Raw genomic sequence first — 56,050 nt, 5'->3', positions numbered from 1 at the left:
GCCTTTAGGGAGGAGCATGGGCATGCGCCGAAGCTGGCGAGACGGCATTAGCGCGAGTTGACGCGGGAGGCGTTGGCGGGACAGCGCCCCCCTCTGTCCTGCCGGACATCTCCCCCTCTTGGGGGGAGATTGGCTGTCATCCCTGCTTTCGCCAATCACGAACGTCGCTAGAAGGGCGCCGCCCGAACAAGCTGCCGATCTCCCCACTTGAGGGGGAGATGTCCGGCAGGACAGAGGGGGGCGCTTGGCGCCGGCCTCTCTGTTCCTGCAGCGGCATTCCGCACAGCCCACGCGGTTTTCGGCACAATTCCCCTGCTTCTTCTGCGCCATGGTCAAATCTTGCAACCACCCAAGGCCAGACACCATGAGCATCGTCGTTTTCGACCCCGACAGCACCGAGGATGTCGACTTCAAGGACCGCATGCGCCATCCGGCGGCGGCCGATCCGGCCGGCGGCATGTGGCTGTCCGACACCGAGCCGTCCTTCATCGATGCCGACGCCTTGCGCAAAGGCCGGCTCAACAAACTGCGCGGCTGGATGCGCGAGGCCGGTTATGGCGGCGTCGTTTTGTTCGACCCCTACAACCAGCGCTACGCCACCGGCTCGCGCAACATGTTCGGCTATTTCCTGCGCAACTCGACCCGCTATTTCTTCATTCCGGCCGCCGGGCCGATCGTGCTGTTCGAATATCCGCAGAGCTACCATGTCTCCATGGTGCTCGACACGATCGACGAGGCGCGTCCTTCGAAGCTCGTCTGGTCTTCCGTGTCGGGCCGCGACGACGAAACCGCCGGCCCCTTCGCCGACGAGATCGCCGAACTCTTGAGAAAGCACGGCGGCGGCTCGATGAAGCTCGGGCTCGACCGCTGCAGTCATCTGCAGGCGCTGGCGCTTGAAAAGCGCGGCTGCGAGGTTCGCGATTGCCAGGGCGAAATCCTCGCCGTGCGCGCGGTGAAGACGCCGGAAGAGGTGAAATGCCTGCAGGTGTCGATGGCGGGCGCCGAAGCCGCCGTCTATGCGGTGCGCGAGGCGATCAAGCCCGGCGTTTCCGAAAACGATCTGTTCGCCATCATGTATGGCGAGGTCATCCGCCAGGGTGGCGAATTCATCGAGACGCGGCTCTTGACCTCAGGCCAGCGCACCAATCCGTGGTTCAATGAAGCCAGCGGCCGCAAGATCAGGCCCGGCGAATTGCTGGCGCTCGATACCGACACGATCGGCTGTTACGGCTATTATTCGGATTTTTCACGCACCTTCCGCTGCGGGCCGGGCAGACCGACGCCTTATCAGAAATCGCTCTACCGCATGGCGCACGATCAGGTTCAGCACAATATTTCGATCGTGAAGCCCGGCATGGCGTTCCGCGAGATCGCCGAGAAGGCGTGGAAAATTCCGGACCGCTTCGTCGACCAGCGCTACACCTCGGTCATGCACGGCGTCGGCATGCATGGCGAGACACCATTCATCGCGCATGCCATGGATTACGAGACCTATGGCCGCGACGGCCATATCGTGCCAGGCATGGTGGTGAGCGTGGAAAGCTATATTGGCGAGAAGGGCGGCCGCGAGGGCGTCAAGCTGGAGGACGAAATCCTGATCACCGAGACCGGCACCGAGCTTCTTTCGCGCTTTCCGTATGAGGATGAGTTTCTGGAGAAAGAGATTTGATGGTGGTCTCCGCCGCTGGCCTACACGCGGTACTGAAAGCACTAGAGATTAGCCGCCACGCCTCTCGCTTCGTCATCCTAGGGCGGAGCAAGGAGCGAAGCGACGCGGCGCAGACCCTAGGATCCGCTCCGCTGCATCCTTCGACAAACATCACGGCATGGATTCCAGGGTCTTCGCGACGCCGCTTCGCGGCTGCTGCGCCCTGGAATGACGAAGTCGCGGGGCCTTTTCGGACAATCGTCCAAGCCTGCGCCAGCAGAGAAACAGCGTCAGCCGGAAAACCCTCCGCATGAAAGCCCCCATTTCCATCCGCCCCGACACGGTGGCCGCTGTGTTCATCGACCTGCAGGAAGAGCACCGGCGGGACAAGCGCTACCTTGTCGGGGGCTATGATAAAATCCTCGGCAACGTCCAGCGCCTGCAGGCGGCGGCGCGTCAAAACCATGTGCCGCTTTATCACTGGGCCTATATCGTCGATCTCGACAGCCAGGACCGGCCCTTCCATCCGGTCGGCGAAGACGGCAAGTCGGCCTTTTCCGACAAGAGCGACCCGCTGACAGAAATCTGCCACGAAGTGGCGCCGGCGAATGGCGAGGCGCTGCTAATCAAGGCCGAGGCCAGCGCCTTCCGCTCCGGTCCGGCTGGCGACCGACTCAAGGCTTCCGGCATCGAATGGCTCGTCATAGCTGGTGTGTGGACCGAGGCCTGTATCGACGCGTCGGTCAGGGATGCCGTGGCAAGGGGCTTTCGCGTGCTTTTGGTCAAGGATGCCTGCGGCAGCGGCAGCGCGGCCATGCACCAGACCGGCATCCTCAACCTTGCCAACCGGCTCTATGGCGGCGCGGTTACCGACACCGACGGCGCCTGCCGGCTGCTGGCCGGCGAGACGGTCACCGTCTGGCAGGTCGAAGGCTCGGTACCCCTGCGCTTCACTTTTGAAAACGCCGCCCGTCTCTATGCCGAGCTTTGACGTACCCCTCGGATTGAAATGACCAGCCGCGGCAAATATGGACCATGGCTCGACCCGGCGCTCTGGGCCTATATCGACAGCGTCAACGCCTGGTACCCGCCGGAGATTGCCGGCCTGCCGATCGACAAGCAGCGCGCGGTCTATGCGAGGATGTGCCGGGCCTTCCACCAGGGCCGTCCGCCCGGGGTCAAGGCCACCGACAGCCTGGTCGCCGCTTCGGACTATGATATCCCAGTCCGCCGTTACCGGCTCGCCGGCGCCACACCGCGCGCAACAGTGCTCTATTTCCACGGCGGCGGTTTCATCCTCGGCGGGCTCGAAAGCCATGACGACATCTGCGCCGAAATCTGTGCCGGCACCGGCTTCGACGTTGTGTCGGTCGATTACCGGCTGGCGCCCGAGCATCTTCATCCCGCCGCCTTCGACGATGCGCTGGCGGCTTTCGAATGGGCGGCGGCGACCAGCGAGCCGCCGCTCGTGCTCTGTGGTGAAAGTGCGGGTGGCAATCTGGCGGCGGCAGTGGCACAGGCCACGCGTCGCCATCCGCGCGCCGCGATCGGCCAGGTGCTGATCTATCCCGACCTCGGCGGCAACGAGGCGATCGGCTCCTACGTGGAACACGCCGATGCGCCGCTGCTGTCGACGAGCGACGCCGCCTTCTACCGCGACGTCCGCTCACCCAGGAAGCAATCGCCCGACGATCCGACCTTCGCGCCGCTGCGCGACCGCGACTTTTCCGGCCTGCCGCCAACGGTGATCATCACGGCCGAATGCGATCCGCTGTCGTCGGACGGCGAAGTCTATCGCGACCATATCCTGGAGGCCGGCGGCAAGGCCTGGTGGCACGAGGAGCCCCGCCTCGTGCACAGTTTCCTGCGCGCCCGCACGACCGTGCCGGCCGCTGCGGAGGCTTTTGCGCGCATCATTGCGGCCGCTGCCGCGCTGGGCCGGGGGGAATGGCCGTACTGAGGCCGCTCCTCGGATGGCTTTATGAGGACAGCGCCTGGGCTGCTTCCTGGGGGGAGGCTTTCAGCCACAGCGCCTTTTCGCCCAGCGTCGCGACCATGGCGGCGTGCGCGGCGCGCTCCGCTTCGGTCAGGCGGGGCAGCAGCGGCGCCGGACGCTCGGCAACGATGATCTCAATATGCCTGACATTGTTGCCGCCCTGGGCCGGCGCGGTGGCGCTGTCGAGGATCAATGCGGCCTGCTTGCCGCCGATCAGCTCGATATAGACTTCTGCCAACAATTCGGAATCGAGCAGGGCGCCGTGCTTGGTGCGCTTGGTGTTGTCGATGCCGTAGCGCCGGCACAGCGCGTCGAGCGAATTGGGTCCCATCGGGTGCTTGCGGCGCGCCAGGGCCAGCGTGTCGACGACAAGCCCGTTATCGACAGGCGGGTGGCCAAGCCGCCCGAATTCGACATTGAGGAAGCCGATATCGAAGGTGGCGTTGTGGGCGACCAGCTTGGCGCCTTCCGTGAATTTCAGCCATTCCTCGGCAATTTCGGCGAAGCTCGGCTTGCCCGCGAGATCGGCCGCGCTGATGCCGTGCACGGACTGCGCCTCGGCATGGATCGCGCGGCCTTGCGGGTTGATATAATGATGGAAGGTCCTGCCGGTCGGAAAGCGATTGACCAGCTCGACGCCGCCAAGCTCGATCACGCGGTCGTCGCGCGAATCGAGGCCGGTGGTTTCCGTATCGAAAATGATCTCACGCATCGAATCAGGTCGCTCCTGGGAGGAGAATCGCCAGACCGGAACAAAATGGCAATGGGCAATGCTGACGGCCTGCCGTCAGGAGCCCGACTTATCCCTTGATTTCGGCAACAATCGAAGCAACCGCCGCACGCGCGGCGGCCAGCCCCTCGCCGGTGTCGATGACGAAATCGGCCAGCCGGCGCTTTTCGGCATCCGGCACCTGCCTGGCCAGAATCGACGCCAGTTTTTCCTCGCTCATGCCGGGCCGCGCCAGCACGCGTTGGCGCTGGACTTCGGCCGGCGCCGTCACCACGACGACCTTGTCGACGCGGCCACGGCCGCCGGTTTCGAACAGCAGCGGGATGTCGAGGACCACGAGCGATTCGCCCGCTTCACGATGCCTGGCCAGGAAGGCATCGGCATCGGCACGGACCAGCGGGTGGATGATGGCTTCGAGTTTTTTCAGCGCCGCGGCATCGCCGAGCACGCGAGCGCCGAGTTTTGCGCGGTCAACGCTTCCGCCAACCGTGGTGCCGGGAAAGGCGGCCTCGACCAGCGGGGCCGCCTTGCCGGCATAGAGGCGGTGCACCGTCTCGTCGGAATCATGCACCGGCACGCCTGCTTCGGCGAACATCCTGGCCGTGGTCGACTTGCCCATGCCGATCGAGCCGGTGAGGCCGAGCACGATCATGATTTCGGCACCCGGGATTTGGACACTAGATCGGCAACGATGAGCGCGCGCAGTTCAGCCGTCACCTTCGGCCTGACGCCGAACCAGCGTTCGAAGCCGGGCACCGCCTGGTTGAGCAGCATGCCGAGCCCGTCGACCGTCTTCAGCCCCCGTGCCCGCGCGGCGGCGAGCAGGGGGGTCTCGAGCGGCACATAGACGATGTCGTTGACCACGGCGTGGGCGGGCAGATCCCTGGGGTCGGCGGCCAGATCCCCGTTGCCCTGCATGCCCAGCGCCGTGGTGTTGACCAGCAGGCCGGCGTCGCGCAGCAATTCGCCGGTCGCCGCCAGGGGATGCGCGGACACCCCGGCGCCAAAGCGGTCGCGCAATTCGATTGCCCGGGCGAGCGTGCGATTGACGACGCGGATATCACGGAGGCCGCGCGCCTTCAGCGCATGGATCACGGCACGGGCGGCCCCCCCGGCACCCAGCACCACGGCAGGGCCATTGGCCGCCCAGCCCGGAGCGTGGTCGTCGAGATTGGCGGCAAAGCCATGGCCGTCGGTGTTGCCGCCCCACAAATTGCCCTCCTCGAACCACAACGTGTTGACGGCGCCGATCTCGTCGGCCGCATGGTCGCGGCGCGCGACCCCGGCGAAAGCCGCCTCCTTGTGCGGGATGGTTACGTTGCCGCCGCGATAACCGTTCGCCTGCAGCGTCGCCAGGAATTCGGCGAAGTTTTCGGGCGCCACATCGATCGCCTGATAACTGCCATCAATGCCATGCTTGGCCAACCAGTGACCGTGGATCATCGGCGAGCGCGAATGTTTTATGGGGTGGCCGGTGACGAAGGCCTTTTTCGAGGTTTCAGCCATCGATGGCTCCCAGTGCGCGCAGTTCCGCCAGCAACGGCAGCAGCGGCAGGCCGACAATGGTAAAATGGTCGCCTTCGATTTTTTCGAACAGCTGGATGCCTTCGCCCTCGACTTGGTAGGCGCCGACACTCGACAATGCCTTGACGCCGACCCGAGCCAGATGCCGGCCGATGAAGGCGGGGTCGAGCTTGCGCATGGTCATCGAGGCGATGCCGACATGGCGCCACAGCACCTTGCCGTCGCGCACCAGAACGGCGGCGCTGTTGAGCTGATGGGTCTTGCCCGACAACGCCAGGAGATGGCGGCGCGCGCCCTCCACGTCGGCCGGCTTGTGGAACACCTCGTCACCCAAGGACAGCGTCTGGTCGCAGCCAAGCACCAGTGCCCCGGGCCGGCGCTCGCTGACTTCGGTGGCCTTGGCTTCGGCGAGCACCAGCGCGACGTCCTCGGGCGAGGCGCCGCTGTCCTGCAACGGCGCTTCCAGCGCCCGCTCGTCCAGCGTCGCGGGAACCGCCTCGATGTCGACGCCGGCATCGACCAGCATCGCCTTGCGGAACGGGCTGCCTGAAGCGAGGATGATTTTTTCTGTCATGATCTTTCGCCTGTTACCCGTCATTGAGTTGCTGGCTGGGTGGGACGCTAGCGGCCGCCGCACCCCTTGGCCACTGTAACGGCATGGATCCTAGGGTCTGCGCGACGGAGCTTCGCTCCTGCTTCGCCCTAGGATGACGAATGCATTGCGATCCACGGCTAATCTCAACGGCCGGAGATTTGCAGTTGTGTCGCCGCATAAGAAGTGACGATGCTGGCAAGTCACAAACCTTCGAGATTAGCCGGGACAATCATCCCTTCGTCATCCTAGGGCGAAGCAAGGAGCGAAGCGACGCGGCGCAGACCCTAGGATCCATGCCGTGACCTTTCGAAACACGCAGCGGTTCTGTTGGCAGGTTGGCGCACGGTTCCAATTATCTGTTCTTCCCCCGCAGGGCAACGATCGCCGCCGCCGTTTCCTCGATCGAGCGGCGGCTTACGTCGATCATCGGCCAGCCGTGGCGGGTGCAGATCTGGCGGGCATAGGCGAGTTCCTCGTTGATGGCGGCGCGGTCGACATACTCGGTTGGCACATAGGTGCTCGAATTGCCGAGGATGCGGTTCTGGCGCACATGCGAGATGCGCTCGGCGGTGGCGATCAGCCCGACGACCAGCGGCGCCCTGGCGTTGATCAGGCTTTCTGGCACCGGCACGCCGAGCACGATCGGGATGTTGGCGGTCTTGATGCCGCGGTTGGCGAGATAGATGCTGGTCGGCGTCTTCGAGGTGCGCGATATGCCGATCAGCACGACATCGGCGTCATCCATGTTTGCCGGCAGCTGTCCGTCATCATGGTCCATGGTGAAGTTGAGCGCATCGATGCGCCGGAAATATTCGGCATCGAGAACATGCTGGGCGCCGACGCGGCGGCCGGCCGGCGTCCCCAAATAGGACTGGAAGACCGTCAGCACCGGCTCCAGCACGGACACGCAGGGCAGGCCCATGGCCGCGCAGCGTTCGTCGATGCCGCGTGCCAGCTTCTGGTCGACCACCGTGTAAAGGATGATGCCCGGCTCCTCCTCTATGTCCTCGAACACCTTGGCTATCTGCTTTTCGGTGCGGATGAGCGGGTAGATGTGCTCGATGGCGCGTGCATCCTTGTATTGCGCTGAAGCTGCGCGGCCGGCGGCGAGCAGGGTTTCGCCCGTGGCATCGGAAATCAGATGCAGGTGAAAGAAGCTCTGGGGTTTGTTCACAGGGATCACCTGGGGCTGTGGGCGGATGTGGATAAGATCGGACGGGCCGACGGGCCGGCCGAAGGCGACTGTATCAGATGCCGGTTTGTCCACAATTCGATGCGCTGTCAGCTTCTCCTGGCGGCTGGGGACAAGTCCGTGGACGAAGCATTTTGCCTTTTGCTCGTCCACAGGGCAGGTCTCCAGGGCATCAGACCTAGCGCATTGACTCCAGTGGCGGATTCCTGATTGTCCCCAGAACCCTGCCAGCCGCGATCGGGAGTGCGCGACAATATGCTTGCTGGCGTTTTGGCGGCCAAAGCGGGACAGGTGACAACCACCACAACCAACAGACTCTTAGAATCAGAAGACTCTTTTAAAATAAGATATTTGATTAAGAGGAAGCCGGGAGAAGCGAGCGCTCGATGCCTGCAAGACGGATCATGCTGGATGTGCTGAAAGGCGAGGCGGTGTTTCCTCCTCCGCTATGGATGATGCGACAGGCCGGGCGCTATCTGCCGGAATACCGTGAGACGCGAAGACGGGCCGGCTCGTTCCTTGATCTCTGCTACGACCCCGACCTTGCCGTGGAAGTGACGCTGCAGCCGATCGAGCGCTTTGGCTTCGACGCTTCGATCGTGTTTTCGGACATCCTTCTCGTTCCCCATGCGCTTGGCCGCGACGTGCGCTTCGAGGAAGGGCGTGGGCCGCGCCTGACGCCGATTTCGGCGGCCGAGATTCCGGCGCTGGGAAGCGATGTGTTTCACGTGAATCTCGAACCGGTCTACGAGACGCTTCGCCGGCTGCGGGCGAAATTGCCCGACGAAACGACGCTGATCGGCTTTTGCGGCGCGCCGTGGACGGTGGCGACCTATATGATCGCCGGCCACGGCACCCCGGACCAGGCGCCGGCGAGGCTGTTCGCCTACCGCGAGCCGGCGGCGTTTCGGCAGCTGCTGAAAGTGCTCGCCGACCATTCGGCGTTCTATCTGATCCGGCAGATCGAGGCCGGTGCGGATGTCGTGCAGATTTTCGATTCCTGGTCGGGGGTGCTCGACGATGCCTCGTTCGAACGCTTCTGCGTCGAGCCGGTGGCCGAGATCGTCAGGCAGGTTCGGGCGGTTCATCCCGGTGTGCCGATCATCGGTTTTCCCAAGGGCGCCGGCGCCCGCTACCAGAGCTACCGCGAGAAGACCGGCGTGACGGGGCTGGGCATCGACTGGACGGTGCCGCTGGAGGCCGCGAAGGCGTTGCAGCGGCAAGGCGCCGTCCAGGGCAATCTCGATCCGTTGCGGCTGGTCGCCGGCGGGCAAGCGTTGGCCGATGGCGTCGAGGCGATCCTCCAGGTGCTGGGGAATGGGCCGCTGATCTTCAATCTCGGCCACGGCATCACGCCGGAGACGCCGGTGGCGCATGTCGAGGCGATGGTGAAACAGGTTCGGAGCGCCGCACGCTGATGGCTGACAGAGATAACACCAACAGCACCGGCCAGGCAATGAAGCGCATGGTCGTTGGCATCGCTGTCCTGATCGTTCTCACCGCGCTTTTGTTTTTCTTCGCGCCCGAAAGCTTCTATCCCTGGGCAAAGGCGATCCATATCCTCGCCGTCATCTCCTGGATGGCCGGGATGCTTTATCTGCCGCGGCTGTTCGTCTATCACGTCGATGCGCAGAAAGGCTCCGTGCAGTCGGAGACTTTCAAGGTGATGGAGCGGCGTCTGCTGCGCGGCATCATCAATCCGGCGATGATCCTCACCTGGGTGTTCGGGCTGTGGCTGGCCTGGAAGATCTTTGCGTTCCAGGGCGGCTGGCTGCATGCCAAGATCGGCCTGGTGCTGATTTTGTCGGGCATTCACGGCTATCTGGCCGGCGCGGTGCGCAAATTCGCCGAGGACCGCAACGAAAAACCGGCAAGGCACTGGCGGATCGTCAATGAGATCCCCACATTGCTGATGATCGCAATCGTGATCCTGGTCGTCGTGAAGCCCTTCTGAGACTTCATCGGACCCGCTCAAAAGGCGGCTTGCTCTTTCAGCCGACCGACGATACAAGACGGGTCTTCCTTCCCGTCATGCGCCGCCCGTCATTGCTTTCGGCCGCGCCCGGCATTTGTCGCATCCCGCCGATCTTTCCCCCAAAGCCTACCCAGAGTCCGTCTAATGCAAGAAATGAAACTCACCGAGTTCAAGAACAAGAAGCCGCCAGAGCTGATCGCTTATGCCGAATCGCTCGAGGTCGAGAACGCCAGCGTCATGCGCAAGCAGGAACTGATGTTCGCGATTCTGAAGAAGCTCGCCGCCCAGGACATCGAGATCATCGGTGACGGCGTGGTCGAGGTGCTGCAGGACGGTTTCGGATTCCTGCGCTCCGCCAATGCCAACTATCTGCCAGGTCCCGACGACATCTACATCTCGCCGTCGCAGATCCGGCGCTTTTCGCTGAAGACCGGCGATACGGTCGAAGGGCCGATCCGCAGCCCGAAGGAGGGCGAGCGCTATTTCGCGCTGCTCAAGGTCAACACGATCAATTTCGACGATCCCGAGAAGATCCGCCACAAGATCCACTTCGACAATCTGACGCCGCTCTATCCGACCTCGCGGCTGAAGATGGAGGTCGACAATCCGCCCGGCAAGGACATCTCGCCTCGCGTCATCGACCTGGTGGCGCCGATCGGCAAGGGCCAGCGCGCGCTGATCAACGCACAGCCGCGCACCGGCAAGACGGTGCTGTTGCAGAACATCGCGCACTCCATCACCGCCAATCATCCGGAATGCTACCTGATCGTGCTGCTGATCGACGAGCGTCCCGAGGAAGTCACCGACATGCAGCGTTCGGTCAAAGGCGAAGTCATCTCCTCGACCTTCGACGAGCCGGCGGTGCGCCACGTCCAGGTCGCCGAAATGGTCATCGAGAAGGCCAAGCGGCTGGTCGAGCACGGCCGCGATGTGGTGATCCTTCTGGATTCGATCACTCGCCTGGGCCGCGCCTACAACACCGTCGTGCCGTCCTCCGGCAAGGTGCTGACCGGTGGTGTCGACGCCAATGCGCTGCAGCGCCCGAAGCGTTTCTTCGGCGCCGCGCGCAACATCGAGGAAGGCGGCTCGCTCACCATCATCGCCACCGCGCTGATCGACACCGGCAGCCGCATGGACGAAGTCATCTTCGAAGAGTTCAAGGGCACCGGCAACTGCGAAATCCAGCTCGACCGCAAGGTGGCGGACAAGCGCATCTATCCGGCCATCGACATCCTCAAGTCCGGCACCCGCAAGGAAGACCTGCTGGTGTCGCGCCAGGACCTGCAGAAGATCTTCGTGCTGCGCCGCATACTGGCGCCGATGGGAACCACCGACGCGATCGAGTTCCTGATCGACAAGCTGAAGCAGACCAAGACCAACGGCGATTTCTTCGATTCGATGAACACGTAATCGAGGCGCGGCATAGCCTTATCTTCGTCATCCTCGGATCAAGCCCGAGGATGACGAATCACTTTCGCCGCAACAATCCTTCCAATTCATCAGCATCCGTAACCACCGGCAGGCAGACCTGGCCGGTGCACAACCAGGCGCCGCGCCGGTTGGTCGGAGGCAGGATTCCGCCGGGGAGTAAGGGTCGATTCGCCGCCGTAACGATTGGCACCACGATATCGACGCGACGCGGATCCAGGTTTCGATTCGCCACCGGAATGAGCTTCGGGTCCTCCAGCCCGTCCACGATGACCAGTTTCAGCGGCTCGAGGGCAAGCGCGCAGGCATTGACGATACCCGCTTGGCCATAGGCCTGGTGCGCCGCTCGGCCGGCGGCATGCTCGGCCGTTTTCCACGCCTTCTCCTGCAAGTCGAGGTTGCCGGTAATAGAAGCCAGCCGGACCTGCGCCTCGATGATCTGGCTGGTGGCCGAGGGGATGGCCTCGTCGACATCGCCCCTGATGCGGATCGGCACGTCGGTGCTGTCCGAGGCGGTCAGATAGTAGCCTGTGCCTTCCGCGTCGGCGTGCCAATGGTCGAGCTGTTCGAGGAACCGACTGGCCTGCTCGACATAGCTCCAGTCGTCAGTGGCCTCGAACAGCGAGATCGCCGCGTTGGTCATGGCGGCATAATCGCTCGACAGTGCGGGAAACAGTTTCCGGACGCCAAGCATGGAATGCGGCAGGCGACCGTCGCGGCCGGCTTTGCCGATATGGGCAAAGGCCTTGGCCGCGGCCTCGATCCAATCCGGTCGCGCCAGCGAACGACCCGCCTCGGCGAGGGCGGCGATCATCAGGCCGTTCCAGTCGGTAAGGGTCTTTGCGTCCAGGCCCGGCCTGACGCGTTGTTCCCGGACAGTGAGAAGCCTTGTCTTGAGCGGGAGGAGCCGCTCCCGGTCGGCAACACCAAACGCCTGCTGGGAGAGGGTCTGATGGAGCACCGGCTTGCCTTCCCATCCGGGCGGGCTGGAAAGGCTGAAGTAGTTGAAAAACAAGATTGAATCGTCTCCAAGAACAGATTCGATCTCCCCCGTGCTCCAGGTGTAGAACAGGCCTTCCTCGCCATCGCTATCGGCATCGAGGCTGGCGGCGAAGGCGCCGCCTTCGACACGCATTTCGCGCAGCAGCCAGTCGACCGTGTCCTCGATTCGGACCCGGAACAAATCATCGCCGGTCGCCGCAAGGGCCCAGTTGCAGAAGCGGATGAGCTGCGCATTGTCGTAGAGCATCTTCTCGAAATGCGGCACCAGCCATTCGGCGTCCGTCGAGTAGCGGCTGAGCCCGCCGCCGATGTGATCGTAGATGCCGCCGCTCAGCATATGCTCGAGGCTGACGAGGACGTCGTCGCGATGCGCGGCATTGCCGTCCCGCAGCCAGGACAGCCACAGCGTCTGCATGAACGGCGCGTTCGGGAATTTCGGCGCGCCGGCGAGCCCGCCGCGGTCGCGGTCGATCATGCCAGTGACGCGGCCGGCAAGGTCGGACAGCGTATCGCGATCGAGAAGTGCCTTGGAATGCGTGGCCGAGAGCCGCGCCTCGACATGCGAGGTCAGGCCGTCGGCGCTCTGGTGCAGGCTTGCCCGCTTTTCGCGCCAGGCCTTGTCGACCGCTTCCATCACCTGGATGAACCCCGGACGGCCATAGTGCGGCTCGCGCGGGAAATAGGTGCCGCCCCAGAACGGCTTGCCGTCGGGGGTCAGGAACATGGTCAGCGGCCAGCCGCCCTGCTCGCCCATCGAGGACAGGGCCGCCATATAGATCTGGTCAATGTCGGGTCGCTCCTCGCGGTCCACCTTGATATTGACGAACAGACGGTTCATGACGGCGGCGACATCGTCGTTCTCGAAGCTTTCATGGGCCATGACATGGCACCAATGGCAGGCGGCATAGCCGATGGAGAGCAGGATAGGCCTGTCCAGCGCCTTTGCCTCTTCCAGCGATGCCGGTGACCATCCGCGCCAATGCACGGGATTGCCGCTGTGCTGCTGCAGATAGGGGCTGGCCTCTTCGGCAAGCAGGTTTTGCGCGGGCAATGTCACAATGGCCAACTTTCAGGAGCAATCCGGGGCGGTGATGAAGCGAAAGCTAGGGCGGTTCGGTAGAGCGGGCAAATGATTTCAGGCGATTCGATCGTGGCGCTGTCGAGCGGCCGGCTTCCGGCCGGTGTCGCGGTGTTGCGCATATCCGGCCCGCAGACTCGATTCGTGGTCGAAACGATCGCCTGCGGCGTGGTTAAGGCGCGGTCCGCGGTCCTGCGTAGATTCAGGGCTACGGATGGAACCGTGCTCGATACAGGCTTGGTTCTGTTCTTTCCCGGTCCGGCGAGCTTCACCGGTGAGGATGTCGCCGAGTTCCATGTTCATGGCGGGCGCGCCGTGGTGGCCAGGATGCTGGAAACGATCGCTGGTTTCGATGGCGTCAGGCATGCGGAGCCAGGAGAATTCACGCGTCGCGCCTTCTTCAACGGCAAGGTCGATCTGGTCGAGACGGAGGCACTGGCCGACCTCGTCAATGCTGAAACCGAGGCGCAGCGGCGTTTTGCCATCCAGAACGCCGGGGGCGCGCAGAGCGCGCTCTACCTCGGCTGGCGTCGGCGCCTGATCCATGCGCGGGCCATGATCGAGGCCGAGATCGACTTCGCCGATGAAGACGATGTACCGGGTTCCGTTTCGGATACGGTTTGGTCCGACGTGAGGTCGATGATCTCGGAGATCGACCGCCACATCGCCGGCTTCCATGCCGCCGAGATCATTCGCGACGGCTTCGAAGTCGTCATTCTCGGCGCGCCCAATGCCGGCAAGTCCAGCCTGTTCAATGCCTTGGCGCGGCGCGATGCCGCTATTGTAACGGATGAGCCCGGCACCACCCGAGATTTGCTGGAGGTGGTGCTGGATCTCCGGGGTTTGCGCATTAGGTTGACCGACACGGCCGGGTTGCGGGAAGCGCCTGGCAAAATCGAGGCGATCGGCATCGAGAAGGCAAGAGCCAAGGCGGATCGCGCCGATCTGCTGCTGCTGCTCGAGGACGCCGCGGACCCCAAGGACGCCGGTCCGCTGCCGATGTCGACGCCGGCATTGCGCGTCGGCACCAAGCTCGACCTGCTCGATAGGAGAGCGACCCAGGATACAGCTGGGCGCTACGAGTTTGGTATATCGGTGGTCGACGGGACAGGTGTGGACGGATTGCTTGCGGAGATCGGTCGCCGCGCCGCTGAGGCGGCCGGCGATAGCGGCGACGTGCTGCCATCACGGCTGCGGCATGTCGAGTTGCTCGACGCGGCGAACCGGCATCTGCACCGCGCCGCCGACGAACGCATGGCCCAGGAATTGCGCGCCGAAGAGCTGCGCCTGGCAGCGGATCGCCTGGGGCGAATTGTGGGTGCGATGGACGTCGAAGATTTGCTCGACGTGATTTTTTCCCAGTTCTGCATTGGAAAATGACTCACGTGAAACACGATGGCTGCCGAAGCTCGTGCTGACTCACGTGAAACAATCAAGCGGTAATTCACGTGAAACGCCGATAGAAGCGGGGTTTCGCTGTTTCACGTGAAACGCCTGTGCGGAAGTTTTCTTGACAGTCCCGCCTCGCGGGGACATGTGTCGCTCATCTTCTTTGAGTCCGGGACCTATATGGAATGACCGATCACTATGATGTGGTTGTGGTGGGCGGCGGCCATGCGGGTTGCGAGGCGGCCAGCGCCGCCGCGCGGGCTGGCGCGAGCACCGCGCTGGTGACGCTGCGTTTCGACACGATCGGCGTGATGTCGTGCAACCCTGCCATCGGCGGGCTCGGCAAGGGGCACCTGGTGCGTGAGATCGACGCCATGGATGGGCTGATGGGCCGTGTGGCGGACGCCGCCGGCATCCAGTTCCGCCTGCTCAACCGCCGCAAGGGTCCGGCGGTGCGCGGCCCGCGCACACAGGCCGACAGAAAACTCTATCGCCTTGCCATGCAGGAAGCGATTCGGCAGCAGAACGATCTCGAGGTCCTGGAGGGCGAAGTTCTCGATTTCGAGATCTCCGATGGAAATATCGTCGCGGTTCTCCTGGCAGACGGCCGTCGGCTTGCCTGCGGCGCCGTGGTGCTGACGACGGGAACCTTCCTGCGGGGCCTCATTCACATCGGTGAGAAGAAGATCGTCGCGGGCCGCATGAACGAGAAGGCCAGCATGGGACTGTCGGCGACGATGGACCGCGCCGGCTTCAAGCTCGGGCGGCTCAAGACCGGCACGCCGCCGCGACTGGACGGACGAACCATCGATTGGGCGTCTTTGGAAAGCCAGGCGGCGGACGAGAATCCCGTACCGTTCTCGCTGATGACCGACCGTATCGTGACGCCGCAGATCGATTGCGGCATCACCCGCACGACCACCGCCACGCATGAGCTGATCCGCGCCAATCTTGGCCGCTCGGCCATGTATTCCGGCTCAATCGAAGGGGTTGGGCCGCGTTATTGTCCGTCGATCGAGGACAAGATCGTCAAGTTCGGCGACCGGGACGGGCACCAGATCTTCCTCGAGCCGGAGGGGCTCGACGACCACACCGTCTATCCCAACGGCATTTCGACCTCGCTGCCGGAAGACGTTCAGCTGGAGATATTGAAGACTATTCCCGGTTTGGAGCATGCAGTCATGCTGCAGTCGGGCTATGCCATCGAATATGATCATGTCGATCCGCGCGAACTGCATCCCACGCTAGAGACCAGGCGCGTTGCCGGGCTTTTTCTGGCCGGGCAGATCAACGGCACGACCGGCTATGAAGAGGCCGCCGGGCAGGGCCTGCTCGCCGGCCTCAATGCGGCGCGGCGGGCGGCGGGCGGAGCACCGATCGTGCTCAGCCGCACCCAGGCCTATATCGGTGTGATGGTCGACGATTTGACCAGTCGCGGCATCAGTGAACCTTATCGGATGTTCACGTCGCGGGCCGAGTTCCGGCTCTCGCTGCGCGCCGACAATGCCGATGAGCGGCTGACGCCGCTGGCGCAGACGCTGGGGATCGCCTCGCCGGAGCGGATGCAGCGTTATGGCGATGTCATGCAGCGGCTGGATGAAGCGCGCGAGATGGCGCTTTCGCTGGCCATGACGCCGAACGAGGCGGCACGGCACGGTTTGGAGATCAATCGCGACGGCGTACGCCGGTCCGGCTTTGAATTGCTGGCCTATCCCGGTGTCGATGTGTCTTGGCTGGCTGGGGTTGAGCCGAAATTTCACGATATCGATGCCAGGACCGCGGAGCGTCTCGAAACGGAAGCGAAATATTCGGTTTATCTGGATCGCCAGAGCACCGATGTCGCGCAGATCCGGCGTGAAGAGAGCCGGCTGATTCCGGACACCGTAGATTTTGCCGGCGTGCCCGGCCTGTCCAATGAGCTGAAGCAGAAGATGCAGGCGCGGCGGCCGCGCTCCATCGCGGAGGCGCAGCGCATGGAAGGCATGACGCCGGCGGCGTTGGCGATCATCGTCGCGCATGTCCGCCATCGGGAATTGGTGCAGAAAGCCGAGCAGAGGGATGTGGCGTGAGTTCCTTCTCTCGCGAGCGCCTGCAGGAGGCCGCCGGCCCGGTTTCACGTGAAACATTCGATCGCCTGGTGGCCTTCGAAGCGATGTTCCAGAAATGGAACCGAAGCATCAATCTCGTGGCGCAGTCGACCTCGGGCGATGTCTGGCAGCGCCACATCCTGGACAGCGCGCAACTTGCTGGGATAGAGCCCGATGCCAGGCATTGGGTCGATATTGGTTCCGGCGGCGGATTTCCCGGGCTTGTCATGGCCTTTCTGCTCGCCGAGCGCCCGGGAGCCAGCATCGATCTGGTCGAAAGCAACCGCAAGAAGGCCTCGTTCCTGCAGACCGTCGTCGGGCAGTTCGGTCTGCCGGCGCGGGTCGTGGCGCGCCGCATCGAGGACAGCCATGTGCTTGTTTCGAAGCCGGAAATCGTCACCGCACGGGCGCTGGCACCGCTTTCGGTGCTGCTGGACCTGTCGGCGCCATGGCTGGCGTCGGGCGCGCGGGCGCTGTTTCACAAAGGCCGGGATTATCGCGCCGAAGTGCAAGAAAGCGTTAACCGGTGGACCTTCGATCTGGTAGAACATCCAAGCGTGACCGACGCCAGCGGCGTCATCCTCGAATTGTCCAATGTGCGACCTGCCTGAACCGAGACGGGTCTGAGTGTTCGGCGACCCAAAGATGAATTTCTGGCATAGACCCATGATGAAGAACGGCCCTCGAATCATCACCGTAGCCAACCAGAAGGGCGGCGTCGGCAAGACCACCACCGCCATCAATTTGGCCACAGCGCTGGCGGCAATCGGCGAGAAAGTGCTGATCGTCGACCTCGACCCGCAAGGCAATGCCAGCACCGGTCTCGGCATCGACCGCAAGGACCGGACGGTTTCGTCCTACGATGTGCTGACGGGCGAACTGGATCTGGAAGCCGCCGCCATTCCGACCGCGGTGCCCGGCCTTTCCATCGTTCCTTCGACGCTGGACCTGCTCGGCATCGAGATGGAGATCGCCTCGGCACCCGACCGGGTGCTCAAGCTGCGCAATGCGCTGCGTGCCGCGACCGAGCGCGGGGCGCCCTTCGGCTATGTGCTGATCGATTGCCCGCCCTCGCTCAATCTTTTGACCTTGAATTCAATGGCGGCGGCCGATTCCGTTCTCGTGCCGCTGCAATGCGAGTTCTTCGCGCTGGAGGGTCTCAGCCAGCTCCTCGAAACCGTCGAGCAGGTGCGTCGCTCGATCAATCCGGACCTCACCATCCAGGGCATCGTGCTGACCATGTATGACGGTCGCAACAATCTCGCCAACCAGGTGGTGCAGGACGTGCGCGAGCATATGGGCGACAAGGTCTATGAGACGATCATTCCGCGCAATGTGCGGGTGTCCGAAGCCCCGTCCTATGGCAAGCCGGCAATTCTCTATGACCTGAAATGCTCCGGCAGCCAGGCCTATCTGCAATTGGCCTCCGAAGTGATCCGCCGCGAGCGTAAATTGCGCGCTGCTTGATTAGAACCGATGCACACTTAACAGCCGATTCGATACCGAAACGATCTGAAATAGACGTGGAATAAAGATGAGCGAAGATCTCTCGAGGAAAAGACTGGGTCGCGGGCTGGCAGCACTGATCGGCGAGATCGATCGCCCGGCGGCCCCGGAAAAGCCCGGCATGAGCGCCGACGGCAAGGTGCCGATCGAGTTCATCAGCGCCAATCCGAAAAATCCGCGCCGGCATTTCGGCGATGCCGAACTGACCGACCTTGCCCAGTCGATCCGCGAACATGGCGTGGTGCAGCCGGTCGTGGCGCGGCCTTCGCCGACGCAGGCCGGCCGCTACGAGATCATTGCCGGCGAGCGGCGCTGGCGGGCGGCGCAGCGCGCCGGCCTGACCGAGATCCCGGTCATCATCCGCGACGTCAACGACCGCACCGCGCTGGAACTGGCGATCATCGAGAACGTGCAGCGCGCCGACCTCAATCCGGTCGAAGAAGCGCAGGGTTACCAGCAGCTGATCGACGACCATGGCTACACCCAGGCCGATCTCGGCCAGGTCATCGGCAAGAGCCGCAGCCATGTCGCCAACACGTTGCGGCTGCTCAAGCTGCCCGACGTGATCCGCGACATGCTGGTCGACGGCGCGCTGTCGGCGGGCCACGCCCGCACGCTGGTGACGGCGGAGGATCCGGCCGGCCTCGCCAAGCGCATCGTCGAGGAGGGGCTTTCCGTGCGCCAGGCCGAAGCGCTGGCGCAGATGCCGGCCGGCGCCAGTTCCAGCACCAAGCCAGCCGCGTCAGCCGTCGAAAAAGACGCCGACACGCTGGCGCTGGAAAAGCTGCTCACCGACACGACCGGCATGATCGTGACGGTCGACCACAAGGGCAAGGGCGGCGTGCTGCGCGTCGCCTACCGCAGCCTGGAACAGCTCGACGAGCTGTGCAGGCGGCTGAAGCAGGATTAACATTTAGCCGGCAAATTATGCGGCACAGCGTTACTCCCGGCGTTCGGCGCCGCCCCTCATCCCCCTGCCGGGACCTTCTCCCCGTATAGAGACGGGGAGAAGAGGCTGGGTGTGCGACGCCGGCGCCTTTCTGTGACGCCGGCGGCCAATTTCTCTACCGCTGACCCAGCCTGGCGCTTTCCACCGCGATACCGAGCAGCGCCTGCCGTGCCAGCGCGACGGACAGGTCCGGGCGTCGCCGCGTCTGCAGCACGGCCTGATGCAACCGGGTCAGCGCGCGGCCGAGCGCTTCGCTGTTCCAGCGCTCCAGGGTCTTCTCCACCAGCTTGCGCCTGGAGAAAAAGACCGGCGGGCGCGCGGCGGCAACGACGGAAGCGGCGTTGCGGCCGCCGGTCTCCATCTGGCCGCGCATGACCTGGATCTGCTGGAGCTGCCGCATCGCCGAGGACAGCACTTGGAAGGGCTGCCCGCCGCCCTGACAGTGGCGCGTGAAAGCGGTGTCGAAGTCGCCGACCTTGCCTTCGAGCAGCGCGTCGACGGCATCGTCGTAAGAGGCGCCGGACACGTCGCCGGACATGGCTCTCACCTCTTCCAGCCCGATCTCCTTCTGGCCGTGGGCGTAGAGGACGAGTTTTTCGATCTCACCGCGCGAGGCCAGCCGGTCGCCACCGAGATTGCGGCGCAGCGCCTGCCGCGCCTCCAGTGTCATCGCCATGCCGGCCTTGCGCAGTTCGTCGTCGATGACCGTGTCGATGTCACGGGCCTCATCGGCGTAGCAAGGCAGCGCCATGGCATTGTCCGCGCCCTCGACCACGGCGCGCAGCCCGACGCCTTTCTTCAGATCGCCGGCCTCAATGAGAATGATGGCGTCCCGCACCGGCTCCGCCGTCAGCGCCTTGACGTCGTCGGCCAGAGCCTTCTGGCCGCTGGCATTGCGCACCCAGAGCAGCCGCCGGTCGGAAAACATCGGCACGGTGCGGGCCTCGTCGAGCAGGCGGCCCTCGTCGCGATCGACCTCCGAACCCTCGAGCCTGACCACCGAGAACGGGTCGTCGAGCGGCAGGCCGGTCTTTCCGGCAAAGGCCTTCGCCCGTTCGGAGACAAGGCCGCGATCGGGGCCATAAAGCAGGACGATCGAGATGCGCGGATCAGGCCGCGCCAGCCAACCGTCGACCTCGAAAGCTTTCTTCTGTGCCATGGAGGGTGGTTAGCATGATGCGGGGATGGAGTGAACGTCTTCCGGTTCGGATCGCCAACCTTGGCCCATTCCTCTCCCTCCGGAGGGGGGAGAGGTGGCCCGGCGAAGCCGGGACGGAGTGGGGGAAGCCGGTCCTCAAATCCGCAGGCACTGGCACTCATCACAGCGCCTCAATCAGGGCGAGGCGTCGTCCCGGCTCGAGATAACGCCCGAGCCAGGTCGACCCCCACTCCGTCGAGCTGCGCTCGCCACCTCTCCCCCGATCGACGGGGGAGAGGAAGGGCGCCAAGGCTGGCGAAACCCCAATTTTCCCCTGCTCGCGGAGGCACAAAAGGAGGCGTGGAACCAAGTCTCGCCAGCCAATCACTTTATCTGGCGACAAACACGGCACAACCATGCGCCAAATTGCGTGCGGCCGCCCAACATCGACAAGAAATTTCGCGGACATATCTTCATCTTGAGCGGGGAAGGCCGGATCGGCCGGCGCGGTCGGAACCGACACCCCGACGCATTCGCACTGGCGGCGCGGATATGCAAATATCCCTGCCAGGCAACATTGGAGGACTCGAGGTCATGGCCGATGCTGGGATGTTGCGGTTTCACGTTCCGGAGCCGGAAGTGCGGCCGGGCGGGACGCCTGATTTCTCCAATGTGACCATCGCCGAGGCCGGCTCCGTGCCACGCCCCGACATCGACGTCGATCCGCGCACCATCCGCGACATGGCCTTTTCGATCATCCGGGTGCTGAACCGCAATGGCGAGGCCGTCGGGCCGTGGGCCGGGCTGCTTTCCAGCGAGGAATTGCTGGAAGGCCTGCGCAACATGATGACGCTGCGGACCTTTGATGCGCGCATGCAGATGGCGCAGCGCCAGGGCAAGACCTCCTTCTACATGCAGCATCTCGGCGAGGAGGCGGTGAGCTGCGCCTTCCGCAAGGCGCTCAGCCCCGGCGACATGAATTTCCCGACCTATCGCCAGGCTGGCCTGCTGATCGCCGACGGCTATCCGATGGTTACGATGATGAACCAGATCTATTCCAACGAGGCCGATCCGCTGAAGGGCCGTCAGCTGCCGATCATGTATTCGTCGAAGGAGCACGGCTTTTTCTCGATCTCGGGCAATCTGGCCACGCAGTATATCCAGGCGGTCGGCTGGGCGATGGCGTCGGCGATCTCCAACGATTCCAGGATCGCCGCGGCCTGGATCGGCGACGGCTCGACGGCGGAATCCGATTTCCATTCGGCGCTGGTGTTCGCCTCCACCTACAAGGCGCCTGTGGTGCTCAATGTCGTCAACAACCAGTGGGCAATCTCGACTTTTCAGGGCATCGCGCGCGGCGGCTCGGGCACATTCGCGGCCCGGGGGCTCGGCTTCGGCATCCCGTCGCTGCGCGTCGACGGCAATGACTATCTGGCCGTGCACTCGGTGGCAAAATGGGCGGCGACAAGGGCGCGGGAGAATCTCGGGCCGACGCTGGTCGAATATGTCACCTACCGCGCCGGCGCTCATTCGAGCTCGGACGATCCCTCCGCCTACCGGCCGAAGACCGAGTCCGACGCCTGGCCGCTGGGTGACCCGGTCGTGCGGCTGAAGAACCATCTCATCAAGCTCGGTGTCTGGTCGAACGAACGGCATGCGCAGGCCGAGGCCGAAATCCTCGACACGGTGATCGCGGCGCAGAAGGAAGCGGAAAGCCACGGCACGCTGCATGCCGGCGGCAAGCCGTCGACACGCGAGATGTTCGAGGGTGTGTTTGCCGAGATGCCGCCGCATCTCAGGCGCCAGCGCCAGCAGGCGGGAGTCTGAGCCATGCCAAGACGGACCATGATCGAGGCCATCCGCGACGCCATGGACGTGTCGATGGAGCGCGACGACAAGGTCGTCGTGTTCGGCGAGGATGTCGGCTTCTTCGGCGGCGTTTTTCGCGTCACGCACGGGCTGCAGGCCAAATATGGCAAGAGCCGCTGCTTCGACGCGCCGATCAACGAATCCGGCATTGTCGGCTCGGCCATCGGCATGGCGGCCTATGGTTTGAAGCCCTGCGTGGAAATTCAGTTTGCCGACTACATGTATCCGGCCTACGACCAGTTGACGCAGGAAGCGGCGAGGCTGCGCTACCGCTCGAACGGCGACTTCACCTGCCCGATCGTTGTCCGCATGCCGACCGGCGGCGGCATTTTCGGCGGCCAGACGCATAGCCAGAGCCCGGAAGCCTTGTTCACCCATGTGTCGGGCCTGAAGACGGTGGTTCCATCCAACCCGCATGATGCCAAGGGGCTTTTGATCGCGGCGATCGAGGACCCCGATCCGGTGATCTTCCTCGAGCCGAAGCGGCTCTACAACGGCCCGTTCGACGGCCATCACGACCGGCCGGTGACGCCATGGTCGAAGCACGAGCTCGGCGAGGTCGCCGACGGCCATTACACCGTACCGCTGGGCAAGGCCGCCATCCGCAGGGCGGGCGCGGCGGTCACGGTGCTCGCCTACGGCACCATGGTCTATGTCGCCCAAGCGGCCGCCGAGGAGACCGGCATCGACGCCGAGATCATCGATCTGAGGACGCTGCTGCCGCTCGATCTCGACACGATCGTGGCCTCGGTCAAGAAGACCGGGCGCTGCGTCGTCGTGCATGAGGCGACGCTGACCTCGGGCTTCGGCGCCGAACTGTCGGCGCTGGTGCAGGAAAACTGCTTCTATCACCTGGAGGCGCCGGTGGCCCGCGTCGCCGGCTGGGACACGCCCTATCCGCATGCGCAGGAGTGGGAGTATTTTCCCGGTCCCGCGCGTGTCGGCCGCGCTTTGCTTGAAACATTGGAAGCCTAGAGTGGGGGAGGCCTGAGATGGGCGAACACATCATCAAGCTGCCCGATGTCGGCGAGGGTGTCGCCGAGGCCGAGCTCGTCGAATGGCATGTCAAGATCGGCGACATCGTGCGCGAGGACACGGTGCTCGCCGCCGTGATGACCGACAAGGCGACGGTCGAAATCCCGTCGCCCGTCGATGGCGAAATCCTGTGGCTGGGCGCCGAGATCGGCGACACGGTGGCGATCGGTTCACCGATCGTGCGGCTGAAAGTGGCGGGCGAGGGCAATGTGAAACCCGGCAAGGAGGCTGAACCGGCGACCGGGGCCGAGCCGCCCGTCAGGCTGCCGAGCCCGAAGCCCGAAGCCGCTTCGCCGCCCAAGCCGGCAAAACCCGCCGAGACACCGGCGAAACCCGCATCGTCGTCGTCGGCGCCGAAAACCGTGACGCGCTCCTCGGCTTCGGGCGCGCCGCGTCCGGAAGGCGAAAAGCCGCTGGCCTCCCCCGCCGTTCGCTTGCGGGCGAAAGAGGCGGGCATCGATCTCAGGCAGGTGGCGGGGACCGGCCCCGCCGGCCGCATCGGCCACGAGGACCTGGAGGCGTTCCTGGCGCGCGGGCCGCAATCGGCCAAGGCGCCGGGCCTCGCCCGCGACGACACCGTCGAGGACATCAAACTGGTCGGCCTGCGGCGCAAGATCGCCGAGAAGATGACGCTGTCGAAGTCGCGCATCCCGCACATCACCTATGTCGAGGAGATCGACGTCACTGCGCTCGAGGAATTGCGCGCCGCGCTCAACAAGGAAAAGCGTGTTGCCAAGGGCGGCGCGGAGAGGCCGAAGCTGACCTTGCTGCCGTTCCTGATGCGGGCGATGGTCAAGGCGATCGCGGACCAGCCCCAGCTCAATTCCCTGTTCGACGACGAGGCTGGTATCATCCACCAGCATGGCGGCATCCATATCGGCATTGCCGCGCAGACACCGTCGGGCCTGGTGGTGCCTGTCGTCAAGCATGCCGAGGCGCGCGACGTCTGGGACTGTGCCACCGAGGTGGCCAGGCTGGCCGAGGCCGCGAAGTCAGGCACGGCGACACGTGACGAGCTGTCCGGCTCGACCATCACCATCACTTCGCTCGGCGCCATGGGGGGTATCGCGACGACGCCTGTGATCAACCACCCGGAAGTGGCGATCATCGGCGTCAACAGGATGATGGTGCGGCCGGTTTGGGACGGCACCCAGTTCATCCCGCGCAAGATGATGAACCTTTCCTCCAGCTTCGACCATCGGGTGATAGATGGCTGGGACGCGGCGGTGTTCATCCAGCGGATCAAGGCGCTGCTGGAGACGCCGGCGCTGATTTTCGTGGATTGAGGGAGATGTGATGCGTTCTCGAGTTTCCATTGGCGGGCGCCGCGCCGCCCCTCATTGCCCTGCCGGGCATTTCTCCCCGTATAGTGACGGGGAGAAAGACGCCGTTATCCATGGTTTCGCCAATCGGCAGCGTTGCAGACGAGGGCGCCAACATCGCGGCCAATCCCTTCTCCCCGTCACTATACGGGGAGAAGGTGCCGGCAGGCGGATGAGGGGCAGCGCTGGGTTGGATGGGAGGACGTTGACGGCTCTCATGACAAGGAAGCTGCCAACATGAAGGAAATCTCCTGCAAGCTGCTCGTCATCGGCGCCGGTCCGGGCGGTTATGTCTGCGCCATTCGTGCGGGACAGCTCGGCGTCGATACGGTCATCGTCGAGGTTGCGAAGCCCGGCGGCACCTGCCTCAATGTCGGCTGCATCCCGTCCAAGGCGCTGATCCATGCGGCGGAGGAGTTCGAGAAGGTCTCGCACATGGTCGGCGGCAACAGCCCGCTCGGCATTTCGGTCACCGCACCGGTGCTCGACCTGGCCAGGACCATCGCCTGGAAGGACGGGATCGTCAGCCGGCTCAACAGCGGTGTCGCCGGCCTGCTGAAGAAGGCCGGGGTGAAGACCGTGCATGGCTGGGCGAGGTTTCGCGACGGCAAGACCGTCGAGGTCGAGACCGAGACCGGAAGCCAGGTGATCCGGGCCGAGACGATCGTGATCGCCACCGGCTCGGCGCCGGTCGAGTTGTCTTTTCTTCCCTTCGGCGGGCCTGTGATCTCGTCCACCGACGCGCTGGCCCTGAGTGAGGTTCCCAAGAAAATCGCTGTCGTCGGTGGCGGCTATATCGGGCTCGAACTCGGCATGGCCTTCGCCAAGATGGGTGCGGGGGTCACCGTGGTCGAAGCCTTGCCGCGCGTGCTGGCGCAGTATGACGCCGAGCTGACCCGGCCCGTCGTCAAGCGGCTCTCCGCGCTCGGCGTCGAGGTGATGCTGGGCGCCAGGGCCAAAGGGCTGTCGACAGACGGCGATGCCCTGCTGGTCGAGACATCGGACGGCAAGAGCACCAAGGTCGCCGCGGACAAGGTGCTGGTGACGGTCGGCCGCAAGCCGGTGACGGAAGGCTGGGGACTCGACCAGATCGATCTCGACAGGGCCGGAAAGTTCATACGGATCGACGACCAGTGCCGGACCTCGATGCGCGGCGTCTTCGCCATCGGTGACGTCACCGGCGAGCCGATGCTGGCGCACCGGGCGATGGCGCAAGGCGAAATGGTCGCGGAGATCGTCGCCGGCCACAAGCGCGGCTGGGACAAGCGCTCGATCCCGGCCGTCTGCTTCACCGATCCCGAGCTGGTGACGGCGGGTCTGTCGCCCGAAGAGGCCAAGGCGCAAGGCGGCGAGATCAAGATCGGCCTGTTCCCCTTCGCCGCCAATGGCCGCGCCATGACCAAGCTCGGCGAAGACGGGTTCGTCCGCGTCGTGGCGCGCGCCGACAATCACCTGGTGCTCGGCATCCAGGCCGTCGGTCAGGGTGTGTCGGAACTGTCGGCGGTGTTTGGGCTGGCGCTGGAGATGGGCGCCAGGCTGGAGGACATCGCAGGGACGATCCATGCGCACCCGACGCAAGGCGAAGGGTTTCAGGAAGCCGCGCTCAAGGCGCTGGGCCACGCGCTGCATATTTAGAGCTCCCCCTCTCCCGCGTCAGGCGTAAAGGGGGAGGAGTTGCTCGATTGCCCCAGGCTCCTTTCCTCTCCCTCCGGAGGGGGGAGAGGTGGCGCTGCGAAGCAGCGACGGAGTGGGGGAAGCCGGTCCTCAGACGCACCGCCGCTGAAAACTCATCACAAGCCTCAATCAGTCAGGACGAGGCATCACCCCGGCTTGAAATAACAAGCCCGAGCCAGGTCGACCCCCGCTCCGTCGAGCTTCGCTCGACACCTCTCCCCCGGTCGACGGGGGAGAGGAAAGGCGCCGGCGCTCACCCCGCCAGCCGGCTTACCATGTCATGCTGGGCATAGGCGCGGCCGAAGCGGTTGGCGAGGAAGGCATCGAGCGCGATTTCCTCCTGCTTGACGAAGCCGGTCGCCGGCAGCGATCCGTCCGCCAGCATGTCGAGCACGGCGCAGATGCCAGACGCGGTGGTGATCTGGATGGCGCTGCGCACCGTCCGGCCGATGCGCCGGGAATAGATCTTGTTGGCGTAGGTCTCCTGCAGCAGGCGGCCGTTCCTGCGGCCCGAGACGGTGACGAAGACGATGACCACGTCCTGCAGCGTCGCCGGCAGGGCGCTTTCGAAAATGTCCTTCAGCACGTCGCGGCGGTGGCGCAGCCCAAGGTCGTTGAGCAGCGCCTTCATGATCGCGGCGTGGCCGGGATAGCGGATGGTGCGGTAGTTCAGCGTGCGTACCTTGCCCTTCAGCGTCTCGGCCAAGGTACCCAGTCCACCGGAGGTGTTGAACGCCTCGTAGGTGACGCCGTCGAGCGAAAACTCCTCGCGCTCCTCCAGCGGCGGCACTTCGACCAGCTCGCCCTCGACGATCGCCTCGCAAGGCTCGCAATATTCGTTGATGACGCCGTCGGTGCTCCAGGTCAGATTGTAGTTCAGCGCGTTGGACGGGTATTGCGGCAGCGCGCCGACGCGCATGCGCACGCTTTCCAGCGTGTCGAAGCGGCTGGCGAGATCATTGGCGACGATCGAGATGAAGCCGGGCGCCAACCCGCATTGCGGGATGAAGGCGCTCTTGGCGGTACGGGCCAGCTCCTTGACCCGCCTGGTCGAGGCGACGTCCTCGGTGAGATCGAGATAATGCACGCCGGCGCTGGCCGCCGCCTCGGCGATGCGCGTGGTGAGGTGGAAGGGGGCGGCGCTCAGCACCGCGAACTTGCCGGCGAGCGCGGCTTCAAGCGCACCGGGCGCCGCGATGTCGAGTTCCAGCGTCTCGACGCCGGCGGGGACTTCCGCCGCGGCGAGCTGCGCCGCCGAGCGGTCGAGGAGAGTGACCTGATAGTCGCCCGTCGCGGCAAGCATTTCGGCGATGGTCGAGCCGATCTTGCCGGCCCCGACGATAATGATTTTGTTCATGTTCAAATTCCCCTGCGATCTGCGTTTCCCAAAAACCATCGCAGCTTGCCTGTCGAAAGGAAGCGTGGAATTCTGCAAAGTGAACCCTATCTTTTACCGATCTGCCGAAGGGCTTCGTCGAAATGCTCAGTGATGCCGAACAAGCCCTGCTCTCGCTGCTGCGCGCCAACGCGCGCGCCTCGACGGCCGAACTGGCGCGGCGGCTCGGCGTGTCGCGCACGACGGTGCAAAGCCGGATCGAGCGGCTGGAGCAGCGCGGCATCATCACCGGCTATGGCGTCCGGCTGGCGCCGGACTATGAGCAGGGGCTGGTCAGGGCGCATGTGCTGCTCACCGTCACGCCGAAGCTCGCCGACAAGGTGGTGCGCAGCCTGCAGGCGCTGCCGCCGGTCAGGACGCTGCACTCCGTCAGCGGCAATTTCGACATGATCGTCATCGTCGACGCGCCATCGATCCGCGACCTCGACACGCTGCTCGACCAGATCGGCGCCATGGAGGGGGTCGAGCGGACATCGTCGTCGATTATTTTGTCGACACGGATCGACAGGTGACGTTACGGCCATCTCCCCCCTTGCGGGGGAGATGGCCGCGACGCCGGCTTTCCCTAACTTCCGAAGTTAATCCATCACCAGTGGAAAACTCACCATCACGGCCAGCCCGGGCCGGCAGTCCTCGAGCGTGATCGATGCGCCATGCAGCTCGGCAATGGCCCTGACAAGGCTGAGGCCGAGGCCGCTGCCGGGGGTCGAGCGGCTGTGGTCCAGCCGGTAGAGACGCTGAAACACTTTTTCGCGCTCGCCGGCGGGAATGCCGGGTCCGTTGTCGGCGACGCTGGCAAGAACACGATCGCCCTGGCGCGTCACCGAGAGTTGGATGGATGTGCCGGGCGGACAATGGCGCAGCGAATTCTCGACCAGGTTGGCGAACATCTGCGTCAGCAGTTCCGGATCGCCATGGATGCGGCCGGCGGTCTGATGCAGCTCGACCGATGACAGCACCTTGCCGTCGTCCTCGGCCACGCCGGCGTATATCTCGGCGATGGTCCCGAGGATCTCGCCGAGATCGACATCGGTGAAGCGCGCCTTGCGCGCGCCGGCCTCGATCTGAGCGATGCGCAGCAGCGCGTCGAAGGTCTCGTTGATCTGGTGGCCCTCGGCGCGCGCGTCGGCCAGATCGTCGGAGACGTCCTGGCGCCGTGCGGCCTTGTCGGCGGCGCTCTCCAGGATCATCTGCAGGCGGTTGAGCGGCGTCTTCAAATCATGCGCGATGTCGGCGCTGACCTGCTTCATGCCCTCGACCAGCGCCGACAGGCGGTCGAGCGCGGCGTTGATCTGGCTGGAGACGATGTCGATGTCATCGTCCTTGCCGGTCAGCGGGATGCGGGTGTCGAGGCGGCCATGCGAAACGTCGACCATCGTGGCGGCAATGCCGTCGAGACGGCGCTGGACGCGCGAGGCGAGCAGGGCGCCGCCGGCAACGGCCAGGCCGGTGATGATCAGCGTCGCCCAGCCGAAGCTCATCAGCATGATCGTTTCCAGCTCCTCGGTCTCGGAGAGGCTGAAGGCGATGGTCAAAGTGTTGGCGCCGACCGGACCGGAATAGGCGCGGTATTCGGTGTCCGGCGGCAGGCCCGGCATTTCGGCCCCGAACATCGAGAAACCGTCGGGAAGCCCCGCCGCGGTGAAGTTGCCCGCAATACGGTTGCCGGCGGCGTCGGTCAGCGAAAAGAGCTGCTCCTTCCCAGGGCTGCGCACGGAGTGGTTTTCGACGGTCTCCACCAACTCCCTGAGATCCTTGTCGGCATAGGTCGCGGCGATGACGGCATAGGTCTCGCTGATGGTGTCGTCGAGCTGCTCGGCAAGGTCGGCGCTCATCATCTGGTAGACGATGGCGCCCGCCAGCACGAAGGCCAGCATGAACAGGAAGGCGAACGTCAGGGCAAGCCGGAATGGCGTGCTGCGCAGCAGGCGGGTCCGGGTCACGGTCATCGGAAAGTCGCCGTCATGGGAAGTTCGCGGTCATGGGAAGGTCGCGATCACTGGGAGAGCGGCGCGTGCAGGCTGTAGCCGGTGTTGCGGATGGTGTGGATGAGCTGGGTACCGAACGGCTTGTCGACCTTGGTCCGCAAGCGGCTGATATGGGTCTCGACGACGCTGGTCTTGGGGTCGAAGTGGAAATCCCAGACCCGCTCCAGCAGCATGGTGCGGGTGATGACGCGGCCCTCGCCGCGCATCAGCACCTCGAGCAGGCTGAACTCCCTCGGCTGCAGCTCGATCGGCTGGCCCTGCCTGACGACGCGCCGCATGATCAGGTCCATTTCGAGGTCGGCGACCCGCAGAACGGTCTTCTGCTCCTGCGCGGCCGGCCGCCGGCCGAGCGCGTTGATGCGGGCAAGCAGCTCGGAAAAGGCGAAGGGCTTGACCAGATAGTCGTCGCCGCCGGCCTCGAGCCCCTCGACGCGGTCGTCGATGCCGCCGACGGAGGTGAGGAAGATCGCCGGCGTGCGCACGCCGGCGGCGCGGACGGCCTTGACCATAGACAGGCCGTCGAGGCCCGGGATCATCCGGTCGGCGACGATCACGTCGTAGCCGCCGCTGGTCGCGGCGAAAAGCCCGTCATGGCCATTGCGCAGGAGGTCGCAGACATGGCCGGCCTCGGTCAGGCCGCGCACGATATAGTCCGCCGTCCTGTGGTCGTCCTCGACGAGAAGTAGCCGCATCGCTGTTCCCTGGCTGCCGGTATCCGGGACAGGCTATCACCGGCACGAGTCCGTTCCTAGAATAGTCGCCAACTGGCCAAGCCCTGCGGCACCCGCCGGCGGCTCACTCCGAGTCCAGCAGCATGTCGTCCAGCTCGTCGGCATTATTCCTGAGCGTCATGTAGAGAACGAGCGCGATGATGCAGCCGAGGAAGATCAGGCTGGTGAAAATGGTGCCGAAACCGAGGCCGCCATATTCGGCTGGCTGCGACAGCCAATCGCCGAAGGAGGCACCCAGCGGACGCGTCAGGATATAGGCCAGCCAGAACGCCAGGATGGCGTCCAGGTGGAACAGGTAATAGGCGAGCGCGATAAGCGCGATGACGCCGCCGAACAGCAGGCCCGTGGTCAGGTAGCCCATGTCGAAGGTCTCGGCGACCAGATCGCCGGCGGCGGTTCCCAGCGAGAAGGTGAAGAGAATCGCCAGCCAGTAGAAGATCTCGCGCCTGGTCGTGAAGATGGTGTGGATCGAAAGCGTCCGTTCGCTCGCGTACCAGACCGCGAATGTCGCCGCGAGCACAACGGAAAAGGCGATCGTCGTGGTCTGCAGGCGCACGCCGAAATTGTCGACGAGGTTGTCCGTGATCAACGTGCCGACGACGCTGATCAGCACCACCGCCAGCCAGTAGGCCCACGGCACGTAGCGTTTGTGCGCGAACTGCAGGGCGAGAGCGACGACCAGCACGCCGGTCATGATCAGCGAGGTGACGGTCAAGCCGAGGCCGAGGTTGACGGCGAGATAGTCCGCCGCCGTCTCGCCAATGGTCACCGCCATCAGCTTGACCAACCAGAAGTCGAGGGTGACGTCCGGCACCCTGTTTTGGCTCGGTGCGGGGGGTGTGTGTGGTGCGAGCATGGCTGATGTCCCGATGCCGATGGTTGCGCCGGCGGCGGAAGCGATCCGGCATTCGGATGATGATAGGCAAGCGACTTCTCACCAGCCTGTCCGGCGCCATACAAATTCGTAAGGATGGCGGTGGCTGGCTCAAAAGGCCTTTACGAATGCCTCGCGATGCGCTGATAGAGGGTGAGCGCCTTGTATCCGCCATCAATGGCGTGCCCCAGTGGCCGGGCCTGCACCAGAGTGCCCAGGAAAACGCGAAAATGACCTACGCTTCCCTCAAGCCGGTTTCACAGGCTTTCGACCAGCGCAAGCGGCTGATATTCATCCGGGTCGCGGCGGTGCTGGCGGTGCTGCTGCTGTTCCTGACCAAACCGGCGCTCAGCGAAGGCTCGAACGGCCACGAAACGCTCGAATTCCTCGGCTTCTGCCTGGTGCTCGCCTGCGTCGCCGGCCGGCTGTGGAGCATCCTCTATGTCGGCGGCAAGAAGAATGAAGAGCTGGTCTCGACGGGACCATTCTCGATGAGCCAGAACCCGCTCTACTTCTTCTCGACGGTCGGCGCGGTCGGCATCGGCCTGCTCTACGGCTCGGTGGTGGCCGCCGCCGCGCTTGGCGTCGCCAGCTTCCTGATCTTCCGTGTCACGGCGCGCAGGGAGGCCGAATATCTCCTGGGCAAGTTCGGCCCGGCCTACAGCGCCTACATCAAGGCGACGCCCCGGTTCTGGCCAAACCCGCTGCTCTACCACGACAATGACGAGCTGCGGTTCTCGACCCGGGCGCTGAGGCGCACCTTTTTCGACGGGCTCTATTTCCTCGCCATCTTCCCGGCCATCGAGCTGATCGAGTATTTCAGGGAGACAGGCGTGCTGTTCCCGGCCTTCATCACGCTGTACTGAGCAGCTCGCCACGGGAATTGGCGCGGCTGATCGGCCATCGCGACTGTCGATGGCCATTCATGGAAATCGAAACTAGCTTCCCAGCGGATAAGGCATGTAGCCGACGAAGCCGGCTATCTTCCAGCTCGCGCCGACCTTTCGGCAGAAATACAGTGTCTGCCATTTCAGCCGGTCGACGCTGCCATCCGCCTTGGCGACGCTGCCGTCGAACTTCTTGTGCAGCACGGCGCGGTCGCCGTCGACATCGATGTCGCGCAGATTGGTAACGCGAAACAGCGCCTCGCGCAGCGGCTCGGCGAATTTGGTCGCCGCCGTTTCCTTGGCCTGGCGCAGCCACTCGTCGCGGTAAATCTCCAGCCGCGGGAATTGCAGCCGCCAGGCATCGGCATTGGCCAGGAAATGCGCATGCATGCCGAAGAAGCTTTCGGCGATGAAATCGTTCTCGACCATGGCCCAATCCTGGTCGATGAAGGCGTCGATGTCGCGCCGCATCAGCATCTCCCACAGCGCGTGACGGTCTGCGTCGCCGGGAGGGAACGGGTTCTTGTCGAAGGTCATTGTCGGGGTCTCCGGTTTAGCGAGGGCGTCTGTCGGTCGTGGCGTCGAGCCCGTCCGGCAAACGCGCACGATGCAAGCGCATCTGTAATAAAGCAACACGGATTTCGAACAATGTTGCTTTCCAACAAGGGCCTCTATCGGGATTGCCGCGATCGCGGTAAATCTCGTCCCGGAGCGGACGCCGCCTCGGTGTCCGGCCATGTCATCGGAGGAGGCCGTCCCTTGCCCAAGCAGACTTTCGGAACATCCCACGTGCCGCTGTCGCCGGCCGTGCGGGCCGGCGATTTCGTCTTTGTCTCGGGCCAGGTTCCCGTCGGCGGCGACGGCATCGTGGTCAAGGGCGGCATCACGGAGCAGACCGAGCAGGTGCTCGCCAATGTGAAGGCCGCATTGGCGCTCGCCGGCTGCACGATGGACGATGTGGTCAAGACCACCGTCTGGCTCGAGGACGCGCGTGACTTCGGCGCCTTCAACGCTATCTATGCCAGGCATTTTCCGAAAAATCCGCCGGCCCGCACCACGGTCGAATCGCGGCTGATGATCGACATCAAGATCGAAGTCGAGGCTGTCGCCTACAGACCGGCCTGAGACGGCAATTCGGCCAATCGGAGGTTCCAACAATGCAATTCGACCTCCTCGTGAAGGGCGGACGGCTGATCGACCCGGCGGCCGGCATCGATGCGCCGCGCGATGTCGCCATCGCCAATGGCCGCGTCGCCGCGATCGAAGCCGATATCCCCGCGACCAGCGCCGCCCAGGTGGTGGACGCCACCGGTTGCATCGTCGCGCCCGGCCTCGTCGACCTGCACAGCCACGTCTATTGGGGCGGCACTTCGCTCGGTGTCGACGCCGACAGGCTAGCCGCCAAGAGCGGCACCACCACCTTCATCGACGCCGGCAGCGCGGGCGCGGGCAATTTCCTGGGCTTCCGCCGCCATGTCATGGAGCGTTCGAAGGTGCGCATCCTGGCCTATGTCAACATTTCCTTTGCCGGCATTTTCGGCTTCTCGCAAACGGTGTCGGTCGGCGAATGCAGCGATCTCCGTCTCTGCGAGCCGCGCGAGGTGGTGGCGGCGGTGCGCGAGCACGCCGACGTCGTCGTCGGCGTCAAGGTTCGCTCCGGCAAGCATGCCGGCGGCAACAGCGGCATCGCGCCGGTCGACCTGGCGCTGGAGGCCGCCGACAAGGCCGGCCTGCCGCTGATGGCGCATATAGACGAGCCGCCGCCCGGCCGCTCCGAAGTGCTGCCGCGCCTGCGCCGGGGCGACATCCTCACCCATTGCTTCCGGCCCTTCCCCAATGCGCCGGTGTTCGCCTCCGGCACGGTGCGGCCCGACATGCGGCTGGCGCGCGAGCGCGGCGTCATCTTCGATCTCGGCCATGGCATGGGTTCGTTCGACTTCGAGGTCGCCCGCGCCATGCTGGCCGAAGGGTTGGCGCCCGACGTCATCTCGAGCGACGTGCACCTCTACTGCGTCGACGGGCCGGCCTTCGACATACTGGTCTGCATGTCGAAGCTAATGGCCCTCGGCATGCCGCTGGTCGAGGTTCTGCGCGCCGCGACGCAGGCGCCGGCGCGGGCGATCGCGCGGCCGGACCTCGGCACGCTGACGATCGGCACCGCCGGCGACGTGGCCGTGCTGCGGCAGCGGTCAGGCCGCTTCACCTTCGTCGATGCGGTCGGCACCTCGCTGGTCGCCGACCAGCGGCTGGTGTCGGAAGGCATCGTCGTCGGCGGCATTTGGTGGCCGAACGAGGCGGTCGACGATGTCGGCGAGACCGAGCGCTTCGTGGCCCATGCCAACCATACGCATGTCGAGGTGGCGGCCAGGCATTTCGGGCATCGGTAGGATTAACTGATATCGAGGAGGCTGCGCGATTGACGAGCGGCTTCCCCCACTCCGTCTCGGCTTCGCCGAGCCACCTCTCCCCCCTCCGGAGGGAGAGGAAGGGAGCCAAGGTCGGTGAACTTGCGCCTTTCCTCTCCCCCGTCGATCGGGGGAGAGGTGTCGAGCGAAGCTCGACGGAGTGGGGGTCGACCTCTCACCGAAGCATGCTTCCGCCTCACCGCCGCGAATTGCTCGGCGCCCCATAAACCGGCGTCTCGATCCCTTCCATCCGTGCCTTGATCTGCAGCGCGACATATTTCGAATAGAAGCGCGACAGCGCGAGATTGCCGCCGTGGAACCACAGTGCTTCCTGCGCCGTCGGCTTCCACATGTTGCGCAATTCGCCTTGCCAGGGGCCGGGGTCGCCCTTGACGCCGGAGCCGAGGCCCCAGCAGGGGCCGACCTTGTCGGCGACCTCGCGCGAGACGAGAGCCGCCACATTCTCGTTCATCGACTGATAGCCGGTGCAGGCGACGATGGCGTCGGCCTCGAGCTCGCTGCCGTCCTCGAACAGGATGCCTTTCGCCGTCAGCGATTTTATCGCGACGCCGCTGCGGATGCCGACCTTGCCGTCGATGATCAGGTCCGAGGCGCCGACATCGATGTAGTAGCCGGAGCCGGTGCGATAGGCCTTCATCAAAAGGCCGGTCTCGTCGTCGCCGAAATCGAGCGCGAAGCCGGAGGCGGCGAGACGCTCGTAGAAATCGGCGTCGCGCGCGCGAATGACGTCGTAGAGCGCACGCTGGCCATTGGGCACCAGCGCGAACGGCGTCGAGGCGACGATCATGTCGGCCTTCTCGGTGGTGATGCCGCGCGCCAGCGCGTCCTCGGAGAAGATCTCGAAGCCGACCTGCATCAGCGTGTCCGACTTGACCACCGTGGTCGGCGAGCGCTGGATCATGGTGACGTCGGCGCCGCTCTCCCAGAGATCGACGCAGACGTCGTGGCCGGAACTGGCCGCGCCGATGACGGCGACCTTCTTGCCGCGGAATTTCTCGCCGCTGGCATACTGGCTGGAATGCAGCAGCTCGCCCTTGAACTGGTCGGAACCCGGCAGATCGATCTTGCGCGGCGGACCGTAGGCGCCGGTGGCGAAGACGATGTGCTTCGGCTTCAGCGTGATGCGCTGCCCGACGCGGTCGACCACCACGGTCCATTCTTTCTCCGCCTCGTCGTAGCTGGCGCTGAGGCACCTGGTGGCGACCCAGTAATTCAGCTCCATGACGCGCGTGTACATTTCCAGCCAGTCGCCCATCTTGTCCTTGGGCGTGAAAACGGGCCAGTTGTCGGGGAACGGTATGTAGGGCAGATGGTCGTACCAGACCGGATCGTGCAGCACGAGCGTGCGGTAGCGGTTGCGCCAGGAATCGCCCGGCCGCGCGTTCTTCTCGATGACGATGGTCGGCACGCCGAGCTGCCGCAGCCGTGCGCCGAGCATGATGCCGCCCTGGCCGCCGCCGATGACCAGGCAATAGGGTTGCTCCGTTACGCCGAGCTCGCGCGCCTCACGCGCCCGCGCTTCCGACCAGGTCTCGCGTTCCGGGTCCGCCTTGTGGCGCACGCCCAGCGGCCGCGCCGCGCCCTTGCGCTCCTCGTGTCCCTTCAAGTCGGTCATCGCCGTGAACAGGGTACGGCAGCGGCCGTCGCGCAGCCTCATGATGCCCTGGCCCGTGGCCGCCGCTGTCTCGAAGGTGAACCAGGCCTCGATCGTGCCTTCATCCGAGGTTGCCTCGCCGGTGAGCTGCCACGCGCCAGGCTTCGTGGTCGCCAGCGTTGCTGTCAGCATGTCTGCGATGGCCTCGCGGCCTTCCATCGTCGTGACGTTCCAGGTGAAGGCCAGCAGGTCGCGCCAATAGCAATCGTCGACGAACAGGTTGCTTGCGGCCGACAGGTCGCCGGATTCAAGCGCCTGCGAAAACGAGCCAAGCCATGCGGCCGCCTGTTTGGATGGTGACTTTTCGAGCATTTCTTCCCTCTTGTATGCGTCCAATCTGTATAGCGGGACGGCAACTGTCGAACTCGGCGCTGCCCCTCATCCGCCTGCCGGCACCTTCTCCCCGTATAGTGACGGGGAGAAGGATTAGTCGCCGAGCGGCTCCATTTCCTTGCCCGTGCGGTGGATCTGGGCGTTGTATTTGATGCGGCGCACGGTCTCGCGGGCCGGGCCGTCGAGCTTGTAGGCCGACGCCACCGCCAGGAGGTCGATCATCGCCAGGAAGGCGAAGCGCGAGGCCGTCGGCTTCAGCGTATCGGGATATTCGGGCACGGCAACCGTCAGCCTGACGTCGCAGGCGCGGGCGAGCTCGGTATCGGGCGCCGTCACGGCGATCGCGTTGGCACGGTAGTGCTTGGCGAGTTCGACCGCCTCGATCACCTCGCGCGTGCGCCCGGTCGCCGAGATGGCGACCACCAGGTCGCCGGGCTTCAGCGTCGAGGCGGTCATGCGCATCAAATAGGGGTCGCACTGGGCGCTGATCGAGACGCCATAACGAAACAGCCGGTACTGAGTTTCCTGCGCCAGCGCCGAAGAGCTGCCGCCGAGCCCGAATACGGTGACCTGGCGGGCCCGGGCGATCAGCTCGGCGGCCTTTTCCAGTTCACCCGGATCGAGCTGCCGCTCGGCTTCCTGCAACGCCCGGCGCGCTTCGCCGAACACCGCGTTCCAGAACGGCATGGCGGCGTCGCCCTCGCTGGCCGGCGACGTGTCCAGGTAGAGCGCGCCGACGACGAGGCTCTGCGCCAGCTTCAGCTTGAAGTCGCGCACGCCCTCGCAGCCGATGGCGCGGCAGAACCGGGTCACCGTCGGTTCGCTGACGCCGGCGCGCTGGGCCAGCGCCGCGTTGGAGGCGTCGACGGCATATTTGACATTATCGAGCACGACATCGGCGACGCGGCGTTCGGCCGGGCGCAATTCGCCGTAGCAATCCTTGACCAGCGAGATGATGTCGGGAATACGCCGGACGGGTTCGCCCCCGGTTCCCTCTTCGTCCGCGATCGGATGGCTGGCAGCTTCGGTCATGAAGGCGGTGTTCCCTAGCCCGTTTTCGACCTGACCTCTTATCATGTTTGCACGCTGTCGTTCCATGCGCAGGACGGCGCTGCAACCGATGCGTGCCGTCAAGGCATCCGCGTGTGCGCCTGCCAAATCATGTAGGAAAGCAACACGAATTTCAAGGCAAAGAATACCACGTCAATACAGATAGTTATGCCTAGCAGTCGGTTCTCGTCCCATGCTCGCCGCCGTCGACGCTTGACAGCAAAGTAGGATAGTTACACACTGATTTTTGACAGTCTGATGACCTTTGGATCATCACGCAATCTCCGAGGGGCGGATGAACGCGGGCGAGATAACAACGCCGAAGCTTGGCGTGCAGGCAGCGACCAAGATCTATCACACGGCGTCCGGCGACCTCTTGGCGCTGGACCGCTGCAGCCTCGACGTCAGAGCCAATGAAATCGTCTCGATCGTCGGCCCGTCCGGTTGCGGCAAGACCACGCTTTTGTGGTCGATGTCGGGGCTGCACGGCCTGACAAGCGGCGCGATCAAGCTCGACGGCAAAGAGATTTCCGGGCCGCATCCCGATATCGGCATCGTCTTCCAGGAAGCCAACCTCCTGCCCTGGCGCAATCTCGACGCCAACATCCGCTTCCCCTTCGAGATCAAGGGCGAAAAACCGGACCGCGCCTGGATCGCGCATCTGCTTAACCGCGTCGGCCTCGACGGTTTCGGCGGCAAATTCCCGCGCGAGCTTTCGGGCGGCATGCAGCAGCGCGCGGCCATCGTGCGGGCGCTGGCGCTGAAACCCTCGGTGCTTTTGATGGACGAGCCGTTCGGCGCGCTCGACAGTTTTACCCGCGAGGAGATGAACCGGCTGGTCGAGGAGATCTGGCTCGACACCAAGACCACCATCGTCTTCATCACCCACTCGATCGAGGAAGCGATTTTCCTCTCCGACCGCGTCGTGGTGCTGAGCGCGCGGCCGGGCCGCGTCGCCAAGGAATACCGCGTGCCGTTCCCGCGGCCGCGCTCGCTGGAGATCATGGCGACGAAGGAGGTGTTCGACCTCACCAACCGGATCAAGATGGACATTGTCGGAGAGCGCACCAGACCGAAGGCGCCGGAGCGCCCGAGCGCCGAGATCGTGAGGATCAGGCCGTGAGCGACGCCATTCCCGAATTTTCGAAGTCGAAATCAGGCGATGGGCAAGACGTCAGCCTGACCAACCTCTCGGCCTTCGCCAGCGGCCCCGGCATCAAGTCGGGCAAGGAGGTGGCGGCCATTCTCGCCGTCGCCGTCATCATCATCGGCGGCATCGAACTGGCTCTGCGGCTGTTCCATGTGCCGCTCTATATCATGCCGCCGCCGAGCTCGATCGCCTCTGCGCTGTTCGACGAGTTTCCGCTGATCGCGCCGCATCTCGGCTATACGCTGGTCGAGCTGGTGTCCGGCTTTGCCATCGGCGCCGCCGTCGGTCTGGTGCTGGCCGCCGTCATCACCCAGTTCCCGTTCGCGGAAAAGATCGTCGCGCCGTATATATTGCTGCTGGTCACCACGCCGATGCTGGCGCTGGTGCCGCTGCTCATCCTGCGTTTCGGTTTCGGCTACACGCCGCGCATCATAGCGGTGGCCCTGGCCGCCGGGCCGATGGTGATGATCAATGCCGCCACCGGCTTTCGTCGCGTCGACAGCGCCAAGATCGCGCTTGCGCGGTCCTATGGCGCCAGCACCTTGCAGATCTTCTGGAAGATCCGCGCGCCGATGGCGCTGCCGATGATCCTGGTCGGGCTGATGATCGGCGCCATCTTCGGCCTGCTCACCGCCGTCGGCGCCGAGATGGTCGGCGGTGGCTTCGGCCTCGGCAACCGGCTCACCACCTATTCGTCGATGATCCAGATGCCGCAATTCTTCGCCGTGGTGCTGATCCTGTCGATGCTCGGCATCCTGATCTACGTGCTGTTCTTCCTCATCGGCAAGAAATGGGCGAGCTGGGAGGCTTGACGCAGAAGCAATGACCACGCCCGGGAGGCGGGCGGCAAGGCAGACTGACATCAAACAAAAAAGGGGAATGCCATGACCAAAGACAATTTCATCCAGCAGGCGGGAATGAGCCGCCGCACCTTCCTGCAGGTGACCGGCGCCGGGCTGGTGACGGCGACCGCGCTCGGCGCCACCGGCTTCAGGGCGAGGGCCGAGGCCTATGGAAAATTCACCTGGATCTCGCCGCGCGGCACGCTCGAAGTGCTCGACGACTACCCCTACTGGGCGGCCAAGAAGGCCGGCTATTTCGACGGGCTGGACACCGACATGCAGCCGGGACCGTCCGACGGCACGGCGACGGTGAAGTTCGTCGATGTCGGCCAGGCCGATATGGGCTTTCCCTCGCCCGGCGTGTTCTCCTTCGCCATCCAGAACGGCATGAAGCTGAAGTCGGTGTTCCATATGGGCGCGCGCGACACGTTCAGCATCGCTTTCCGCAAGGGCGAGGGCTCGAATGACCTGAAGAAGCTCGAAGGCAAGACCATCCTGCTTGGTTCCGCAGCCTGGCAGTCGATCACCGATCCGCTGCTTGCCGCGCAAGGCGTCGACATCAAGAAGGTCAAATATGTCGAGGCCGGCTGGCCGACCTGGGGCACCGCGCTTGCCGGCGGCCAGGGCGACGCGGCGCTGTCATGGGAAGGGCTGCGCGCCGAATGGATCGCCAAGGGTCTCGACTTCGAATACTGGCTCGGCGTGAAGAACTCGAAGCTGCCGGCCAACACCTTCGTCGTGCGCGCAGCCGATCTCGAGGATCCCGACAAGAAGGCGTTCCTGGAAAAATACCTGCGCGGCTGGGCGATGGGCCTTGAGTTCGGCTATCAAAATCCGCGCGCGGCGGTCGAAGCGGTGTTCGAGCAGTTCCCGACGCTGGCCAAGAACCTCGGACCGGAGCTCGGCACCACCTCGATCCTGCAGCAGATCAACGTCTTCCGCGGCGACATGGACAAGCGCGGCGGCTGGGGGTCGCACGACATGGCGAGCTGGCAGGGCTTCTTCGACGAGATCCACAAGATCGGCCAGATCACCAACCCGGTGAAGGCCGAGGATGTCTGCAGCAACGACCTGATCCCGGCCGCCAACGACTTCGACAAGGCCAAGGTCAAGGCCGACGCAGACGGCGTCAAACTGTCGGAAGGCTTTGCCGCGCTCGATGTCGAGAAGATCAAGGCGCACCTGTTCGATTCGGCGGTGAAGTAGAGGCGCGCAAGCGAAGGCCATGACGACGCCACTCCTCATTGCCCTGCCTTGGCTCCTTTCCTCTCCCTCCGGAGGGGGGAGAGGTGGCGCCGCGAAGCGGCGACGGAGTGGGGGAAGGCGGTCGCTAAACGCGCAGTCGCTGCGGGACAGGCACAATCTGGCGAAGTAACCTCAGGCGGGCGGCGAAGGTCGACCCCCACTCCGTCGAGCTTCGCTCGACACCTCTCCCCCGATCGACGGGGGAGAGGAAAGGGCCGGGCAACGAGCGGCGGCGCTGACCTGAGGTGATTGTCCGGATAAACACGCGGCAACCGGTCGCCGCGCACAATTCAATCCAGAACCTGGGAGATAACGGTGGCCGACAAGGTGAAAGTACTGGTGGTGGGTCTTGGCAATATGGGTGCGTCGCACGCCAGCGCCTATCATCGCTCGGAGGGGTTTGAGATCGTCGGCATCATGAGCCGCTCGATCAAGAGCAACACGAAAATCCCGGCCGAACTCGCCGGTTATCCGCTCTACGAGGATTTCGACCTGGCGCTCGGGGAGACCAGGCCGGATGCGGTCTCGATCAACAGCTGGCCGAACACCCATGCCGAATACGCGCTGAAGGCGATCGCGGCGAACTGCCACGTGTTCATGGAGAAGCCCTTGGCCACCAACATCGAGGACGCCGAAAAGGTGGTGGCGGCCGCGCGGGCGAAAAACCGCAAGCTGGTGCTCGGCTACATCCTGCGCGTCCACCCCTCCTGGATCAAGTTCATCGAGGTTGGCAAGACGCTCGGCAAGCCGCTGGTCATGCGGCTCAACCTCAACCAGCAAAGCAGCGGCAGCGCCTGGCACTGGCACAAGAACCTGATCGATTCGCTGATCCCGATCGTCGATTGCGGCGTGCATTATGTCGACGTCATGTGCCAGCTGACCGGCGCCAAGCCGGTGCGCGTGCATGGCATCGGCGCCAAACTATGGGCCGAAGCCGACAAGCAGAATTACGGCCACTTGCATGTCACCTTCGATGACGGCTCGGTCGGCTGGTACGAGGCCGGCTGGGGTCCGATGATGAGCGAGACGGCCTATTTCGTGAAGGATGTCGTCGGCCCGAAAGGCGCGGTCTCGATCGTCGCCGGCCAGCAGGCGAGCAGCGCGGCCGAGTTGGCCGAAGTGTCGAGCTCCGCCGACATCGACCGCCACACCAAGACCGACGCGCTGAAGATCCATTATGCCGCCGTCGACGGCGACAAGAATTTCAAAAAGCCCGACGAGATCGTCAGCATGGAGGACGAGCCCGGCCACCAGGAACTGTGCGACCGCGAGCAGGCGTTCTTCCTGCGCGCCATAAGCGAGGACCTCGATCTGACCGAGCAGATGGACGCGGCGGTCAACAGCCTGCGCATCGTGCTCGCGGCCGAACAGAGCATAGAGCTGGGACGGACGGTCGAGCTGGCCTGATGCTATCCGGTTGCTGGCGCTGGAGGCGGCACCGGCAGCGCAGGAGTTTCATCCTTCTCCCCGTCACTATACGGGGAGAAGGTGCCGGCAGGCGGATGAGGGGCGGCGCCTACATTTGTAATTAGCCGGTAGCGACAGCTCGCGCATTCCTAAGCGCGATGTCGAGGCAACGCAAATTTGGGAGTGAGACATGGTCACCGACAGTCTTTTGAAAACCTATGCCGAGTCCGATGCGCTTGGCCTCGCCGCGCTGGTCCGCGGCGGCCAGGTTTCGCCGGCGGAACTGGTCGAGGCGGCGATCACGCTGGTCGAGCGGTTGAATCCGTCGCTCAACGCGGTCGTCCATCGCCTCTATGACATGGCGCGCGCGCAGGCCGCGACGGTCGACAGATCGGCACCCTTTGCCGGCGTACCATTCCTGCTCAAGGAACTGGCCTCGTCCTGGACGGGTGCGCCCAACACCAATTCCTGCTTCTACCTCAGAGATGTCGTCGCCGATTTCGACACCGAAGTCGTTCGCCGCATGAAGGCGGCGGGACTGGTGCTGGTCGGCAAGTCGAACGCGCCCGAAAACGGCTGGTCGATCACGACGGAACCAAAACTCTACGGCACGACGAAAAACCCGTGGAAGGAAGGCATCACGCCAGGCGGCTCGAGCGGCGGCGCGGCCTCGGCTGTCGCCTCGCGCATGGTGCCGATCGCGGAGGCCAGCGACGGCGCCGGCTCGATTCGCATCCCCGCCTCCTGCTGCGGGATCGTGGGCCTGAAACCATCGCGCGGCCGCGTCAGCCTGGCCCCGTTCGGCGACTATTGGTATGGCGGTGCCTACTTCCTCTGCTGCTCGCGCACGGTGCGCGACACGGCGGCCTATCTCGATGCGGTGGCCGGTGCGCTGCCCGGCGAGCCCTATACGCCGCCGGTGCCGGATGCCTCCTGGCTCAGCCTGTCGGCGCGTGCGCCGAAAAACCTGCGCATCGGCTTCACCGTCACGCCGCCCAACGGCACCGCCATCGATCCGGAGGTGAAGGCGGCGGTGCTGGCGACCGTGGCCGCATTCGAGCGGTTGGGGCATCATGTCGAGGAGCACGACATGCCGCTCGATGCCAATGGCGTATGGGCAACCTACACCAACATGACCTGCGTGCAGACGGCGGCGACCTTCGACTCCCTGGAAACGGTGATCGGCCGGCGGGTGACGCCAGGCGATGTCGAGGCGGTGACCTGGGCGATCATCGAGCGCGGCCGCGCCACCAGCGGGGTCAGGCACATCTCCGATGTCGAGCAGCTCCGGCAGGTCGGCCGCGATATTGTCGGCGACCTCAAGGCCTATGATCTCTTCGTCACGCCGACCTTGACGCAACTGCCGCGGCCGTTCGGCTATTACGACATGTCGGAGACCGACATCGACCGCTACAACGCCAAATGGACGGATGCCGTCTTTGCCTTCCCCTTCAACATCTCCGGCCAGCCGGCGATCTCGCTGCCGCTCGGCTGGTCGCACGGCGGCGTGCCGGTCGGCGTGCAACTGGTCGGCCGCTACGGCGACGAGGCGACGGTGCTGGCGGCGTCGGCACAGCTGGAACAGGAAATGCCATGGAGGGGCAGGCGGCCGCCGGTGAGCGCTTAGGGACCTGTACGGAGGTTTGATCGCTGGACGGCAAAACCTTTCCCGTCGTCATCCTGGGGTGTAGCAAGGAGCGTAGCGACGCAGCGCAGACCCCGGATCCATGCCGCGACATCAAAGCGTTCCCGGCGGTCCAAAATTCTGCTCCGCTGCACTCCACGGAAAGGTCACGGCATGGATCCTCGGGTCTCCGCGACGGAGCTTCGCTCCTGCTCCGCCCGTGGATGACGAAGGTGGAGGGACCTCAGCCAATTTCCGGAGGTGCAGATCTCAAGCCTCCACTACCCAATCACCTCCAGCCGCCGCGGCAGCCGGTTCATCGCGACCGGCCCATCCGGCGTGATCAGGAACTGGTCCTCGAGGTTGAAGCTGGCGAGGCCGTCGATGTAGAGCGGGATCTCGAAGGCCAGCACCATGCCGGCCTCGATGACGACCTCGCTGCCGGCCGATATGAACGGCCATTGCTCGGAAAAGACCGACTGCCCGACGCCGTGGCCGAAGTGGCCGCGGCGGTAGGAGCGCAGGCCTTGGCGCGCCAGGCTGTCGGTGGCGACGCGGTGGACATGGGCAAGCGTGTTCCCGGGAACAAGCTCGGCCAGCCCATCGTCGAAGGCGCGCTCGGCAATAGCGTGCAGTTCGGCCTGATCAGCCGAAGGCGGGCCGAAGGTGAAGTTGCGCGACATGTCGGAGGCGTAGCCACCGACCGTACAGACCATGTCGCATTTCAGCGGATCGCCCGCCACGGCCCTGGCGTCGGCGCCCTTGGCCCGGGCGCCCAGCGTCACATATTCGGCCGTGATGACCGGGTGGGACAAGCCGGCCGCCGCCGTGGCTACGCCCTGCCGGTAGAGCGCGACGAGATCGCTCTGGCGCATCCCGGCCATGGCATCGACCTGCAGCCGCTCCAGGCCGGCTTCCGACAGGATGATGCCTTGCCGCAGCAGGTCGATCTCGCGCTGCGACTTGAGCGCGCGCAGCCGGTCCAGCACAAGCGAGCCGTCCACAACAGGGCTATCCGGCAGCAGCGCCTGGATGGCGGCAAAATCGGCGGCGGGAATGAAGTCGAGGTCGACGCCGAGCGTGGCGCGCTCCAGCCCGAAATCGGCGAGGATTGCCTGCAGCTGTCGCACCGAGCCGGCGAGGTCGAAGGTGGCGGGACGCGCGAAATCCGGCGCGCGGCCGGGCAAAGCCTGGCCAGCCTCGATACGCTCCGCCAGGGGCAGCCCGGCAGGCCCTGTCTCGACCGGCGCTGCTTCGATCCAGATCGGGTGCGAGCGCACGACCATCTCGGGCGCGGCGGTCCGCAGTTGCGTGGCATTGAAGTCGGCGACCACGACGCCGATCGGCAGGTCCTGCCTGGCCGGGACGACGACGAAGCCGGCGCCGGCGCGCCGGAACAGTCCGGCCGGACCGATCGAAGCGCCGGTCGCATAATGGAAGGCCTCGGGCGCTGAGAGCACCAGCGCGGCGATGCCGGCGCGTTGCATCAACTGCGTGGCGCGCTGCCGGTCGACAAAACCCGTCATGTGTTTCTCCGGATGTCCGAAGCGACAACGGAGCATCGCTGGTGCGGACAATCAAGACGGTTGCTCGTATTGACGCACTGATACCTTGAGTGCGGAGCGGAGACGCCCACGACTTCGTCATCCTAGAGCGGAGCAAGGAGCGCAGCGACGCAGCGCAGACCCTAGGATCCACGGTCCAGATTCTGCTCCGCTGCACCCGCCAGCACGGTCGCGGCATGGATCCTCGGGTCTCCGCGACGCCGCGCCGCGGCTGCTCCGCCCGTGGATGACGAAGGGATAGGATGTCGGCCACGGTTGCCGGCGACCCGCTACTTGATCGATTCCAGCTTGGTCAGGGCGGCGGTGAAGCCGGCCAGCGACACCGGGATGGTGACCGGCTTGCGGGTGACGGACTCCATGCCGATGTTCAGATTGGTTCCCGACTTCATCGCCTTGACGAGGTCCGGCGGCAGCGGCGTGGCGGCATAGGCGCCGTTCTGGTCGCTGGTCTGGATGGCGATGGTCGTCTTCTGTCCCTGGTCGATCTGGTAGCTGGCGCCGGACGGCAGGAAGAGGCCGTGCGGCAAGGCGAGCAGCATGGCGAGGCTGCCATTGCCGTTGTCGCGGCGAACGGTCACCGTAAGCACGCGCTGTCCTGTCTTCGCCTCGGTCAGGTTCTGCGACACCTGGCATTGAAGTTCGGAGCTCGCCGAGCCGCTGGAGCAGTTGACCGCCCAGGGATTGGCGTCGGCCGGCTTTGACTGGGCCGGTTGGGGCTTGGCGGCTTCCTCGGCAAGTGCGGGTCCGGCGCCCGACAGGATGAGCCACAGGGCACCAATACCTGCGGCCAAGCTCAAAGTATTAGCTACAGCTAAAACAACTCTCATGTTCTTTTAGGCCCCACCGGTATTTCCCGCAGTAGGGCTTGATACAACACTCCAATCCAGCCTGAAAGCCAGGAATCCACCGAAGCAAGCCGGCAAATCTACTGTGTCCATGTTGCCACAGAGTAGCACTTTGGTGGGCCACAACAGCAGTTTGATCATTGGGGACTCGCTATACAATAGAATTCCATTAAACATCGGCACGCGGGACGTGTAGTCCCAGAAGGACTCGCCAGGGATGGGAACTACCGAGAAGTCTCGGCAAGTTGGTGAGATGGCGGCGCGTGGGGAGGGGTTCCACATGCGCGCCGGTTATCGCCGTTCGAGCATAGCAAGGCAGCTCTGGAAGACGACGGCGCTTACGTCGCTGGCGCTGGCGCTCTCGGGCGTGGCCGCCTATGGCGACGATGCCGGGCTCTGGCAGCCGCAGGTCCGGGCCATCATCGGCGCCGACAACAATGGCGGCAACGCCGCGCTCGAAGGCTTCATCCCGATCAAGCAGAGCGCCGAATCGGTGCTGTTCCTGGATGTGCGGGCCAAGCACGATTTCAAGGACGCCTTCGGCCAGGATATCGGCCTCGGCATCCGCCGCATCGTCAACCCGGACCTGATGCTCGGCGGCTATGCCTATTTCAATGCCGAGAGCTACGGCGGCACGCAGTTCACCGGGGGCACGCTGGGCGTCGAGGCGATCACGCCGAATTTCGACGCGCATGTGAACGTCTTCGTGCCGATCAAGGGCGACTCGACCGACCACTCGACCAGCTCGACCCTGTCGATGGTCTCCAACCAGCTCATCGAGCAGATCTCGGTGCTCGACCATCGCGACTACGCGGCCTGGGGCATCGAGGGCGAGGTTGGGGCGAAGGTGCCGCTCAACCTGCCCGACAGGCATTCGCTGCGGCTGGACATTGGCGGCTACCATTTCGAGGATCCGCACGGTGATGACGGCGGCGTCACCGGCGCCAAGGCCGGCATCGAATATGAGATCGGCGATGTCTTCGGCACCGGAACGTCGCTGACCTTCACTGGCGAGGTGCGCAACGACAATCGCGACGACACCCAGTTCGCCGGCAGCGTGCGGCTGAACATCCCGTTCAATCCCGGCGGCGGCTCGGACAGCACCGCGGCCATCGGGGCGGATCCGGTCTATCCGGTCAGCGAAGGCTTGCGCAAGCGCGTCAACGAGCGGGTGCGCGGCGATATCGGCGTCCGCATCCAGAGCCAGGACAAGACCGGCGGCACGACGACCCGCGTCGCCATCAACGCCGCCACCAATGCCGCGTTCGGAAAGTTCTATTTCGCCGATGGCGGCCTGGCCGGCGCCGGCACGCAGGCCGACCCGACGACATTGGACGATGCCGTCACCAAGGCCGGCAACGGCGGCTTCGTCGTGGCGCTCGGCGGCAATGGCAATCTGACGACTGGCGGCGTGACGCTGGCCACGGGCCAGACGGTCATCGGCGGCGGCGAAAGCGTCACCGCGAAGCTTTTCGGCGGCGGCACCGCCACCTTCAACCTGGGCGGCAGCGATGGCACGATCCAGGGCACCAACGTCGCCAACCCCGTCATCACGCTGGGCAACGGCAACACGCTGAACGGCATCACCATCACCGGCGGCGGCGACGGCATTTTCGGCAACAACGCCACCAGCACGACGCTGACCAACGTCACGGTAACGGGCACCGGCGGCAATGGCGCCGACTTCACCGGCAATTCGACCAATGTCAGCGCGTCCAATTTCACCGCCACCGGCAACGGCCTCGACGGCCTGCATATCGAAGGCGACGGCACCTACAATTTCACCGGCACGACGCTGCTGTCGGGCAACCAGGACGACGGCCTCGATATTACGGGCAAGGGCACCTACAGCTTCGCCATCCTCAATGCCCAGGACAACCAGGATGCCGGCATAACGGTGAAGGGCACTGCCGTCGGCGGCAGCTTCACCACCACCGGCGGCCAAGTGACGGGCAACAAGGCCCTGGGCGACGACGGCGTCGGCATCTTCATCGACCCGATCACCGCGCATGTGGTGTTGGATTCAATCTCGCAGACCGGCGGCACATCAGGCGTGGTGCTCGACCATGTTTCGGGCAGCTTCACGGTCAACGGCGCCACCAAGATCTCCAACACGACGGGACCGGCGATCGCCATTTCCGATTCGCCAGCAACGATCCGCTTCGGCGACATCAACATCACGGGGCCCGGCGGCGACGGCATGTCGTTCAGCGGCGTCAACGCGGCGGTGGTTGCCGGCAACATCGTCATCTCCGGGCTCGGTCTCGGCCATGCCGGCCTCGACTTCTCCGGCAGCCAGACGACCTTCACGGCGCTCTCGGCCAACATCAGCGGATCGGGCGCCGGCTCGATCGGCATCGATCTCGCCGACACGACCGGCGGCGCTTCGATCATCATCACCAATGGCGGCACCATTTCGGGCGTCGACACGGGCGTGCGCCTGGGCATCGCCGGCTCGCTGGCCCACTCGGCCAATGCCCAATTCAGCTTCGGCGGCGGCTCGATCGCGGGCGTCACCGCCTCGCTCGACGCGCGTGGGCTGAACCAGACGCTCGGCCTCTACGCGTTCGGCTCGACGACGTTCAGCGGCCCGCAGCTGTTCGACGTCCAGAACGTGATCTTCGTCGGCGCGGCAGCCTCGGGTGCCGGCGACGGCTCCTCGCTTGCGGACCTGGCGTCGATCGGCACCGCCGACGGCATTACCGACGCCAACGCGATCTTCGTGCTGGTCAACGACGTCGGCAACACGCCGATCAATGCGTCGGGCGGCTTCTCGCTCAGCGACGACCAGACGCTGGCGTCCTTCGGCAATGGCCGCTCCTTCTCGCTCGGCGGCGTGCCGATCAACGTCACCGGGACCAACATCCAGCACGACCAAGTCGTTTCGGATCCCGGCACCGGGGCGGCGACGCTGACCAATTCGGGCGCCGGCGACGTCGTCACGCTGGGCAACGGCAACTCGCTGCTGGATTTCAACATTTCGGGCGGCAGCGGCGCGGCTATTGGTGGGACGGGCATTGCCGGTCTGACGGTCCAGGGTGTGTCGGTCGGCGGCGTTGCCACGGGCCTGTCGCTCGACAATTTCGGCGGCACCGGCACGTTCACCAATTTCGATATCACCAGCGCCGGCTCGGGCGTCAGCATCACCGGCGGCACCACCGGCACGCTGACTTTTGATGCCGCGAGCTCCATCACCGGCACGACCGGCGTGGCGTTCAACATCGATTCCTCGACACCGAACCTGACCTATAACGGCACGATCAACCAGACCGCTGCCGCGAGCGCGGTCAAGATCAACGCCATGAACGGCGGCTTCGCCAGGTTCGGCGGCAAGATCACCGCCAGCACCGGCGCGGCCAACGCCATCGACCTGACCGGCAATGTCGGCGGCGCGATTGCTTTCGTCGGCGGTCTCGATCTGACAGCCGATGGCGGCTTTGCCTTCAGCGCCGTCAATGGCGGCAATCTGACGGTGTACGGGGCAAGCAATACCGTGGCGACCGGCCTGGGGCCGGACGAGAAGGGCATCCAGATCGCCGGCATGACGATCGGCCTGGCCGGAGTGAACTTCTCCAGCGTCACCGTGGATGGCTCGGGCGGCGGCGTTTCGACCGGCATCGCCATTTCCAACACCAGCGGCGGCAACGTCAACTTCGGTGGCGTCGACCTGTATCGCATCAGCGGCGTCGCCATCAGTCTCGACAATGTCGCCAGCGGCAGATACACCTTCCAGGGCACGACCAAGGTCGACACCGTGGTGGGTGGAGGCTCCGGCTTCCTGGTTCAGAACAGCGCCGCGACCGTCGGCGTCAGCAACCTCGTAACGACGAATATCGCCGGCGCCGATGCCAGCCTGACCAACAACACCGGCACGATCGACATTGGCGGCACCATCACCAATTCCGGCACGGGCGATGGCGTCGTCGTCTCCGGCGGAAGCGCGGCGATCACGATCGGCGCGACCATCAACAGCTCGGCGACAGCGCCCGGCACGGCCGTCAGGGTCGACGGCATCACCGGCGGCTCGGTCGCCTTCACCGGTCCGGTCACCTCAACCGGCGCGGGCAACCTGTTCGCCATCGGCTCGACCACCGCGCCGACGGGTGGCACGATCAGCTTCACCGACTCGGCGCTGACCGCCAGCGGCGGCGGTGGCGCGATCATCGCAGGCTTGGGCGCGGCCGCGACCTTCAACGCCACGTCCCCAATTTCGATCACCAACGCGGTCGGCAACGGCCTGTCGGTCTCCAATGTCGCCGGCAGCGCCACCTTCGGCGCGGTCACCGTGTCGGGTGCAACCGGCAATGGCATCGACATTTCAGGCAATTCCGGTTCGGTGACTTTCGGCACCACCAATGTGACGCTGGGCTCGGCGGCCAACACCGCCGGCATCAACTTCGGCAGCACCAACGCCGATGTCAGCTTCGGCACCACCAGTGTGACGATGGGCGCCGGCGCCAACCAGACGGCAATCGACTTCAGCGGCTCGTCGACGACGGCCGATTTCGGCGTGACCACCATCACCGGCACCGGCGAGGCCACCTCGCGCGGCATCGACCTGTCATCGACGACGGGCAACAAGACCATCACCTTCCTGCGCGGCTCAAGCATCAGCGACGTCCATATCGGCGTCGATTTGTCGTCCGGCCTCAGCACGCTGACTTCGGCCAACGCCAATTTCACCTTCGGCGACGGCACTTCATCCGACGGGCTGCAATCCTCGATCAGCGCGGCGGCCGGCGGCTACACCGTCAACACGGTCGGGCTCGACCCGACGCTCGGCAATTATGATTTCGACGACGTGTTCTTCACCGGCAGCGCCAATCTGCCCTCGGCGGTCGGCGCGGTGACGATGGTCTCGCAGTCGGGCGGCGTTATCGCCGTCGGCACGTACGGCCTCAGCCAGTCGGTGACCACGATTTCGCTTGCCGACGCCGATCTCATGACCGGCACGCAGACCTTCGCCTTCGTCGGCACCGTCGATCTCAGCGCAACGCCGTTCACGCTCGATTCCGGCCAGTCGATCACCGGCTTCGGCAACAGCAACGTCATCGCCGTATCCGGCACCTTCCAGCAGGTGAACGTGCAGGGCAATCTCGGCGCCACCGGCGGCAACGTTACCGGCGACGAGGGCGTCGTCACCGGCACCGCGGACGCCATGCATCTGCTCGGCAGCAATCAGGTACGCAACACCGCTTTCGACTTCACTGGCGCCAGCGGCTCGGTCTTCCTGATCGACCAGAGTGCGGCCGGCTTCGACAACACCGGCGGCATCACGATCCAGGGCGTCACGGTCAGCAATGTCGCCGTTGGCCAGACGGCGTTCAAGGTCGACGGCCTCACCAGCAACGTCTCGATCATCGACAACAACATCAACGTCGCCGGGACGCTGCTCGACGCCGATGGCGGCGACGGCAACATCACGCTGACGCGCGGCAACCTGCCCAATGGCGGGCCGGCCGGCACGCTGACCGGCGGCGGCGTCTCGATCGTCAACCGCACCGGCGGCCTTGTCGATTTCACCGACAAGGCGACCATCGGCGGCAATGGCGTATCGCTGGCCAACAACAGCGGCGCGGGAATCACCTTCGCCGATCTGGACGTTTCCACCAATGGAACGACGGCCTTCACCGCCACCGGCGGCGGCACGATCACGGTCGACGCGGGAACGATCAATGCCACGGGCGCGCAAGCGGCGTCGCTCGACAGCATCACGGCCGACATTCATTTCACGTCCACCAGCGCGACGTTCAGCGCCGGCAGCGGCATCGACCTGCAGAACCTGGCCGGCACGGCCGCTTTCGGCACCGGCACGCTGACCAATACCGGCACCGGCACGGCCTTCAATATAGGCTCGGCGACCAATGCCAGCGGCGGCAACGCCACCGTCTCCTATGGCGGCACCATCGCCAGCAACGGCACCGGTGCGGCGGTCTCGATCCAGGAGCTGACAGGCGGCTCGGTGACGCTGTCGGGCAATCTGACCGACGGCCTTGCGGGCGCTGGCGGCAACATCCTCATTGCCGGCAATGATTCGGCCACGATCACCTTCTCGGGCACCACCAAGCAGATCAGCTCGGGCGCGACCGACGGCGTCAACATCGGCTTCCCCGGTGGATACCCGTCCGGCACGCCGAGCCCCAACACGAACTCCGCCATCAACTTCACCACTGGCGGCCTGGACATAACGACGACAGGCGGCATGGGCTTCGCCGCGCTTGGCGATTTCACTTCAGGCTCCGTCACGGTCACCGGCAGCGGCAACAAGATCAATTCCGGCGCGGACGGGTTGGTGGTGTTCGGCGCCAATGTCGGCGCTGACGGCATTACTTTTGACAGCATCGCGGCGGTATCGACAGACGCCGGCGTGTTGCTGCAGGCCGCCGTCCTTAACGGCGATGTCAACATCGGCGGGCTCAGGGACACCGGCTACGCGGGCGCCTCGCTGTCCGGCCTAACTGGTACCGGGGCGGTCAATTTCACAGGAGACATAGATCTCGACGTCAGCTTCAGAGGATTCGACATTGGCGGCCCACAGGTCGGCACCATAAATATCGCCAATGTCGCCGGATCCACGCTGACCATCGATGGGGGTGAGGGCGGCATCGTCACGACCGGCCTGCAGAGCGGGATCATCAATGTCGGCGGCAATGGGGGCGTTGCCAGCATCGGCGCGACGACAAGCACCACCGGTTCGGCCATCGCCCTCGATGGCGGCAACGATCTCGTCCACGCGACGCTGAACTACAACGGCTCGATCAAGGTCACCGCCGGCAGCGTTGTTCAAGCTGTGGCCGATTGGAGCGAGCTCAATTTGAGCGGTTCGGTCGTTTCGACCACGGACGCGGCGGCGGCGGGGACGGCGGCCTTCACCTTCACCGGCAACGCCAACGGCGCCTACAACATTTCAAGCACGATCAATCATGCCGGCAAGGGCATCGGCGTGCTGTTTGACGGATCGTCCGAGGGAACGGCCACCTTCTCCGGCACGTCCAAGATCTTCAACACCAGCAGCGGCGCCAACCGCGCCATCGTCAAGGCCCCCAGCATCGGCCCGGGCGAAGGCACGGGCACGCTGGCCTTCACCGGTGGCAACCTCAAGATCACCACCTCGAGCGGCGCCGGCTTCACCGCCAGCACCACCGGCCCGGGCACGGTCAGCGTCGGCGGCACCGGCAACGCCATCACCACGACGACCGGCACCGCGCTCAACCTGGACGGCGCGACGGTCGGCCCGGATGGTGTCACCTTCGACAGCGTCTCGGTCAACGGGGCGGCGACCGGCATTGCGCTGAACAATGTTTCCGGCGGCACCGTCAGCCTTGGCGCCGCGAATTTGCTGGGCATCACCTCGCATGGCGTCGATATCTCCGGCACGCTCGGCTCGACGCTGAATTTCACCAGCCTGAACGTCGGGCTCGGCGCGGCGAACGCGATCGGCCTCGACCTCAACGGCGCCGCCCTCGGCACCAGCACCGTCACGGCCGGCGATTTCGACGTCGACGGCGGCAGCGCCGCCGGCACGATCGGCATCGACATGGCCGACACGACCGGCACCGGCACGATCCAGCTCGGCGACACGACCAACAACAACCCAGCCGGCCAGACCTCGAAAATCGCGAATGTCGGCTATGGCGTCCAGTTCTCCAGCGCCACCAACGCCAAGCTGGTCTTCGGCGACGGGGCAGGTCCGGCCGAATCTTCGATCGCCACCACCGGCGGTCAGGTCATTCACGCCACCAACACTTTGCCGACAGCGGGCGACTACAATTTCAACGATGTCAATTTCACCGGCGACACTTCGAACCTGTCGGCGATCAGCGTCTACTATGTCACCGCCGACGCCAGCGCTCTCGGCGACGGTAGCCTGCTCAATCCAGGCACCTATGCGAACGCCCAGAATTCCACGGCCAATGTCATCGTGCTGATCGACAAGAACGGCACCGGCAGCCAGGAGACGATCGACCTGAGCGGCACCTCGTTCCAACTCGACGACGGACAGGTGCTGCTAGCCTTCAAGAGCGGCGATGCGGCCGTCGATGTCTCGCAGCTCGGCGTCGACACCAGCAGTGGCGCATCGGGGGTTTTCCATTTCACGACGGTGCAGAACTCACCGATTATCTCGGCGCCGAGCGGCATCGATACGCTGCGGCCGATCCTGCAGAGCAACACCGCCACCTCGGTGGTCAATTTCGCGACGACCGGCACCGGCGTCCTCACCGGCGGCATCGAGAACCTGATCATCCGCAACACCGGCAGCGGCACCGGCGTCTCGGGCAGCGTGGCGAGCGCCTCCAGCTTCTTCCTCAGGAACAACGACATCGCCGCCGGGGGCAGGGCGCTCGACTTCACCACCAGCGGCGCGCCGGCTGCCGACAGGCTTCTGCTTTCGATCGACGGCAATACGCTGCAGTCGACAGGGACCGCGCTTGCCGCCAATTTCCTCGGCCAGAGCGTCAGCGCCACTCAGAATACGATCGCGATCCGGTCGTTTGCCAACAATACGGTCATCGGCGGCACCGGCGGCGGCATTGCTTTTAACGGTGCCACTTTCGACTCGACGGGCGGCGGCGGCACCGTCAGCGCGGGCACCCTCACCGTCGGCACAACCGGTGCGCGCGTGCAGGGCGACGGCCTCAACCTGCTCAACACCAGCGGCACGCTCGATCTTGGCACCTTCAGCATTGCCAACAATGGCGGCACGGGCCTGCTGGTCAACGAAAAGGGTGGCACGACCTTCACGTTGAACAGCTCGGGCGGCTCGGTCGACACCACGAACGGCACTGCCATCAATCTCGACCCGCTGACGGTCCACATGACGCTCGGCAGCGTCACCGCCACCGGCGGCGCCAGCGGCATCATCTTCGACGGTGTTGCCGGCACCTTCACCATCACCGGCGCCACCAGCATCACCGGCACGACGAGCGCCGGCATCAACGCCATCAATACCAATACCGGCACGTTCAACTTCAACACGGTGACGGTCAACAACACGACCGGCGGCGGCATCGGCTGGGCCAGTGGCACGCTCAACGTCACCGGCCTCGCCAACATCGACACAACGAGCGGTGCCGGCATCACGCAGAGCGGCGGCACGACCGGCTTCGCCGGCGGCCTGACCGTCGACACCACCGCCGGCACCGCCCTCACCGGCACCGCCGGCACGATGGGCATCGCCGCCACCGTCGGCGCCGAGACGATAAATTCCACCGGCGCCCAGGCGATCAGCCTCTCGGGCGTCGCCGCCAACATCGCGCTCGATTCGACATCTTCGGGCGGCGGCTTCAACAATGTCAGCCTGACCAATGTCTCCGGTACGGTCGGCCTCGGCAGCGGAACCCTGACCGGTGCGACGAGCACTTCATTCGTGGTCTCCGGCGGCAGCGTGAACGCCATCTATGCCGGCAACATCACCCAGGCCAACAACGCCGGCATGATGAACGTCACCGGCGGCCATACCGGCACGCTGACCTTCAACACCGGCACGCTGTCGGCCACCAACGGCGTTGGCCTGCAGTTCTTCAATGCCGACGGCACCTACAATTTCAACGGCACGACGACGCTGAACGGCGGCCTCGCCGACATCGGCATTCTCGGCGGCTCGGACGGCACCTTCACCTTCGGCACCGGCACCACGATCACCGCCGTCGGCAATGTAGGCATCAGCGTGGGCGCCGGCGCATCCAACATCACCTATAGCGGCAACATCACCCAGGCCAACAACTTTGCCCTGGTCAACGTCGCCGGCGGCCATACCGGCACGCTGACGTTCCAGACCGGCACCCTGTCGGCCACCAATGGCACCGGCCTACAGTTCAACAATGCCGACGGCACCTACAATTTCAACGGCACGACGACGCTGAACGGCGGCCTCGCCGACATCGGCATTCTCGGCG

Annotated in this window: 41 protein-coding genes; 25 read left to right on the top strand and 16 right to left on the bottom strand. The window is 64.8% G+C overall.

The window, feature by feature from the left end; genetic code table 11:
• Positions 1–364: 364 nt before the first annotated feature.
• The 3 genes from LB524_RS28095 to LB524_RS28085 all read left to right on the top strand — a co-directional run bounded on the left by LB524_RS28095 (position 365) and on the right by LB524_RS28085 (position 3,608).
• The gene (locus tag LB524_RS28095; RefSeq protein WP_224531628.1) at positions 365–1,669 is read left to right on the top strand and encodes a M24 family metallopeptidase; all 1,305 of its coding nucleotides are present in this window, start codon (positions 365–367) and stop codon (positions 1,667–1,669) included.
• A 289-nt stretch (positions 1,670–1,958) separates the two neighbouring features.
• Positions 1,959–2,639 (top strand): isochorismatase family protein, encoded by a 681-nt coding sequence (locus tag LB524_RS28090; protein ID WP_224531625.1) that lies wholly within the window; start codon positions 1,959–1,961, stop codon positions 2,637–2,639.
• An 18-nt stretch (positions 2,640–2,657) separates the two neighbouring features.
• Complete coding sequence (locus LB524_RS28085; protein ID WP_224531621.1) at positions 2,658–3,608, top strand: alpha/beta hydrolase; 951 nt, start codon at positions 2,658–2,660, stop codon at positions 3,606–3,608.
• 19 nt (positions 3,609–3,627) lie between these two features.
• Here the strand turns inward: LB524_RS28085 and dnaQ are convergent, their stop codons facing one another.
• The 5 genes from dnaQ to LB524_RS28060 all read right to left on the bottom strand — a co-directional run bounded on the left by dnaQ (position 3,628) and on the right by LB524_RS28060 (position 7,667).
• Positions 3,628–4,356, bottom strand: coding sequence for a DNA polymerase III subunit epsilon (dnaQ, locus tag LB524_RS28080; protein WP_015314803.1), 729 nt, complete (start codon positions 4,354–4,356; stop codon positions 3,628–3,630).
• Positions 4,357–4,444: 88 nt separating this feature from the next.
• Entirely contained in the window at positions 4,445–5,026 is a 582-nt protein-coding gene (gene coaE, locus LB524_RS28075; protein WP_224531619.1) for a dephospho-CoA kinase, read from the bottom strand.
• Positions 5,023–5,880, bottom strand: coding sequence for a shikimate dehydrogenase (locus tag LB524_RS28070; RefSeq protein WP_224531617.1), 858 nt, complete (start codon positions 5,878–5,880; stop codon positions 5,023–5,025). Before LB524_RS28070 ends, coaE begins: the two co-directional genes overlap by 4 nt.
• The gene (locus LB524_RS28065) at positions 5,873–6,472 is read right to left on the bottom strand and encodes a Maf-like protein (RefSeq protein ID WP_224531615.1); all 600 of its coding nucleotides are present in this window, start codon (positions 6,470–6,472) and stop codon (positions 5,873–5,875) included. Before LB524_RS28065 ends, LB524_RS28070 begins: the two co-directional genes overlap by 8 nt.
• A 373-nt stretch (positions 6,473–6,845) precedes the next feature.
• Positions 6,846–7,667 carry a pyruvate, water dikinase regulatory protein gene (locus LB524_RS28060; RefSeq protein WP_140822968.1) on the bottom strand — a complete coding sequence of 274 codons (822 nt, stop codon included), beginning with the start codon at positions 7,665–7,667 and terminating at the stop codon, positions 6,846–6,848.
• Positions 7,668–8,071: 404 nt separating this feature from the next.
• Between LB524_RS28060 and hemE the strand changes: the two genes are divergently transcribed.
• The 3 genes from hemE to rho all read left to right on the top strand — a co-directional run bounded on the left by hemE (position 8,072) and on the right by rho (position 11,070).
• Positions 8,072–9,103: a uroporphyrinogen decarboxylase gene (gene hemE / locus LB524_RS28055; RefSeq protein WP_224531612.1), complete on the top strand. Its 1,032-nt coding sequence runs from the start codon at positions 8,072–8,074 to the stop codon at positions 9,101–9,103.
• The gene (gene hemJ / locus LB524_RS28050; protein WP_140719578.1) at positions 9,103–9,639 is read left to right on the top strand and encodes a protoporphyrinogen oxidase HemJ; all 537 of its coding nucleotides are present in this window, start codon (positions 9,103–9,105) and stop codon (positions 9,637–9,639) included. The genes hemE and hemJ overlap by 1 nt, the downstream gene beginning before the upstream one ends.
• 165 nt (positions 9,640–9,804) lie before the next feature.
• A complete protein-coding gene (gene rho, locus LB524_RS28045; protein ID WP_015314810.1) occupies positions 9,805–11,070 on the top strand; it encodes a transcription termination factor Rho in 1,266 nt (421 codons plus the stop codon).
• Between the two features lie 58 nt (positions 11,071–11,128).
• Here rho and LB524_RS28040 read toward each other — a convergent pair whose 3' ends face one another.
• A complete protein-coding gene (locus LB524_RS28040; protein WP_224531631.1) occupies positions 11,129–13,147 on the bottom strand; it encodes a thioredoxin domain-containing protein in 2,019 nt (672 codons plus the stop codon).
• 72 nt (positions 13,148–13,219) lie between these two features.
• Here LB524_RS28040 and mnmE point away from each other — a divergent pair, with 72 nt between their 5' ends.
• The 5 genes from mnmE to LB524_RS28015 all read left to right on the top strand — a co-directional run bounded on the left by mnmE (position 13,220) and on the right by LB524_RS28015 (position 19,060).
• Positions 13,220–14,548, top strand: a complete 1,329-nt coding sequence (gene mnmE / locus LB524_RS28035) for a tRNA uridine-5-carboxymethylaminomethyl(34) synthesis GTPase MnmE (RefSeq protein ID WP_224531609.1) — start codon at positions 13,220–13,222, stop codon at positions 14,546–14,548.
• A gap of 194 nt (positions 14,549–14,742) precedes the next feature.
• A complete protein-coding gene (mnmG, locus tag LB524_RS28030) occupies positions 14,743–16,626 on the top strand; it encodes a tRNA uridine-5-carboxymethylaminomethyl(34) synthesis enzyme MnmG (RefSeq protein ID WP_224531606.1) in 1,884 nt (627 codons plus the stop codon).
• Entirely contained in the window at positions 16,623–17,255 is a 633-nt protein-coding gene (gene rsmG, locus LB524_RS28025) for a 16S rRNA (guanine(527)-N(7))-methyltransferase RsmG (protein ID WP_224531603.1), read from the top strand. Before mnmG ends, rsmG begins: the two co-directional genes overlap by 4 nt.
• 55 nt (positions 17,256–17,310) lie before the next feature.
• Entirely contained in the window at positions 17,311–18,111 is an 801-nt protein-coding gene (locus LB524_RS28020) for a ParA family protein (RefSeq protein ID WP_031251964.1), read from the top strand.
• A 67-nt stretch (positions 18,112–18,178) separates the two neighbouring features.
• Positions 18,179–19,060: a ParB/RepB/Spo0J family partition protein gene (locus LB524_RS28015; protein WP_141907068.1), complete on the top strand. Its 882-nt coding sequence runs from the start codon at positions 18,179–18,181 to the stop codon at positions 19,058–19,060.
• 154 nt (positions 19,061–19,214) lie between these two features.
• Here the strand turns inward: LB524_RS28015 and holA are convergent, their stop codons facing one another.
• Positions 19,215–20,258 carry a DNA polymerase III subunit delta gene (gene holA, locus LB524_RS28010; RefSeq protein WP_224531600.1) on the bottom strand — a complete coding sequence of 348 codons (1,044 nt, stop codon included), beginning with the start codon at positions 20,256–20,258 and terminating at the stop codon, positions 19,215–19,217.
• Positions 20,259–20,831: 573 nt separating this feature from the next.
• Between holA and LB524_RS28005 the strand changes: the two genes are divergently transcribed.
• The 4 genes from LB524_RS28005 (at position 20,832) to lpdA (ending at position 26,098) form a co-directional block, all read left to right on the top strand.
• The gene (locus tag LB524_RS28005; protein ID WP_224531596.1) at positions 20,832–22,064 is read left to right on the top strand and encodes a 3-methyl-2-oxobutanoate dehydrogenase (2-methylpropanoyl-transferring) subunit alpha; all 1,233 of its coding nucleotides are present in this window, start codon (positions 20,832–20,834) and stop codon (positions 22,062–22,064) included.
• Between the two features lie 3 nt (positions 22,065–22,067).
• The gene (locus LB524_RS28000; protein WP_015314819.1) at positions 22,068–23,081 is read left to right on the top strand and encodes an alpha-ketoacid dehydrogenase subunit beta; all 1,014 of its coding nucleotides are present in this window, start codon (positions 22,068–22,070) and stop codon (positions 23,079–23,081) included.
• A 17-nt stretch (positions 23,082–23,098) separates the two neighbouring features.
• Positions 23,099–24,427, top strand: a complete 1,329-nt coding sequence (locus LB524_RS27995) for a dihydrolipoamide acetyltransferase family protein (RefSeq protein ID WP_224531594.1) — start codon at positions 23,099–23,101, stop codon at positions 24,425–24,427.
• Positions 24,428–24,700: 273 nt separating this feature from the next.
• Positions 24,701–26,098 carry a dihydrolipoyl dehydrogenase gene (gene lpdA, locus LB524_RS27990; protein ID WP_224531592.1) on the top strand — a complete coding sequence of 466 codons (1,398 nt, stop codon included), beginning with the start codon at positions 24,701–24,703 and terminating at the stop codon, positions 26,096–26,098.
• A 292-nt stretch (positions 26,099–26,390) separates the two neighbouring features.
• Here the strand turns inward: lpdA and LB524_RS27985 are convergent, their stop codons facing one another.
• A complete protein-coding gene (locus tag LB524_RS27985) occupies positions 26,391–27,572 on the bottom strand; it encodes a saccharopine dehydrogenase C-terminal domain-containing protein (RefSeq protein WP_411909948.1) in 1,182 nt (393 codons plus the stop codon).
• Between the two features lie 44 nt (positions 27,573–27,616).
• Here LB524_RS27985 and LB524_RS27980 point away from each other — a divergent pair, with 44 nt between their 5' ends.
• Positions 27,617–28,045, top strand: a complete 429-nt coding sequence (locus LB524_RS27980) for an Lrp/AsnC family transcriptional regulator (protein WP_140719599.1) — start codon at positions 27,617–27,619, stop codon at positions 28,043–28,045.
• 66 nt (positions 28,046–28,111) lie between these two features.
• Here LB524_RS27980 and LB524_RS27975 read toward each other — a convergent pair whose 3' ends face one another.
• The 3 genes from LB524_RS27975 to LB524_RS27965 all read right to left on the bottom strand — a co-directional run bounded on the left by LB524_RS27975 (position 28,112) and on the right by LB524_RS27965 (position 31,108).
• On the bottom strand, positions 28,112–29,482 hold the full coding sequence (locus LB524_RS27975; protein ID WP_224531587.1) for a sensor histidine kinase: 1,371 nt from the start codon (positions 29,480–29,482) through the stop codon (positions 28,112–28,114).
• 47 nt (positions 29,483–29,529) lie between these two features.
• Entirely contained in the window at positions 29,530–30,213 is a 684-nt protein-coding gene (locus tag LB524_RS27970; protein WP_224531586.1) for a winged helix-turn-helix domain-containing protein, read from the bottom strand.
• 103 nt (positions 30,214–30,316) lie between these two features.
• Positions 30,317–31,108 (bottom strand): hypothetical protein, encoded by a 792-nt coding sequence (locus LB524_RS27965; RefSeq protein WP_224531585.1) that lies wholly within the window; start codon positions 31,106–31,108, stop codon positions 30,317–30,319.
• 248 nt (positions 31,109–31,356) lie between these two features.
• Between LB524_RS27965 and LB524_RS27960 the strand changes: the two genes are divergently transcribed.
• Positions 31,357–31,992, top strand: a complete 636-nt coding sequence (locus LB524_RS27960) for a methyltransferase family protein (protein ID WP_041163619.1) — start codon at positions 31,357–31,359, stop codon at positions 31,990–31,992.
• Between the two features lie 72 nt (positions 31,993–32,064).
• Here LB524_RS27960 and LB524_RS27955 read toward each other — a convergent pair whose 3' ends face one another.
• Positions 32,065–32,550, bottom strand: coding sequence for a hypothetical protein (locus LB524_RS27955; RefSeq protein ID WP_015314829.1), 486 nt, complete (start codon positions 32,548–32,550; stop codon positions 32,065–32,067).
• A gap of 222 nt (positions 32,551–32,772) precedes the next feature.
• Between LB524_RS27955 and LB524_RS27950 the strand changes: the two genes are divergently transcribed.
• Positions 32,773–33,138: a RidA family protein gene (locus LB524_RS27950; protein ID WP_041163620.1), complete on the top strand. Its 366-nt coding sequence runs from the start codon at positions 32,773–32,775 to the stop codon at positions 33,136–33,138.
• Positions 33,139–33,170: 32 nt separating this feature from the next.
• Positions 33,171–34,400, top strand: a complete 1,230-nt coding sequence (locus LB524_RS27945) for an amidohydrolase/deacetylase family metallohydrolase (protein ID WP_224531584.1) — start codon at positions 33,171–33,173, stop codon at positions 34,398–34,400.
• A gap of 214 nt (positions 34,401–34,614) precedes the next feature.
• Here LB524_RS27945 and LB524_RS27940 read toward each other — a convergent pair whose 3' ends face one another.
• Positions 34,615–36,405, bottom strand: coding sequence for an NAD(P)/FAD-dependent oxidoreductase (locus tag LB524_RS27940; RefSeq protein ID WP_224531583.1), 1,791 nt, complete (start codon positions 36,403–36,405; stop codon positions 34,615–34,617).
• Between the two features lie 114 nt (positions 36,406–36,519).
• A complete protein-coding gene (locus LB524_RS27935; RefSeq protein WP_224531582.1) occupies positions 36,520–37,458 on the bottom strand; it encodes a MurR/RpiR family transcriptional regulator in 939 nt (312 codons plus the stop codon).
• A gap of 313 nt (positions 37,459–37,771) precedes the next feature.
• On the opposite strand from LB524_RS27935, the gene LB524_RS27930 reads away from it, so the two are divergent.
• From LB524_RS27930 to LB524_RS27910, 5 genes are all read left to right on the top strand, one after another.
• A complete protein-coding gene (locus LB524_RS27930; RefSeq protein WP_140618202.1) occupies positions 37,772–38,599 on the top strand; it encodes an ABC transporter ATP-binding protein in 828 nt (275 codons plus the stop codon).
• Positions 38,596–39,438, top strand: a complete 843-nt coding sequence (locus LB524_RS27925) for an ABC transporter permease (RefSeq protein WP_224531581.1) — start codon at positions 38,596–38,598, stop codon at positions 39,436–39,438. The genes LB524_RS27930 and LB524_RS27925 overlap by 4 nt, the downstream gene beginning before the upstream one ends.
• A gap of 72 nt (positions 39,439–39,510) precedes the next feature.
• Complete coding sequence (locus tag LB524_RS27920) at positions 39,511–40,674, top strand: ABC transporter substrate-binding protein (protein WP_224531580.1); 1,164 nt, start codon at positions 39,511–39,513, stop codon at positions 40,672–40,674.
• A gap of 354 nt (positions 40,675–41,028) precedes the next feature.
• The gene (locus LB524_RS27915; protein WP_224531577.1) at positions 41,029–42,120 is read left to right on the top strand and encodes a Gfo/Idh/MocA family protein; all 1,092 of its coding nucleotides are present in this window, start codon (positions 41,029–41,031) and stop codon (positions 42,118–42,120) included.
• Between the two features lie 190 nt (positions 42,121–42,310).
• Positions 42,311–43,747, top strand: a complete 1,437-nt coding sequence (locus LB524_RS27910) for an amidase (RefSeq protein ID WP_224531574.1) — start codon at positions 42,311–42,313, stop codon at positions 43,745–43,747.
• A 278-nt stretch (positions 43,748–44,025) separates the two neighbouring features.
• Here LB524_RS27910 and LB524_RS27905 read toward each other — a convergent pair whose 3' ends face one another.
• Together LB524_RS27905 and LB524_RS27900 are read right to left on the bottom strand one after the other, a co-directional pair.
• The gene (locus LB524_RS27905) at positions 44,026–45,270 is read right to left on the bottom strand and encodes a M24 family metallopeptidase (RefSeq protein WP_140712155.1); all 1,245 of its coding nucleotides are present in this window, start codon (positions 45,268–45,270) and stop codon (positions 44,026–44,028) included.
• Between the two features lie 308 nt (positions 45,271–45,578).
• Positions 45,579–46,106, bottom strand: a complete 528-nt coding sequence (locus LB524_RS27900; protein ID WP_224531571.1) for an invasion associated locus B family protein — start codon at positions 46,104–46,106, stop codon at positions 45,579–45,581.
• 328 nt (positions 46,107–46,434) lie between these two features.
• Here LB524_RS27900 and LB524_RS27895 point away from each other — a divergent pair.
• Positions 46,435–56,050 (top strand): beta strand repeat-containing protein (locus LB524_RS27895; protein WP_224531568.1); only part of this gene is annotated, 9,616 nt, incomplete at its 3' end.

Origin of the sequence: Mesorhizobium sp. ESP6-5, assembly GCF_020164695.1 — a bacterium.
Taxonomy (GTDB): Bacteria; Pseudomonadota; Alphaproteobacteria; order Rhizobiales; family Rhizobiaceae; genus Mesorhizobium; species Mesorhizobium australicum.
The sequence above is the reverse complement of the archived record's forward strand: the minus strand, read 5'-3'. Positions and strand labels throughout refer to the sequence as shown.

Excerpts from the sequence above, each read along its gene's own strand:
- LB524_RS28095 (WP_224531628.1), top strand. The coding sequence starts at position 365 with ATGAGCATCGTCGTTTTCGACCCCGACAGCACCGAGGATGTCGACTTC.
- LB524_RS28090 (WP_224531625.1), top strand. The coding sequence starts at position 1,959 with ATGAAAGCCCCCATTTCCATCCGCCCCGACACGGTGGCCGCTGTGTTC.
- LB524_RS28085 (WP_224531621.1), top strand. The coding sequence starts at position 2,658 with ATGACCAGCCGCGGCAAATATGGACCATGGCTCGACCCGGCGCTCTGG.
- dnaQ (WP_015314803.1), bottom strand. The coding sequence starts at position 4,356 with ATGCGTGAGATCATTTTCGATACGGAAACCACCGGCCTCGATTCGCGC.
- coaE (WP_224531619.1), bottom strand. The coding sequence starts at position 5,026 with ATGATCGTGCTCGGCCTCACCGGCTCGATCGGCATGGGCAAGTCGACC.
- LB524_RS28070 (WP_224531617.1), bottom strand. The coding sequence starts at position 5,880 with ATGGCTGAAACCTCGAAAAAGGCCTTCGTCACCGGCCACCCCATAAAA.
- LB524_RS28065 (WP_224531615.1), bottom strand. The coding sequence starts at position 6,472 with ATGACAGAAAAAATCATCCTCGCTTCAGGCAGCCCGTTCCGCAAGGCG.
- hemE (WP_224531612.1), top strand. The coding sequence starts at position 8,072 with ATGCCTGCAAGACGGATCATGCTGGATGTGCTGAAAGGCGAGGCGGTG.
- hemJ (WP_140719578.1), top strand. The coding sequence starts at position 9,103 with ATGGCTGACAGAGATAACACCAACAGCACCGGCCAGGCAATGAAGCGC.
- rho (WP_015314810.1), top strand. The coding sequence starts at position 9,805 with ATGCAAGAAATGAAACTCACCGAGTTCAAGAACAAGAAGCCGCCAGAG.
- mnmE (WP_224531609.1), top strand. The coding sequence starts at position 13,220 with ATGATTTCAGGCGATTCGATCGTGGCGCTGTCGAGCGGCCGGCTTCCG.
- mnmG (WP_224531606.1), top strand. The coding sequence starts at position 14,743 with ATGACCGATCACTATGATGTGGTTGTGGTGGGCGGCGGCCATGCGGGT.
- LB524_RS28020 (WP_031251964.1), top strand. The coding sequence starts at position 17,311 with ATGATGAAGAACGGCCCTCGAATCATCACCGTAGCCAACCAGAAGGGC.
- LB524_RS28015 (WP_141907068.1), top strand. The coding sequence starts at position 18,179 with ATGAGCGAAGATCTCTCGAGGAAAAGACTGGGTCGCGGGCTGGCAGCA.
- holA (WP_224531600.1), bottom strand. The coding sequence starts at position 20,258 with ATGGCACAGAAGAAAGCTTTCGAGGTCGACGGTTGGCTGGCGCGGCCT.
- LB524_RS28005 (WP_224531596.1), top strand. The coding sequence starts at position 20,832 with ATGGCCGATGCTGGGATGTTGCGGTTTCACGTTCCGGAGCCGGAAGTG.
- LB524_RS28000 (WP_015314819.1), top strand. The coding sequence starts at position 22,068 with ATGCCAAGACGGACCATGATCGAGGCCATCCGCGACGCCATGGACGTG.
- LB524_RS27995 (WP_224531594.1), top strand. The coding sequence starts at position 23,099 with ATGGGCGAACACATCATCAAGCTGCCCGATGTCGGCGAGGGTGTCGCC.
- lpdA (WP_224531592.1), top strand. The coding sequence starts at position 24,701 with ATGAAGGAAATCTCCTGCAAGCTGCTCGTCATCGGCGCCGGTCCGGGC.
- LB524_RS27980 (WP_140719599.1), top strand. The coding sequence starts at position 27,617 with ATGCTCAGTGATGCCGAACAAGCCCTGCTCTCGCTGCTGCGCGCCAAC.
- LB524_RS27975 (WP_224531587.1), bottom strand. The coding sequence starts at position 29,482 with ATGACCGTGACCCGGACCCGCCTGCTGCGCAGCACGCCATTCCGGCTT.
- LB524_RS27970 (WP_224531586.1), bottom strand. The coding sequence starts at position 30,213 with ATGCGGCTACTTCTCGTCGAGGACGACCACAGGACGGCGGACTATATC.
- LB524_RS27965 (WP_224531585.1), bottom strand. The coding sequence starts at position 31,108 with ATGCTCGCACCACACACACCCCCCGCACCGAGCCAAAACAGGGTGCCG.
- LB524_RS27960 (WP_041163619.1), top strand. The coding sequence starts at position 31,357 with ATGACCTACGCTTCCCTCAAGCCGGTTTCACAGGCTTTCGACCAGCGC.
- LB524_RS27955 (WP_015314829.1), bottom strand. The coding sequence starts at position 32,550 with ATGACCTTCGACAAGAACCCGTTCCCTCCCGGCGACGCAGACCGTCAC.
- LB524_RS27945 (WP_224531584.1), top strand. The coding sequence starts at position 33,171 with ATGCAATTCGACCTCCTCGTGAAGGGCGGACGGCTGATCGACCCGGCG.
- LB524_RS27940 (WP_224531583.1), bottom strand. The coding sequence starts at position 36,405 with ATGCTCGAAAAGTCACCATCCAAACAGGCGGCCGCATGGCTTGGCTCG.
- LB524_RS27935 (WP_224531582.1), bottom strand. The coding sequence starts at position 37,458 with ATGACCGAAGCTGCCAGCCATCCGATCGCGGACGAAGAGGGAACCGGG.
- LB524_RS27930 (WP_140618202.1), top strand. The coding sequence starts at position 37,772 with ATGAACGCGGGCGAGATAACAACGCCGAAGCTTGGCGTGCAGGCAGCG.
- LB524_RS27920 (WP_224531580.1), top strand. The coding sequence starts at position 39,511 with ATGACCAAAGACAATTTCATCCAGCAGGCGGGAATGAGCCGCCGCACC.
- LB524_RS27910 (WP_224531574.1), top strand. The coding sequence starts at position 42,311 with ATGGTCACCGACAGTCTTTTGAAAACCTATGCCGAGTCCGATGCGCTT.
- LB524_RS27905 (WP_140712155.1), bottom strand. The coding sequence starts at position 45,270 with ATGACGGGTTTTGTCGACCGGCAGCGCGCCACGCAGTTGATGCAACGC.